This is a genomic window from Rhodococcus sp. P3_B8 (assembly GCF_056402775.1).
The window spans coordinates 1-52,055 of the sequence record NZ_JBFUGT010000033.1 but is presented as its reverse complement, the minus strand read 5'-3'; the positions used below and the strand labels follow the sequence as shown (position 1 = coordinate 52,055).

Annotated in this window: 51 protein-coding genes and 1 pseudogene; 19 read left to right on the top strand and 33 right to left on the bottom strand. The window is 66.9% G+C overall.

Features of this window, described 5'->3' with window-relative positions; translation table 11 throughout:
* Nucleotides 1–45: 45 nt before the first annotated feature.
* From AC1D1G_RS14825 to AC1D1G_RS14785, 9 genes are all read right to left on the bottom strand, one after another.
* Nucleotides 46–1,275, bottom strand: coding sequence for an MCE family protein (locus AC1D1G_RS14825; protein WP_477952651.1), 1,230 nt, complete (start codon nt 1,273–1,275; stop codon nt 46–48).
* Nucleotides 1,272–2,564: an MCE family protein gene (locus AC1D1G_RS14820; protein ID WP_280778855.1), complete on the bottom strand. Its 1,293-nt coding sequence runs from the start codon at nt 2,562–2,564 to the stop codon at nt 1,272–1,274. Before AC1D1G_RS14820 ends, AC1D1G_RS14825 begins: the two co-directional genes overlap by 4 nt.
* Nucleotides 2,561–3,616, bottom strand: coding sequence for an MCE family protein (locus AC1D1G_RS14815; RefSeq protein ID WP_477952650.1), 1,056 nt, complete (start codon nt 3,614–3,616; stop codon nt 2,561–2,563). Before AC1D1G_RS14815 ends, AC1D1G_RS14820 begins: the two co-directional genes overlap by 4 nt.
* A gap of 2 nt (nt 3,617–3,618) precedes the next feature.
* Nucleotides 3,619–4,641, bottom strand: coding sequence for an MCE family protein (locus AC1D1G_RS14810; RefSeq protein ID WP_477952649.1), 1,023 nt, complete (start codon nt 4,639–4,641; stop codon nt 3,619–3,621).
* Entirely contained in the window at nt 4,638–5,813 is a 1,176-nt protein-coding gene (locus tag AC1D1G_RS14805) for an MCE family protein (RefSeq protein WP_477952648.1), read from the bottom strand. The genes AC1D1G_RS14810 and AC1D1G_RS14805 overlap by 4 nt, the downstream gene beginning before the upstream one ends.
* A gap of 12 nt (nt 5,814–5,825) precedes the next feature.
* Complete coding sequence (locus AC1D1G_RS14800) at nt 5,826–6,677, bottom strand: MlaE family ABC transporter permease (RefSeq protein WP_005244538.1); 852 nt, start codon at nt 6,675–6,677, stop codon at nt 5,826–5,828.
* Nucleotides 6,678–6,697: 20 nt separating this feature from the next.
* Nucleotides 6,698–7,462, bottom strand: a complete 765-nt coding sequence (locus AC1D1G_RS14795; RefSeq protein ID WP_016884001.1) for an MlaE family ABC transporter permease — start codon at nt 7,460–7,462, stop codon at nt 6,698–6,700.
* A gap of 569 nt (nt 7,463–8,031) precedes the next feature.
* Nucleotides 8,032–8,949, bottom strand: a complete 918-nt coding sequence (locus AC1D1G_RS14790; RefSeq protein WP_477952647.1) for a 3-oxoacyl-ACP reductase — start codon at nt 8,947–8,949, stop codon at nt 8,032–8,034.
* 104 nt (nt 8,950–9,053) lie between these two features.
* Complete coding sequence (locus AC1D1G_RS14785) at nt 9,054–9,245, bottom strand: ferredoxin (RefSeq protein WP_005262894.1); 192 nt, start codon at nt 9,243–9,245, stop codon at nt 9,054–9,056.
* A gap of 247 nt (nt 9,246–9,492) precedes the next feature.
* On the opposite strand from AC1D1G_RS14785, the gene AC1D1G_RS14780 reads away from it, so the two are divergent.
* Genes AC1D1G_RS14780 through AC1D1G_RS14770 form a run of 3 tightly spaced genes read left to right on the top strand, consistent with a single transcriptional unit; the run spans nt 9,493 to nt 13,374 of the window.
* The gene (locus AC1D1G_RS14780; protein ID WP_005244551.1) at nt 9,493–10,674 is read left to right on the top strand and encodes an acyl-CoA dehydrogenase family protein; all 1,182 of its coding nucleotides are present in this window, start codon (nt 9,493–9,495) and stop codon (nt 10,672–10,674) included.
* A gap of 10 nt (nt 10,675–10,684) precedes the next feature.
* The gene (locus AC1D1G_RS14775) at nt 10,685–11,806 is read left to right on the top strand and encodes an acyl-CoA dehydrogenase family protein (RefSeq protein WP_477952645.1); all 1,122 of its coding nucleotides are present in this window, start codon (nt 10,685–10,687) and stop codon (nt 11,804–11,806) included.
* Nucleotides 11,803–13,374 carry a long-chain-fatty-acid--CoA ligase gene (locus AC1D1G_RS14770; RefSeq protein ID WP_477952644.1) on the top strand — a complete coding sequence of 524 codons (1,572 nt, stop codon included), beginning with the start codon at nt 11,803–11,805 and terminating at the stop codon, nt 13,372–13,374. The genes AC1D1G_RS14775 and AC1D1G_RS14770 overlap by 4 nt, the downstream gene beginning before the upstream one ends.
* Before the next feature lie 41 nt (nt 13,375–13,415).
* On the opposite strand, the gene AC1D1G_RS14765 is transcribed toward AC1D1G_RS14770, so the two are convergent.
* Together AC1D1G_RS14765 and AC1D1G_RS14760 are read right to left on the bottom strand one after the other, a co-directional pair.
* Complete coding sequence (locus AC1D1G_RS14765) at nt 13,416–14,531, bottom strand: NAD(P)H-dependent flavin oxidoreductase (protein ID WP_005262901.1); 1,116 nt, start codon at nt 14,529–14,531, stop codon at nt 13,416–13,418.
* The gene (locus AC1D1G_RS14760; protein WP_280778865.1) at nt 14,532–16,184 is read right to left on the bottom strand and encodes an acyl-CoA synthetase; all 1,653 of its coding nucleotides are present in this window, start codon (nt 16,182–16,184) and stop codon (nt 14,532–14,534) included.
* A 79-nt stretch (nt 16,185–16,263) separates the two neighbouring features.
* On the opposite strand from AC1D1G_RS14760, the gene AC1D1G_RS14755 reads away from it, so the two are divergent.
* Nucleotides 16,264–17,088 (top strand): crotonase/enoyl-CoA hydratase family protein, encoded by an 825-nt coding sequence (locus AC1D1G_RS14755; RefSeq protein WP_477952643.1) that lies wholly within the window; start codon nt 16,264–16,266, stop codon nt 17,086–17,088.
* Nucleotides 17,089–17,192: 104 nt separating this feature from the next.
* Here the strand turns inward: AC1D1G_RS14755 and AC1D1G_RS14750 are convergent, their stop codons facing one another.
* A complete protein-coding gene (locus tag AC1D1G_RS14750) occupies nt 17,193–18,140 on the bottom strand; it encodes a hypothetical protein (RefSeq protein ID WP_280778866.1) in 948 nt (315 codons plus the stop codon).
* Between the two features lie 181 nt (nt 18,141–18,321).
* On the bottom strand, nt 18,322–19,359 hold the full coding sequence (locus AC1D1G_RS14745; RefSeq protein ID WP_477952642.1) for an LLM class F420-dependent oxidoreductase: 1,038 nt from the start codon (nt 19,357–19,359) through the stop codon (nt 18,322–18,324).
* Between the two features lie 79 nt (nt 19,360–19,438).
* Here AC1D1G_RS14745 and AC1D1G_RS14740 point away from each other — a divergent pair, with 79 nt between their 5' ends.
* The 5 genes from AC1D1G_RS14740 to AC1D1G_RS14720 are packed head-to-tail and all read left to right on the top strand — an operon-like array spanning nt 19,439 to nt 23,973.
* Nucleotides 19,439–20,419, top strand: a complete 981-nt coding sequence (locus AC1D1G_RS14740; RefSeq protein WP_283353003.1) for a Zn-ribbon domain-containing OB-fold protein — start codon at nt 19,439–19,441, stop codon at nt 20,417–20,419.
* A gap of 12 nt (nt 20,420–20,431) precedes the next feature.
* The gene (locus tag AC1D1G_RS14735; RefSeq protein ID WP_005563778.1) at nt 20,432–21,496 is read left to right on the top strand and encodes a thiolase domain-containing protein; all 1,065 of its coding nucleotides are present in this window, start codon (nt 20,432–20,434) and stop codon (nt 21,494–21,496) included.
* On the top strand, nt 21,496–22,671 hold the full coding sequence (locus AC1D1G_RS14730) for a thiolase domain-containing protein (protein ID WP_283330545.1): 1,176 nt from the start codon (nt 21,496–21,498) through the stop codon (nt 22,669–22,671). The genes AC1D1G_RS14735 and AC1D1G_RS14730 overlap by 1 nt, the downstream gene beginning before the upstream one ends.
* A 14-nt stretch (nt 22,672–22,685) precedes the next feature.
* Nucleotides 22,686–23,549 (top strand): TIGR03619 family F420-dependent LLM class oxidoreductase, encoded by an 864-nt coding sequence (locus AC1D1G_RS14725; protein WP_283330544.1) that lies wholly within the window; start codon nt 22,686–22,688, stop codon nt 23,547–23,549.
* A 10-nt stretch (nt 23,550–23,559) separates the two neighbouring features.
* Nucleotides 23,560–23,973, top strand: a complete 414-nt coding sequence (locus AC1D1G_RS14720) for a nuclear transport factor 2 family protein (RefSeq protein WP_477952639.1) — start codon at nt 23,560–23,562, stop codon at nt 23,971–23,973.
* 9 nt (nt 23,974–23,982) lie between these two features.
* On the opposite strand, the gene AC1D1G_RS14715 is transcribed toward AC1D1G_RS14720, so the two are convergent.
* On the bottom strand, nt 23,983–25,239 hold the full coding sequence (locus AC1D1G_RS14715) for an erythromycin esterase family protein (protein ID WP_477952638.1): 1,257 nt from the start codon (nt 25,237–25,239) through the stop codon (nt 23,983–23,985).
* A gap of 96 nt (nt 25,240–25,335) precedes the next feature.
* Complete coding sequence (locus AC1D1G_RS14710; protein ID WP_105412819.1) at nt 25,336–26,592, bottom strand: cytochrome P450; 1,257 nt, start codon at nt 26,590–26,592, stop codon at nt 25,336–25,338.
* Between the two features lie 160 nt (nt 26,593–26,752).
* Here AC1D1G_RS14710 and AC1D1G_RS14705 point away from each other — a divergent pair, with 160 nt between their 5' ends.
* The 3 genes from AC1D1G_RS14705 to AC1D1G_RS14695 all read left to right on the top strand — a co-directional run bounded on the left by AC1D1G_RS14705 (nt 26,753) and on the right by AC1D1G_RS14695 (nt 29,179).
* Nucleotides 26,753–27,916 carry a steroid 3-ketoacyl-CoA thiolase gene (locus tag AC1D1G_RS14705; protein WP_317569829.1) on the top strand — a complete coding sequence of 388 codons (1,164 nt, stop codon included), beginning with the start codon at nt 26,753–26,755 and terminating at the stop codon, nt 27,914–27,916.
* A gap of 9 nt (nt 27,917–27,925) precedes the next feature.
* Nucleotides 27,926–28,411, top strand: coding sequence for a nitroreductase family deazaflavin-dependent oxidoreductase (locus AC1D1G_RS14700; RefSeq protein WP_283330540.1), 486 nt, complete (start codon nt 27,926–27,928; stop codon nt 28,409–28,411).
* 102 nt (nt 28,412–28,513) lie between these two features.
* Complete coding sequence (locus AC1D1G_RS14695) at nt 28,514–29,179, top strand: GNAT family N-acetyltransferase (RefSeq protein WP_317569827.1); 666 nt, start codon at nt 28,514–28,516, stop codon at nt 29,177–29,179.
* 43 nt (nt 29,180–29,222) lie between these two features.
* On the opposite strand, the gene AC1D1G_RS14690 is transcribed toward AC1D1G_RS14695, so the two are convergent.
* The 9 genes from AC1D1G_RS14690 to AC1D1G_RS14650 form a co-directional block, all read right to left on the bottom strand.
* The gene (locus AC1D1G_RS14690; protein ID WP_477952637.1) at nt 29,223–30,833 is read right to left on the bottom strand and encodes an acyl-CoA synthetase; all 1,611 of its coding nucleotides are present in this window, start codon (nt 30,831–30,833) and stop codon (nt 29,223–29,225) included.
* A 14-nt stretch (nt 30,834–30,847) separates the two neighbouring features.
* Nucleotides 30,848–32,104, bottom strand: coding sequence for a hypothetical protein (locus AC1D1G_RS14685; RefSeq protein WP_477952636.1), 1,257 nt, complete (start codon nt 32,102–32,104; stop codon nt 30,848–30,850).
* Complete coding sequence (locus tag AC1D1G_RS14680; RefSeq protein WP_280778880.1) at nt 32,098–32,676, bottom strand: nuclear transport factor 2 family protein; 579 nt, start codon at nt 32,674–32,676, stop codon at nt 32,098–32,100. The genes AC1D1G_RS14685 and AC1D1G_RS14680 overlap by 7 nt, the downstream gene beginning before the upstream one ends.
* Entirely contained in the window at nt 32,676–32,891 is a 216-nt protein-coding gene (locus tag AC1D1G_RS14675) for a ferredoxin (RefSeq protein ID WP_005244574.1), read from the bottom strand. Before AC1D1G_RS14675 ends, AC1D1G_RS14680 begins: the two co-directional genes overlap by 1 nt.
* Nucleotides 32,891–34,243: a cytochrome P450 gene (locus AC1D1G_RS14670; RefSeq protein WP_477952634.1), complete on the bottom strand. Its 1,353-nt coding sequence runs from the start codon at nt 34,241–34,243 to the stop codon at nt 32,891–32,893. Before AC1D1G_RS14670 ends, AC1D1G_RS14675 begins: the two co-directional genes overlap by 1 nt.
* Entirely contained in the window at nt 34,240–35,025 is a 786-nt protein-coding gene (locus tag AC1D1G_RS14665; RefSeq protein WP_477952633.1) for an SDR family oxidoreductase, read from the bottom strand. The genes AC1D1G_RS14670 and AC1D1G_RS14665 overlap by 4 nt, the downstream gene beginning before the upstream one ends.
* Complete coding sequence (locus AC1D1G_RS14660; RefSeq protein ID WP_280778883.1) at nt 35,018–36,244, bottom strand: cytochrome P450; 1,227 nt, start codon at nt 36,242–36,244, stop codon at nt 35,018–35,020. Before AC1D1G_RS14660 ends, AC1D1G_RS14665 begins: the two co-directional genes overlap by 8 nt.
* Before the next feature lie 5 nt (nt 36,245–36,249).
* Complete coding sequence (locus AC1D1G_RS14655) at nt 36,250–36,810, bottom strand: TetR/AcrR family transcriptional regulator (RefSeq protein WP_317569929.1); 561 nt, start codon at nt 36,808–36,810, stop codon at nt 36,250–36,252.
* Nucleotides 36,811–36,873: 63 nt separating this feature from the next.
* Nucleotides 36,874–38,091 (bottom strand): cytochrome P450, encoded by a 1,218-nt coding sequence (locus AC1D1G_RS14650; RefSeq protein WP_477952632.1) that lies wholly within the window; start codon nt 38,089–38,091, stop codon nt 36,874–36,876.
* Nucleotides 38,092–38,175: 84 nt separating this feature from the next.
* On the opposite strand from AC1D1G_RS14650, the gene AC1D1G_RS14645 reads away from it, so the two are divergent.
* Nucleotides 38,176–38,778, top strand: coding sequence for a TetR/AcrR family transcriptional regulator (locus AC1D1G_RS14645; RefSeq protein WP_477952630.1), 603 nt, complete (start codon nt 38,176–38,178; stop codon nt 38,776–38,778).
* A gap of 28 nt (nt 38,779–38,806) precedes the next feature.
* Here AC1D1G_RS14645 and AC1D1G_RS14640 read toward each other — a convergent pair whose 3' ends face one another.
* From AC1D1G_RS14640 to AC1D1G_RS14630, 3 genes are all read right to left on the bottom strand, one after another.
* Nucleotides 38,807–39,217: a DUF7144 family membrane protein gene (locus AC1D1G_RS14640; RefSeq protein WP_283330533.1), complete on the bottom strand. Its 411-nt coding sequence runs from the start codon at nt 39,215–39,217 to the stop codon at nt 38,807–38,809.
* A 341-nt stretch (nt 39,218–39,558) separates the two neighbouring features.
* The gene (locus AC1D1G_RS14635; RefSeq protein ID WP_283353002.1) at nt 39,559–40,023 is read right to left on the bottom strand and encodes a PAS domain-containing protein; all 465 of its coding nucleotides are present in this window, start codon (nt 40,021–40,023) and stop codon (nt 39,559–39,561) included.
* Between the two features lie 539 nt (nt 40,024–40,562).
* The gene (locus AC1D1G_RS14630; protein ID WP_283352986.1) at nt 40,563–41,459 is read right to left on the bottom strand and encodes an SDR family NAD(P)-dependent oxidoreductase; all 897 of its coding nucleotides are present in this window, start codon (nt 41,457–41,459) and stop codon (nt 40,563–40,565) included.
* A 114-nt stretch (nt 41,460–41,573) separates the two neighbouring features.
* On the opposite strand from AC1D1G_RS14630, the gene AC1D1G_RS14625 reads away from it, so the two are divergent.
* From AC1D1G_RS14625 to AC1D1G_RS14605, 5 genes are read left to right on the top strand one after another with little or no spacing between them, the layout of a single operon-like run.
* Nucleotides 41,574–43,043, top strand: a complete 1,470-nt coding sequence (locus AC1D1G_RS14625; protein WP_477952629.1) for an aldehyde dehydrogenase — start codon at nt 41,574–41,576, stop codon at nt 43,041–43,043.
* 41 nt (nt 43,044–43,084) lie between these two features.
* Nucleotides 43,085–43,837, top strand: a complete 753-nt coding sequence (locus AC1D1G_RS14620) for an SDR family oxidoreductase (protein ID WP_283330530.1) — start codon at nt 43,085–43,087, stop codon at nt 43,835–43,837.
* Nucleotides 43,834–44,709: an NAD(P)-dependent oxidoreductase gene (locus tag AC1D1G_RS14615; RefSeq protein ID WP_005563754.1), complete on the top strand. Its 876-nt coding sequence runs from the start codon at nt 43,834–43,836 to the stop codon at nt 44,707–44,709. Before AC1D1G_RS14620 ends, AC1D1G_RS14615 begins: the two co-directional genes overlap by 4 nt.
* Nucleotides 44,706–45,098 (top strand): carboxymuconolactone decarboxylase family protein, encoded by a 393-nt coding sequence (locus tag AC1D1G_RS14610; RefSeq protein ID WP_005244588.1) that lies wholly within the window; start codon nt 44,706–44,708, stop codon nt 45,096–45,098. Before AC1D1G_RS14615 ends, AC1D1G_RS14610 begins: the two co-directional genes overlap by 4 nt.
* The gene (locus AC1D1G_RS14605) at nt 45,095–45,757 is read left to right on the top strand and encodes a class I SAM-dependent methyltransferase (RefSeq protein ID WP_477952628.1); all 663 of its coding nucleotides are present in this window, start codon (nt 45,095–45,097) and stop codon (nt 45,755–45,757) included. Before AC1D1G_RS14610 ends, AC1D1G_RS14605 begins: the two co-directional genes overlap by 4 nt.
* Here the strand turns inward: AC1D1G_RS14605 and AC1D1G_RS14600 are convergent.
* The 6 genes from AC1D1G_RS14600 to AC1D1G_RS14575 form a co-directional block, all read right to left on the bottom strand.
* Nucleotides 45,733–46,821, bottom strand: a complete 1,089-nt coding sequence (locus AC1D1G_RS14600) for a prenyltransferase (protein WP_283330527.1) — start codon at nt 46,819–46,821, stop codon at nt 45,733–45,735. The genes AC1D1G_RS14605 and AC1D1G_RS14600 overlap by 25 nt on opposite strands.
* A complete protein-coding gene (locus tag AC1D1G_RS14595; RefSeq protein WP_477952627.1) occupies nt 46,818–47,558 on the bottom strand; it encodes a class I SAM-dependent methyltransferase in 741 nt (246 codons plus the stop codon). Before AC1D1G_RS14595 ends, AC1D1G_RS14600 begins: the two co-directional genes overlap by 4 nt.
* Nucleotides 47,552–48,799 carry a glycosyltransferase family 4 protein gene (locus AC1D1G_RS14590; protein WP_477952626.1) on the bottom strand — a complete coding sequence of 416 codons (1,248 nt, stop codon included), beginning with the start codon at nt 48,797–48,799 and terminating at the stop codon, nt 47,552–47,554. Before AC1D1G_RS14590 ends, AC1D1G_RS14595 begins: the two co-directional genes overlap by 7 nt.
* Before the next feature lie 89 nt (nt 48,800–48,888).
* Nucleotides 48,889–49,752: an LLM class F420-dependent oxidoreductase gene (locus AC1D1G_RS14585; RefSeq protein WP_477952625.1), complete on the bottom strand. Its 864-nt coding sequence runs from the start codon at nt 49,750–49,752 to the stop codon at nt 48,889–48,891.
* Nucleotides 49,753–49,953: 201 nt separating this feature from the next.
* Nucleotides 49,954–50,868, bottom strand: a complete 915-nt coding sequence (locus tag AC1D1G_RS14580; protein WP_477952624.1) for an SDR family oxidoreductase — start codon at nt 50,866–50,868, stop codon at nt 49,954–49,956.
* Complete coding sequence (locus tag AC1D1G_RS14575) at nt 50,865–51,662, bottom strand: SDR family oxidoreductase (RefSeq protein ID WP_477952623.1); 798 nt, start codon at nt 51,660–51,662, stop codon at nt 50,865–50,867. Before AC1D1G_RS14575 ends, AC1D1G_RS14580 begins: the two co-directional genes overlap by 4 nt.
* 114 nt (nt 51,663–51,776) lie before the next feature.
* Here AC1D1G_RS14575 and echA20 point away from each other — a divergent pair.
* A pseudogene (gene echA20, locus AC1D1G_RS14570) lies at nt 51,777–52,055 on the top strand ((7aS)-7a-methyl-1,5-dioxo-2,3,5,6,7,7a-hexahydro-1H-indene-carboxyl-CoA hydrolase); the annotation flags it as partial.

The following is a 52,055-nucleotide window of genomic DNA, read 5'->3' as shown; positions in this document are numbered from 1 at the left end:
GAATCGAGAAGATGATCAGCTGAATGCGAACGAATCTCGTCATTCTCATGGCGTAGGCGCCCCTCCCAATTGCGGCGGAAGGCCCGGGATCTGCGGCAGTCCGGGTATCTGTGGAAGACCCGGAATCATCGGCGGTGCGGGTGCCGGCTTCGGAGCCGGCTGCAGGGGTGCCTGCAGGGGATTGCCCGACTGCCCCGCCACCCCGGCGAGCGATCCCACGGCGCCCTCGACGCCGCCGAGCGATCCGCCGAGGCCGGTTCCGGTCAGGAAGTTGCTGTCGACGCGTTCGTTGGTCATGTCGATCGTCATCATGAGGTTCGCGTAATCACCCTGAATCGCCTTGTCCATCGTCTTCATCGGGAACGGGTACGTGAGCATCAGGGTCAGCACCTCGGTCAGCGCGCTACCCGAGTTGGCGAGTTCACGCAGCACCGGTGTCAGGTTTGCCAGGTTCGCTTTCAGTTCCTCGCCGCTGTTCTCCACGAGACGGGAAGCGGTGTCGCTGAGCTTGCCCACCTCGACCAGCGCGGTGGTGAGGTTCTGCCGTTGGGTGACGAGCACTTCCAGCGCGGGCGGGATGCCGTCCAGCGCCGCGTCCAGGGTGGCCTTCTGCTCGTTGACGGTGCCCGCCAACCGGTCGAGTCCCTCCATCGCGCCGATGATGTCGCCGCGCTGCTGATCCAGGCTCGTGACGAGCTGGTCGAGCTGCGGGAGAAGATCCCGGATCGAGTCCTCCCGGCCACCCAGTGCGGCGTTGAGTTCCTGGGTGATGTCGTGGATCTGGGCGATGCCGCCACCGTTGAGCACCACCGACAGTGACGACAACGTCTGCTCGGTGGTCGGGTAGGCGCCCGCCCGCTCGATGGGGATCACGTCGCCGTTCTCGAGCCGGCCTTCGGGCTCGGCGTCGGTCGGCGGAGCCAGTTCGAGGTGCTGTGAGCCGAGGAGGCTGGTCTGGCCGATCTTGGCCGTCGCATTGGCAGGCAGTTGGACGTCGCCGTTGATCGAGACGGTGACCAGTGCATGCCAGTCCTGCACGTCGATGCCCGTCACCGAACCCACCGTCACGTCGTTCACGCGGACCGGCGAGTTCTGCGACAGCGTCGTGACATTGGGCATCTGGATCTCGACCGTGTACGCGTCGTCGCCCTGTCCCTCGGTGCCCGGCAGGGGAAGCGAGTTCAGCCCTTCCCACTCGCACCCGGTCAGGGTGAGGGACAACGTGATCGCCACAGCCGCGATGGCGCCGCGACGCACCCGTGTGCGCTTCGTCATCGCCCACCTCCCGGCTGCAGCAGATCGTTGAGGTCCTTGGGCACGGCGACGGTCGGCATCCCGGCGAGGGCCCCGGTCATCGGCGGCGCGGACCGCGGGGGTACGGAGGCCCCGAGGCTCGGCGGCGTGAATTCGATCTGGTCGGGGAATGCGTTCACCCCCGTCGTCGGGTTGGTGAGGATGGGCAGGTAGTTCGCCGTCAGCGAGTTCAGGACCGGCGACAGGTACTGCGTGCACAGGTCCGCGCTTCGGTTCGCCTCATTGGCCTGCAGGCTCTGGATGGCACCGCACATGAAGTTCACCGGGTTCCCGAAGTTCGCCATCGCGACCGCACCGACCAGTGATCCCTGCGCCGGCTTGTAGATGTTGCTGAAGTTGGCCAGCGCCGTGGGCGCGACGTGGAGCACCTGCTCGATCTGCGGCCTCTTGTCGGCGAGCACCTGGGTGGCGTCGGCCAGGCGGCCGACCTGCTCGCTGAGGCTTGCCCGGTTCTCCACGACGAACCGGTTGACGTCGCCGAGCGCGAGGTCGAGATCGTTCAGCGCGGTTCCGAGTTCGTCGGAGTTGGTGGCGAGCATGTTCGACACCGACGCAAGCCTGCCCTCGAACTGGACGATCTGCTCGTTGCTCGACGACAGTGCGGCCACGAACGTCTGCAGGTTGCGGATGGTGGAGAACAGGTCGGTCCGGCCGTCGGACAGGGTCCGCATGGTCTCCGACAGTTCCCGCAGCGTGTTCCGCAACGACTCTCCGTTGCCGTCGAGATTGTCGGCGGCGGTGTCGATGAACGTGCCGAGCGAGCCCTGCGGGTCGGCGCCCTGCGGTCCGAGCGCCTCCGACAGCTTGTTCAGCTCGGTCTTGATCTCGTCCCACTCCACCGGGACGGCGGTGCGCTCCACGGGGATGCTCGCGCCGTCGCCCATCGTCGGCCCACCCGCGTAGACGGGTGTCAGCTGCACGAACCGTCCCGACACCAGGCTGGGTGCGACGATGACGGCCTTCGCGTCCGCCGGGATGTCGACGCTCTTCTGCACGTTCATCGTGACCCGTGCGAAATCGGCACCGGGCTCGATCGAGTCGATCGTCCCCACCTTCACACCGAGGACGCGGACGTCGTCGCCCGAATACAGCCCGGTGGTCGTCGGGAAGTACGCGGTGATCGTGTTCTGGAAGAGCTTGGGCACGAACATCACTGCGGCGCCCACGATCAGCACCACGACGACCGCGGCGACGCCGCCGCGGATCAGCCACTTCTTCCGCGTGTTGGTGATTTCCGGGTTCGTCGTCATCGCGGCGGTTCCCTCAGCTCGATGGACGGACCTGTCTGCAGGTAGGCCTGGAGGTCGTTGGGGAGGTGCTCCGGCCACGTCACCGCGTCGCTGAGCCCCTGGAACAGGTTGCCGATGCCGATGTTGTAGACGTACGCCATGAAGAACGGACCGCTACCGACCGATTCCCCGAGCTGAGTGGCGTACGGCGCGAGGCCGTCGAGAGCCTGCGAGATGTTGTCCTTGTTCCGCTGCAGGACGTCGACCACCGAGTTCAGCTTGTCGAGCGTCGGTTTCATCTGCTCCTCGTTGTCCTGGACCAATYCCGTGAGCTGCCGGGACACCGCGGAAATGTTCACGATCAGCTGGCTGATCGCCGTGCGGCGACGGTCGAGCTCGCCGAACAGCTGGTTCCCGTCGACGATCAGCGAGTTGATCTGCCCGCTGCGCTCGGCGAGGATTCCGGTCACGTTCTCGGCACGCGAGAGCAGCTGTCGCAGCGTCTCGTCCCGCGAATTGATGCTCTCCGACAACCGGGTCAGGCCGTCCAGTGCGGTGCGCAGCTCGGGCGGTGTGTTCTCGAGAGCGCCGGACATCGCGTTCAACGCGTTGTTGACCTCGTCGGTGTCGAGCTCGGACACGGTGTTCGACAGGTCGCCGAGCGCGTCGTTGAGGGAGTACGGAGAGTTGGTGCGTTCCAACGGAATCGTCGACCCCACCGGCATCGTCTCGTACCCGAGCGGGGTGACGGCCAGCGACTTGCGCCCGAGAACGGTGTTGGTCTTGATGTTCGCCTCGGTGGCGTCGCCCAGGACGATGCCGTCCTCGATCGTGAACCTGACGAGCACGTGCTGCTCATCGAGTTCGACGTCGGCGACCTTCCCGACGTCGACGCCGGCGAGCGTCACCGCGTCGCCGGTCATCAGCCCACCCGCGTCCTCGAAGTAGGCGGAGTACTGCGTTCCGCCCGAAAGGAATTGCAGCTGATCGTATTGCAGGGTCGCGATCACGATCATGCTCGCGATGGCGACACCGATGATTCCCACCTGTACGGGATTACGTTCGCGTTTCATGGCTACGGTGCACACCTCCCTGCCGTCTGACCGCCCGGCATGTTGAGGAGCAGATCCGATCCGTCCGGGCCGGAGAACTTGAACTTGACCGTGCAGACGTACATCTGGAAGAAGCTGCCGTACGTGCCGATGCGGATGAGCCGCCGGTAGGCGTCGGGCAGATTCTGGAGCACCCAGTCGAGGTCGTCCTCCCCCGCCTGGAGCTGAGTTGCGGTGCGATTGGCCTCGGCGATCGTGCTCTGCAACGGTGGCCGCACACCTTCGAGCAGATTCGCGAGATCCCCCGTCGCCCCGGCGATGCGGGGAATGGCGTCACCGATCTGATCGCGGTCCTGGGACAGCCCGCTGACCAGCTGCTGCAACTGGTCGAGCGTCGACCGGAACTGATCGCCGCGGTTGTTGATGGTGCCGAGCACCTGGTTGAGGTTCGTGATCACCTCACCGATCAACTGGTCCCGGTCGGCGAGGGTGTTCGTGAACGAACTCGTGCTGCCGAGGAGCGAGACGAGCGTTCCGCCCTGCCCCTGGAACACCTGGACCAGCGCCTGGGACAGATCGTTGACCTGCTGAGGGTCCAGTGCCCGCAGCAACGGTTTGAACCCACCCAGCAGAAGGTCGAGATCGAGTGCGGGAGAGGTGTTCTCAACGGGGATGGATCCACCGTCCGGCAGGGGTTCCACCGATCCGGCGCCTTCGAGAAGTTCCATGTACCGGTCGCCGACGAGATTCTCGTACCGCACCGTGGCCTTGGTCCCGTCGAACAGCGAGTACTTGGTGTCGACGGTGAAATCGACGTCGGCGAGATTGTCGTCGTCGATGCTCACCTTCTCGACGGCTCCGACCGGAACGCCGGCGATGCGCACCTTGTCGCCGGGCTTGAGGCCGGACACGTCCGTGAACGTGGCGTGGTAGCCGTCGGAGCTGCTGAACCGATACTGGCTGAACACCAGGGCGAGTCCGGCGAAGATCACCGACATCACCGTCGCGAAGATCAACAGCTTGACCGTGGTCGCTCGCACTGTCACTGCCCACCCTGCCCGGGGTACACACCCGCGAACAGCAGCTGGAACACCTTGGGCAGGTGCACCTGGACTTCCGTCGACGGCACGAACGGCACCGTTCCGGTGTCGGCCACGACGAAGTTCGCATGCTTGCTGAGATCAGGATTGGGAAGGCCGTGGCAGTTCGGCCCACCTGTCGCATTCACTTTCGGCAGGTCCTTCGGATAGGTGTACGGCTCCTGCCCGTACATGAAGCTGGCGCTCAGCGCGATGCCCGGCTGATTGCCACCGATGAGCTGTTCGGCGAGGGGGATCACATTGTTCAGGCCGACGATGAAGCAGGAGATCTCGGGCGAGTACTCGGCCAGCAGATCCGTCGTCGGGAGCAACAGGTCGAGGGAGGAGTTCAGGTTCTGCTCGTTCTCGGTCAGTACGGTGTTGGCCGTGTCGGCCAGCCCGGTGACGTTGAGCAGCACGGCATCCAGGTTGTCCTGTTCGTCGACGACCGTGCCGCTGGTGGCCGTCGCGTTGTCGAGCACTCGCAGCAGATCCGGTGCGGTGTCGGCGTACACGTCGGTGACCTGCGCGGCCTTCGTGAAATCTTCCTGCAGCTGAGGCAGACTCGGATTCATCTTCGCCAGGTAGCTGTCGCTCTGCTCGAGCAGGGCGCCGAGTTCCTCGCCGCGTCCGCGCAGCGCCGACGAGATGGCCCCGAGGGTGGCGTTGAGCTTCTCCGGCTGTACCTGGGCCAGCACGTCGGACAGGTGTTGGAAGACCGTGTTGAACTCGACGGTGACGTTGTCGGACGCGATGACGTCCCCTGCCTGCAGAGGGGTGGACGACGGGTTGTCCGGCATCACGAAGTTGACGTACTTGGCGCCGAACACGGTGGTGGACTTGATCTCCACGGTGGCGTTGGAGGGAATCAGCGACATCATGTCGGGATACATCGCCAGTTTCAGCTCGGCGCCGTCCGTCACGTGTTCGATGGAGCCGACGCGGCCGACCTCGACACCGAGGAGCTTGACCTTGGCGTCGGGTTCCATCACCAGCCCGGAGCGATCCGACGTGACGGTGACGGGCGTGGTCTCGCTGAAGGTTCCGTTGAACATGGCCAGTGACACACCGATGATCGCGAGAAGACTCACCACGAGGACGAGTGCCGCGAGCTTCTTCTTCCCACCCGAATCAGTCATCTACCGGCACTCCTATCCCGAAAGGTTGAAGTTGCCGGACCCGCCGTAGATGGCGAGCGAGATGAGCAGGGTGACGGTGACGACGGCGATCAGCGAGGAGCGCACCGCGTTGCCGACGGCCACACCGACGCCGACCGGACCGCCCGAGGCGTTGAAACCGTAGTAGGTGTGGATGAGCATGATCGCGATCGCCATGACGATGGCCTGCGCGAACGACCACAGGATGTCCGTGGGTATCAGGAACGTCGAGAAGTAGTGGTCGTACACGCCGGACGACTGGTCGTACAGCACCACCGTCGCGAACCGGCTGGCCATGAACGACGCGATCACCGCCAGGGCGTACAGCGGGATGATGGCGATCATCCCCGCCATCACACGTGTGCTGACCAGGTACGGGATCGACGGGATCGCCATCGTCTCCAGCGCGTCGATCTCCTCCGAGACGCGCATGGCGCCGAGCTGGGCGGTGGAGCCGGCGCCGATGGTGGCCGCCAGCCCGATGCCCGCGATGACCGGCGCCGCGATACGCACGTTGATGAAGGCCGCGAAGAAGCCGGTGAGGGCCTCGACGCCGATGTTGCCGAGCGAGCTGTACCCCTGTACCGCGATGGTGCCGCCGGTGAACAGGGTCAGGAAGCCGACGATGACGACCGTTCCGCCGATTACCGCGAGCGCACCCGTGCCCATGCTGATCTCGGCGATGAGCCGCAGCGTCTCCTTCGGGTAGTGCATCAGGGCGCGGGGAGCCCATCCGATGGCACGCGCGAAGAACAGCGCCTGCTCACCGAGCCGGTCGATCGAGCGGGACGCCGACGCGAACCGTTTGCGAGTTCGGGGAAAGCGCCCGGCCGCCGCTAGTGCCATCTACTCCACCACCATGTCGATCACCCTGCCGTCAGCTTGATGCCGACGGCGGTGACGAGAACGTTGACCACGAACAGGGCCATGAACGAGAACACGACGGTCTGGTTGACGGCGTCACCGACGCTCTTCGCGCCACCCCGGACGTTCAGGCCGAGGTAGGCGGCGACGAGACCGGCGATCATGCCGAACAGACCGGCTTTGACTTCCGAGATCACGAGCTCCCCGAATCCGGTGAGCAGGGTGATGCCGTTGACGAACGCACCCGGGTTGACGTCCTGGATGTAGACCGAGAAGACGAAGCCGCCGAGGATGCCGATGGTGCAGACCAGCCCGTTGAGCAGGAGCGCCACGGCGGTCGACGCCAGCACTCGTGGCACGACCAGGCGGTGGATCGGATTGATGCCCAGCACCCGCATCGCGTCGATCTCTTCGCGGATGGTGCGGGCGGAGAGGTCTGCGCAGATGGCGGTGGCGCCTGCACCCGCCACGATGAGCACGGTGACGATGGGGCCGACCTGGGTGACGGTGCCGAGAGCGGCGCCAGCGCCACTGAGGTCGGCGGCGCCGATCTCGCGGAGGAGKATGTTGATCGTGAAGCTCACCAGGACGGTGAACGGGATGGCCACCAGCACGGTGGGCACCATCGAGACCCGGGCGACGAACCACGCCTGGTCCACGAACTCGCGACGCTGGAAGGGCCTCGAAAAGACTGCCCTCAACGTTTCGCCCGACATCGTGAAGAACCCGCCGACCGCACGCAACGGCACCTCGAGGAGGTCTACCATCCGTCCTCCTCGTCCATGATCTCGCCCAGCACCGACTGTCAGTTCGAGCCCAGCCCCCCCAGCGGTCTGTGACTCAGGTCATATTAACTAGAACGTGTTCACCTGTCAAAGGTGGTCGCTCATCAGCATGAATCGTCCCACATTCAGCACGTCCCGAGGGCCGAATTCGACCGAAACGCCGGGCGTGTCTCCGCCCGATCGGATCCGACGATTCGCGCCGAGCGAGAAGGCCGAGGCGTGGACTTAAGAGGTTATAGCACAAGAACTTTGAGCGAATTTCGTCACGTACCGACGACCGTCGAAATCGTCGCCGACCTCGGTTCCGGGCGACCGCGTGAGGAGGCCGGCCCCGGACCAGCTGGGCACGCTCGATCGAACTGCTCGACGACAGCAGAACTAGAACACGATCTAGTCATATCCGGCACACCACTCGAACACCCTCCACGGTCACCCGGCCCCCCGTTCCGCCGCTCTTCAGTTGCCTTCAGTATCGCCCATCGCGGGGGCATTACCTGCGGAAACGATACGGAAACAACCTTCGTGTCGGTTCTTCGGCCCCAGGACGCAGATCAGCCCAGTTCGCGTAGCGCCGCGGAGGCCGAGAACATCGCGGCAGGATCCCGATCCCCGAAGTAGTTCCCGAGCTCCGCCGCGAGCGCGCCGGGTGTCCACCGACCGTCCGCGGCGTCGAAACGCCGCTCCACGACCGGTGCCGCCATCAACGCCACCATCGGGCCGTAGACGACGAAGACCTGGCCGTTCACGGAGTCGGCGGCGGGCGATGCGAGATACGCGACGAGCGCGGCCACATGCTCGGGCGACAACGGGTCGACCCCCTCGGCCGGCGCCTCTCCGAAGACGTTCTCCGTCATCGACGTGCGGGCGCGGGGGCAGATCGCGTTGGCTCGGACGCCGTACCGGGACAGCCCACGGGCCACCGACAGCGTGAGCGCCGTGATGCCTGCTTTGGCGGCGCCGTAGTTCGCCTGCCCCTCGGGGCCGAGCAGTCCCGCCTCGGACGAGGTGTTGACGATGCGCCCGTATACAGRCGCACCGGCCTCCTTGGACTTGCCCCGCCAGTACGACGCGGCTGCGCGGCACAGCAGGAAGTGGCCGCGCAGATGAACCTTCAGCACCAGGTCCCAGTCCTCGTCGGACATGTTGAACAGCATGCGATCCCGCGTGATGCCCGCATTGTTCACCAGGATGTCGAGGCTGCCGAGCCGGCTCTGCGCCGCCTCCATGATCGCGTCGGCGGTGGACCGTTCCCCGATGTCGCCGGCCACGAACTCGACCTTCGCGCCCAGGCCCCGGATCTCCTCGAGCGTGGCCTCCACGGCGTCGTTCGCAACCAGGTCGTTGACGACGACGGACGCACCCGCGCGGGCCAGTGCGATCGCCTCGTACTTCCCGAGGCCGGATCCGGCGCCGGTCACGACGGCGACCTTGCCGTCCACGTTCACATCGCGGTCAGCCACAGCATTCATGAACACGCTCTCCTGGTTCTGTGCACTCGCCGCAGGTCGCGAACCACGACACGGCGGTAGGTCGACGTCACTGTAGAACGTGTTCTCATTCCGGGCAACAATCCTCAGGGGTGCTCAGTGAGCGCGGCCCTCGGACACTGGGCGATCGCCGTACGCACGTCTTCCTCCCGGTCAGCGGGAGGAACGGCACTCGAAATGTGCAGCTGATCGTCGTCGTCGAGCTCGAAGATGTCGGGTGCGATCCCCACGCACACACCATTGGCCTCGCAACGGTCGAAATCGACTCTGACCTCCATGGCAACCCTCACTTCTCCTCGTCTCGTCACTCGCGGATCCGGGTGCCGCCGGGCTGCGGCGCACTCCGTTCCTGCGATAACACTAGAACCTGTTCCAGTCGTGTGCAATGATTCGTTCCACGACTGCGAGCACGCCTACCGGGCACGCTCCGGGGCCGGCCGGGGCCGACTCCGCGAATGCACCGCAGAGACTGGAACCTGTGCCAGATTTCAGCTGCTTCCGCTCTCGGACTGGAGAGGTATTTCGATGCACATCACCTACACACCGCAGCAGCAGCAGCTGCGGGAAGAGCTGCGCGCGTACTTCGCGAAGCTGATGACGCCGGAGCGTCGAGAGGCACTGGCCGCCACCACCGGCGAATACGGCGAGGGCAACGTCTACCGCGACGTCGTCGCTCAGATGGGCAAGGACGGCTGGCTGACGCTCGGGTGGCCCAAGGAGTACGGCGGCCAGGAACGGTCGGCCATGGAGCAGCTGATCTTCACGGACGAGGCCGCCATCGCCGGCGCCCCGGTCCCCTTCCTCACCATCAACTCGGTGGCGCCGACGATCATGCACTTCGGCACCCCCGAGCAGAAGGCGTTCTTCCTGCCCAAGATCTCGGCCGGCGAACTGCACTTCTCCATCGGCTACTCCGAGCCCGAAGCGGGCACCGACCTCGCCAGCCTCCGGACCACCGCCGTCAAGGACGGCGACGACTACGTCATCAACGGCCAGAAGATGTGGACGAGCCTGATCGCCTACGCCGATTACGTGTGGCTGGCGTGCCGCACCGATCCCGAAGCCAAGAAGCACAAGGGCATCAGCATGCTGATCGTCCCGACCACCGCCGAAGGCTTCTCGTACACCCCGGTCCACACGATGGCGGGTCCGGACACGAGCGCCACCTACTACCAGGACGTTCGGGTTCCGTCGTCCGCGCTGGTCGGCCCCGAACACGGCGGCTGGGCACTGATCACCAATCAGCTCAACCACGAGCGCGTCGCCCTGACCTCCGCCGGGCCGGTCCTCACCGCCCAGCGTGAAGTGCGCGAATGGGCGCAGAACACCAAGTTGCCGGACGGGCGCCGCGTCATCGACCAGGAATGGGTGCAGATCAATCTGGCCCGGGTCCACGCCAAGGCCGAGTACCTCAAGTTGATGAACTGGGAGATCGCCTCGTCCACCGACCACGCGCCGGGCCCGGAGGCGGCGTCGGCCAACAAGGTCTACGGCACGGAGTTCGCCACGGAGGCGTACCGGCTGCTGATGGAGATCCTCGGGCCTTCGGCCACGCTGCGGCAGAACTCCCCCGGTGTCCTGCTCCGCGGGCGACTCGAACGGATGCACCGGTCGTCACTGATCCTCACCTTCGGCGGCGGAACCAACGAGGTGCAGCGCGACATCATCGCCATGACCGCCCTCGGCCTGCCCCCCGCGAAGCGTTAGGACTACGACAATGGACTTCACCCCCACCGAGGCCCAGCAGGACCTGGCCGGCCTCACCCGAGGAATCGTCTCGGACCTCGTCACCAACGACCGGCTGCGCGAACTCGACAACGCGGAGGACCGCCTCGATCGCCGCCTGTGGTCCGCGCTCGCGTCGTCCGGTGTCCTGAGCGCCGCGCTGCCGGAGTCGGTGGGCGGCGACGGTTTCGGCGTCCTCGAGCAGTGCAGCATCCTCGTCGAACTGGGCCGCGCCGTCGCGCCGGTGCCCTATCTGTCGTCGATCGTGATGGCGGCAGGCGCGATCGCGAAATACGGGACCGAGCAGCAGCGGTCCGACTGGGGTACTCCGGCCGCGTGTGGAGAGAAGATCCTCACCGTCGCCCTCGACGAGGAACTCAACGACACTCCGGGTGCGCCCGTCACGCGTGCCGAACGCGGCGCGGACGGCTGGACCCTCGACGGCACCAAGATCGTCGTCGACGCGGCGCCGTCCGCCGACCTCTTCCTGGTCCCGGCAACTACCCCGGACGGTGTAGCCGTCTTCCTCGTCCGCCCCGACGACGCCGGAGTGACCGTCACCCGCCAGCAGACCGTCGACCTGGCCAGCACCGGTGAGGTGACCCTCCACGGAGTGTCGCTGGCCGAGGACCGCGTGCTCGGCGCCGCCGACCAGGGCGGCGAGATCGTGGACTGGCTCGTCGAGCGCGGCTCGCTCGGCGCCTGCGCGTACCAGTACGGCGTCCTCGACGAAGCCCTCAAACTCACTGCGGCCTACGCCCGCGAGCGGGTGCAGTTCGGTCGGCCCATCGGCAGTTTCCAGGCCGTGGCCCAGCGACTCGCCGACGGCTACATCGACGTGAAGGGCGTCCGGCTCACGCTGTGGCAGGCGGCGTGGCGGCTCAGCGAGGGCCTGCCCAGCGAAGGCGACATCCAGACCGCCAACTTCTGGGCGTCCGACGCCGGACACCGGGTGGCCCATACCCTCGTCCACGTCCACGGTGGCGTCGGACTCGACGAGGACCACCCCGTGCATCGGTACTTCCTCGCGGCCAAGGCACTCGAATTCCGGCTCGGTTCGGCCACGCAGCAGTTGCGGATCCTCGGCGCCGAACTGGCCACCGTCCCGGCATGACCGCCACACTTGCGCGCACGGTATCGGACCTGCTCCTGGGCGTCGCAGAATCCGACGCGCAGGGCCTGTACTTCGAGGACCGGTTCCTGTCGTGGTCCGAACACGTACGCGCGAGCCTGCGGCGCGCGGCTGTCCTCGACGACCTGCTCGATGCACAGCGGCCCCGGCACTTCGGTGTGCTGATGGACAACGTCCCCGAGTTCTCGCTCCTCGCCGGAGCGGCGGCGCTGTCCGGCGCCGTCCTCGTGGGGCTCAACACCACTCGACGCGGGGCGGCACTGGCCCGCGACATCGCGCTGGCCGACTGCCAGGTGGTCTTCACCGAATCCGGGCGGTCCGCGCTGCTGGACGGTCTCGACCCCTGCGTTCCCGTCGTCGACGTGGATTCACCGGACTGGTATGCCCTGCTCGCCGGCGAGCGCCCCGAATTCACGCCGAGGGCCGCCGCGGCCGAAGACCTGTTCATGCTCATCTTCACGTCGGGCACGAGCGGCGATCCGAAGGCGGTGCGCTGCACCCACGCGAAGATCACCGGCCCCGGCATCATGCTCGCCGAACGCTTCGGCCTGACCCCGGACGACGTCGTCTACATGTCGATGCCCATGTTCCATTCCAACGCCATGATGGCGGCGTGGTCCGTGGCGCTCGCGGGACACAGCTCGATTGCGCTGCGCCGCAAGTTCTCCGCGTCGAACTTCCTGTCCGACGTGCGGAAATTCGGCGTCACGTACGCCAACTACGTCGGAAAGCCGCTGTCGTATGTGCTGGCTACCCCGGAAATGTCCGACGACGCCGACAACACGTTGCGGGTGATGTACGGCAACGAGGGGTCCGCGCCCGCGGTCGCGGCGTTCTCGCGCCGCTTCGGCACCGCGGTGGTCGACGGATTCGGCTCCACCGAGGGCGGTGTCGCCATCTCCGGCGGCCCCGAGGCGCCGGCAGGCTCCCTCGGCAAGCTCCCCGAGGGCATCGCGATCCTCGACCCCGAGACCGGCAGGCCCTGTCCCCCGGCCGAATTCGATTCCGCCGGCCGGGTGCTCAATGCCGAGGCCGCGACCGGCGAACTCGTCAACGTCGCGGGATCGGGGGCGTTCGCGGGCTACTACAACAATCCCGAGGCCGACGCCGAGCGGATCCGCGACGGCAAGTACTGGAGCGGCGACCTCGCGTACCGGGACGCCGACGGGTTCGTGTACTTCGCGGGACGTAGTTCCGGATGGTTGCGCGTCGACGGCGAGAACATCGGTTCGGCGCCCATCGAACGCATCCTGATGCGGTACGACGGCTTCGCCCAGGTGTCGGTGTACGCGGTGCCCGATCCCGACGTCGGGGACCGGGTGATGGCGGCCGTCGTCCCGACGCGTGACTTCGATCCCGTGGCCTTCACGAGCTTCCTCGACGCGCAGTCCGACCTTGGTCCGAAGCAACGCCCGAGTCTGATCCGGGTGTGTGCCGAGTTCCCGCGGACCGCCACGTTCAAGGTCCTCACCCGCGTGTTGAGCGCCGAGGCCGCCGAGTGCACCGATCCAGTGTGGGTCCGCGAGGGAACCGGCTACTCCCCCAGGTGAGTGGCAAAGTGTGCTGACGCATACTTTGCCACTCACATCGGCTATCGGAAGCTGTCGAGGCGGGACACCGCCGAGTCGAAGCCCTTGACGAGTTCGTCCATCACCTCGGCCACCGGACGGATCTCGTTCATCCGGCCGACGATCTGTCCCACCGGCATCGCGACGACATCCGGGTTCTCCGACGCGGCGATCCGCTGATGTGCCTCGCTGACCAGCAGATTCTGCAGCGGCATCGGCAGCGGCGCCGGTGCATCCGGCTTCGACCAGGCGTCGGTCCACTTGGTCTTGAGCAGGCGCGCGGGCTTACCCGAGTAGATCCGGGACCGCACCGTGTCGGCGGACGTCGCACCGAGCAGGGCGCGCTGGATCGCCGACGGCCCCTCGGATGACGCGCTGCCGAGTTTGTACTCGGAGGTGGTGAGCCAGTACGACCCCATCCACACCCCCGCCGCCCCCAGCGACAGCGCAGCGGCGACCTGACGTCCGCTGCCGATACCGCCGGCCGCGAGGACCGCGGCGGAATCACCGATGGCATCGACGATCTCGGGAACCAGCACCATCGACGCGATCTCACCGGTGTGCCCACCGGCCTCGTACCCCTGCGCGATGACGATGTCGACACCGTTCGCGACGTGCCTGCGCGCGTGCTCCACGGCGCCGGCCAGCGCGGCCACCGGAACGCCCTTCTCGTGGGCCTGGTCGATGACATCCTTCGGCGGCGAACCGAGGGCGTTGGCGATCAACGCAATTCGATGATTCAGGGCGACGTCCACATGCGAGCGCGCCACCGAGTGCAGCCAGCCGAGCACACCGGTCGCGTGTTCGGCGCCCGAATCCAATGGCGGCACCCCCAGCTCGGCCAGGGTCCGGTCGACGAACGCGCGGTGTTCCGCGGGGATCAGCGACTCGAGGTCCACCGACGTGCCCTCGGTGGGAACCTTCGCAGGCATCACGATGTCGACACCGTACGGCTTGCCGTCGGTGTTCTCGTCCATCCACGACAGGACGGCCTCGAGTTCCTCGGGGTCGTTGAACCGGACGCAACCGAGCACACCCAGACCGCCGGCCCGGGAGATCGCCGCAGCCACGTGCTCGGAGGGAGTGAACCCGAAGACCGGGTACTCGATGCCGAACTTCTCGCTCAAACTGGTGTGCATTTACGCGCCTTTGCTTTCGGGCGAGCCGTTGCCGTTGTGGTCGTCGGCCGGTCGGGTCTCGGTCTGTTCCTTGGCCCAGCGGTAGTCGGGCTTACCCGCCGGCGAGCGCTTGATCTCGTCGACGAACCAGAGGCTGCGCGGAACCTTGTATCCGGCAATCTCCTTGCGTGCCGCGTCGGCGATCTCGTGCAGGCTCGGGCGCGCCCCGCCTCGGGCCTGGATGACGGCGGCGACGCGCTGGCCGAACCGTTCGTCGGGGATGCCGACCACGATGGCGTCGAACACGTCGGGATGCGACTTGAGCGCGCCCTCGACCTCCTCGGGGAAGATCTTCTCGCCGCCGCTGTTGATGGACACCGACCCGCGGCCGAGCATCGTCACCGTGCCGTCCGCCTCCACCTGCGCGAAGTCGCCGGGGATGGAGTAGCGGATGCCGTTGATCTCCTTGAACGTGGCTTTGGTCTTCTCTTCGTCCTTGTAGTAGCCGATGGGGATGTGCCCCTTGCGCGCCAGGATGCCGATCACGCCGGAGCCGGGTTCGACCGGGTTGCCGTCCTCGCCGAGGACGGAGGTGGACGCGTCGATCTTCACCGTCGGGCCGCCGCCGTGCGAGTCACCCTTCGCGACCACGCTGAGGCCGCCGAAACCGGTCTCGGACGAACCGATGGAGTCGGTGATCATCCGGTTGGGCAGCAGTTCGAGGTACTTCTCCTTGATGCTGGGCGAGAACAGCGCCGCCGAACTCGCCATCAAGAACAGCGAGGACAGGTCGTAGGGTTCGCCGCTCGCCTTGTCGCCCTCCACCAGCGCGTCGAGCATCGGTCGTGCCATCGCGTCGCCGGTGATGAAGATGAGGTTGACCTTGTGCTGATCGACGATCCGCCACACGTCGTGGCCGTCGAATTCGGGGTGCATCACGCACTTTCCGCCGCCGAACAGACTCTGGAACACCGCCCACTGGCTGCCGCCGTGGATCATCGGCGGGATCGGGAAGCGGGTCATGCCGGGGCTCTCGGCGCCCAGCTTCGCGAGGTCCCACTCGTCCTCGACGTATTCACCGGTCATGAAGTTGATGCCGCCGCCGAGCACCCGCCAGACGTCCTCGTGACGCCACATGACGCCCTTGGGTTTGCCGGTGGTGCCACCGGTGTAGAGCATGTACAGGTCGTCGCCAGTGCGCTCGCCGAAGTCGCGGTCGGGGGAACCCTGCGCCAGTGCGGCCTCGTATTCGATGCCCTCGTAGTCGAGATCGGTGCCGTCCTCGACCACGACGGTGGTCTTCAGGAGCGGCGTCTCGGGGAGCACGTTCGCCACCTTGTCGGAGTAGCGGCGCTCGTGAACGAGCGCGACCATGTCCGAATTGTCGAAGATGTATTGCAACTCGTTCTCGATGTACCGGTAGTTGACGTTCACCATCACGGCACGGATCTTGAAGACCGCCACCATGGCCTCGATCGCCTCGATCGTGTTCCGGCAGTAGATGCCCACTTTGTCGCCGGGCTGGACACCCTGTTCGCGCAGGTAGTGGCCGAGGCGATTGGCCCTCTCCTCCATCTGCGCGTACGTCACTTCCCGGTCGTCGGACACCAACGCGACGCGGTCCGGAACGAGGTCGATTGCATGCTCTACGAGGTCTGCGATATTAAGGGCCACGTCAACAAAGTAGAACGTGTTACCGTTTCTGGCAAGACCCAATTTGAGAGCCAGCTCACACACCCTTCGGGAGACTTCAGTGTCCTCTACAACGACCGAGAAATCCGACATTTCGGCACAGTCGCCGCACTGCCTCGTGGAGAAGCGCGGGCACGTCCTCATCGTCACGATGAACCGCCCCGAGGCGAAGAACGCGCTGTCCGGCGAAATGATGGCGATCATGCGGGACGCGTGGGATCAGGTCGACTCCGACCCGGACATCCGGGTCGCCATCCTCACCGGCGCAGGCGGCGCATTCTGCGCGGGCGCCGACCTCAAGGCCATGACGTCACAGCACCCCGGCGACTCGTTCTCGGGCGGCGACTGGGACCTGTCAAAGATCGAGGCGCTCCTCAAGGGACGGCGCCTCACCAAGCCCCTCATCGCCGCAGTCGAGGGTCCCGCCATCGCCGGCGGCACCGAAATCCTGCAGGGCACCGACATCCGGGTCGCCGGGGAGAGCGCCAAATTCGGTGTCTCCGAAGCCAAATGGGGGCTCTTCCCCCTCGGCGGCTCCGCCGTGCGCCTCGTCCGGCAGATCCCGTACACCGTCGCCGCGGAGATCCTGCTGACCGGACGTCACATCAAGGCCCCCGAGGCCAAGGAGATCGGCCTCATTGGACACGTCGTCCCCGACGGTCAGGCCCTCGACAAGGCCCTCGAACTCGCCGACCTCATCTCCGCCAACGGACCCCTCGCCGTCCAGGCGATCCTGAAGACCATCCGGGACACCGAAGGCATGCACGAGGAGGAGGCATTTCAAGTCGACGCCGCCCTCGGCACCGAGGTCTTCAAGAGCGCCGACGCGAAGGAAGGCCCCCGCGCCTTCTCCGAAAAGCGCGCGCCGAAATTCGAGGGCCGCTGACCCCGGGCGGTCCCCTCCCCTTTCCGGACGAACGGGACGCTCGTTGCGTCAGATCGAACGAGCGTCCCGTTCGTCCAGGCCCGGCTAGGCGCGGCTAGGCGCGGCTAGGGCAGCATCCGAACATTCGGCCTCGGACGCGACGCGGCGAGCTCGAAGTGGGCCCGGAGGTCGGCGATCACCCGCTCCGGCTGATCACGAACAGCGCTCGGCAGTGTCGGCAGCACGATGATGCCGGCGTTCTGCATCCGCGTCCGACGCTCCACCGTGTGCTTGTACTGCTGAGGCGCAAGGTGCCAATCGAGCGAGTCGATGTCCCAGGCGAACGCGACCTCGTCGATCCAACCGTCCGGCATCGCGATGAACCGTCCGCCGACATCGGCGATCTTCCTGTTGAACATCATCTCGGGAAGCCCACTGCGCAGCCACAACCGACGCGCATGCGCCTCGGAGACGGAGTGGACGTTGGCCGTCATTTCCCGCAGCACGATCCGGGGGATCGCGGATCCGCGACCACTGCCCGCCTCGAGTTCGACGACGAGTTCTTCCGCGGTGACCGCTCCGCGCTGGACGACTTCCGCGATCGTTGCCCGCGCCGCGTCGACGGTCGTGCACCTGCGCGCCGCGTCGAGCAGTGCCCTCGGCAACGGTGCGCACGCGACATCTCCGCGCACGTCGGCGTCGGGCATGCGCGACGTGCGCTCGACCTTGACGAAGCCCGTCGACTGCACGCGGCGATCGACTGCGACGAGCACGTCCACGTCACCGGAGTAGCTCCCGAAGCCGTGGCACCGCAGTGCCGAGCGTCCTGTGACGAGCGAGTCGCGACCGCAGAACAGACGTGCTGCGAGCACTCGGTGCTGGAACGACGGCTGCCCGTTCTGGAGTAGAACGATTCCCGGCAGAAGCCGCTGCCACGGCCCACCGGACCGGCATCGCGCAGAGATCGTCGATCGAGCCAGACCGAGACGTTCCAGGTCCGACGCCCGGACGACGCCGGCCACTCCCACCTGATCGAGCAACTCCGGCCGCTGTCCCCAAATCCCCCGTCGCATCAGCTCATGCTGCCAGCGGTCCGCCCGTCACGACAGGCCGAATCTGCGCGCCTGTGGATAACTCACCTTCCCCCCTCGAACGAACGGGACGCTCGTTCGATCTGACGCAACGAGCGTCCCGTTCGTCCGGAAGGGAGCGGCGGGAGGAGGAAAGGGAGCGGCGGGAGGAGGAAGGGGGAGGTCAGCCGAGGACCGCCGCGGACAGTTCGCGGACGTGGTCGGCGTCGCGGCAGGAGACGAGGAGCATGGTGACGCCGGCGTCGGCCCAGCGTTTGACGTCGGCGCGGACTTCGTCGACGTTGCCGATGATCATGGTCTCGGTGACCATCTCGTCGGGGACGACGGCGGCCGCTTCGTCTTTGCGGCCGGCGCGGAAGAGGCGCCCGATTTCCTCGACCTGCTCGCCGTAGCCCATGCGGGTGTAGACCTGGGCGTGGAAGTTGAGTTCGGGGGCACCCATGCCGCCGACGTACAGGGCGGTGATCGGTTTGAGTCCGGCGATGGCGGCGGCGCGGTCGTCGGTGACGATCACCTGACAGGTGGCCGCGACTTCGAAGTCTTCGCGGCTGCGACGGGCGCCGGGGCGGGCGAAACCCTCGTCGAGCCATTCGTTGTACATGGGTGCGAGGCGCGGCGAGTAGTAGATGGCGAGCCAGCCGTCGGCGATCTCGGCGGTGAGCGCGACGTTCTTCGGACCTTCGGCGCCGAGCCAGATGGGGATGTCGGCACGGAGCGGGTGGGTGATCGGCTTGAGCGGTTTCCCGAGTCCGGTGCTGCCGAGCCCGGTGTAGGGCAGCGGGAAGTGCGGGCCATCGCTGGTGACGGGTTCCTCCCGCGACAGGACTTTCCGGATGATGGAGACGTATTCGCGGGTGCGGGCGAGCGGCTTCGTGAACGGCTGCCCGTACCACCCTTCGACGACCTGCGGCCCGGACACGCCGAGCCCGAGGATCGCCCGGCCGCCGCTGAGGTGGTCGAGGGTGAGTGCGTGCATGGCGGTGCTGGTGGGTGTGCGCGCGGAGATCTGCACGACGGACGTGCCCAGACGGACGCGTTCGGTGCTCGAACCCCACCAGGCGAGGGGGGTGAAGGCGTCGGATCCCCACGATTCGGCAGCGAAGACGGCGTCGAATCCCTCGGCTTCGGCCGCGGCGATCAACTCCGGGACATTCGCCGGCGGCTGTGCGCCCCAGTATCCCAGTTGCAACCCGAGCTTCATCGTGTGCCTCCACATCGACCGTCGTCAGAAGTGACCCTTGCCACAAACACTAGAACCTGTTCTACTCGAAGTTGTGAGCATGGGAAAGAGCGCGGTGGCCGAAAAATTCTCGAACGAACCGTTGAGCGCCCCGCTGAAACTTCAATTCGACTACACCCGATCGGTGGGTCCGACCATCGGAGCCTTCGTGACCGCGCTGCGCGACCGCAAGGTCATCGGCGCCCGCGGCTCGGACGGACGCGTCTACGTGCCACCGCCCGAATTCGACCCGAACACCGCCGAACCTCTCACCGACTTCGTCGGGGTCTCCGACGCCGGGACCGTGGTGAGCTGGACGTGGATGCCGGAACCGATTGCCGGACAGCCACTCACCACGCCGTTCGCGTGGGCGCTGATCACGCTGGACGGCGCCGACACGTCCCTGGTGCACGCCGTGGACGTCGGCTCCCCCGCCGCAATGAGCACGGGTATGCGGGTCCGGGCACGGTGGGCGCAGGAGCGGGTCGGGCGCATCCAGGACATCGTGTGCTTCGAGCCCGGGGAGTCGACGGGCGAGCCCGGCCCGTCCGCGGAGTCGGAACCGGTCACGATGGTCACGACGCCGATCGATCTCGACTACATGCACTCCGCCTCCGCCGAGGAGAGCTACTACCTCCGAGGGTTGAAGGCGGGCAAGCTGATCGGTGGTCGCACCGGACCGGACGGCAAGGTGTACATCCCGCCGCGCAGCGCCAACCCCACCGACGGCATCCCGACGAAGGAGCAGGTGGAACTGCCGGACAGGGGCATCGTCACCACGTTCTGCATCGTGAACGTCCCGTTCCTCGGACAGCGGATCAAGCCGCCGTACGTCGCCGCCTACGTGCTGCTCGACGGCGCGGACATCGCGTTCCTGCATCTGATCCTCGACTGCGACGCCGCCGACGTGCGGATGGGCATGCGCGTGGAGGCCAAGTGGAAGCCGCGCGAGGAGTGGGGTTACACCCTCGAGAACATCGAGTACTTCAGGCCGACGGGTGAGCCCGACGCCGAGTACGACACCTACAAACACCACCTGTAAGGGCGCGGCACAATGACAGATATCGCAGTCGTCGGGTTCGCGCACGCACCTCACGTGCGCGAGACCACCGGCACCACCAACGGCGTCGAGATGCTGGTTCCCTGCTTCCAGCAGCTGTACGAGGAGCTCGGAATCACCAAGTCCGACATCGGCTTCTGGTGTTCCGGGTCGTCGGACTACCTGGCCGGCCGTTCGTTCTCCTTCATCTCCGCCGTCGACTCGATCGGTGCGGTGCCGCCGATCAACGAGTCGCACGTCGAGATGGATGCGGCGTGGGCGTTCTACGAGGCCTGGATCAAGATCATGACCGGCGAGGTCGACACCGCCCTCGTCTACGGCTTCGGGAAGTCGTCGGCGGGCAACCTCCGCAAGATCCTGTCGATGCAACTCGACCCCTACCTGGTCACCCCGCTCGCCCTCGACTCCGTGTCGCTGGCCGGACTGCAGGCCCGCCTCGGACTCGATGCCGGAAAGTGGACGGCCGAGGAGATGGCGGCCGTGGCCGCACGTAGCCGGGCCGCCGCCGAGAGCAATCCGAACACCCAGCTGTCGGGGCACGTCGACATCAACGCGCTGCTCGCCAGCCCGTTCGTCGCGGACCCGTTGCGTGCCCACGACTGCGCACCGATCACGGACGGCGCCGCCGCTGTCGTGCTCGCCGCGGGCGATCGTGCCCGTGAGCTGTGCGAGCGGCCTGCGTGGATCACCGGGATCGAGCATCGGATCGATTCCCCGAACTTCGGCGCCCGCGACCTGACGGTCTCGCCGTCGACGACGGCGTCCGCCCGCGCCGCCACCGGAGGGGACGTCGGCGGAATCGACGTGGCCGAACTGCACGGACCGTTCACCCATCAGGAACTGATCCTCCGCGAGGCCATCGGACTGTCCGATGCGACGGCGATCAACCCGTCGGGCGGCCCGCTGAGCGGGAACCCGATGTTCTCGGCGGGTCTGGAACGCATAGGTTACGCAGCCAAGGCCATCATGGACGGCAACGCCGGGCGCACGCTGGCGCATGCTACGAGTGGTGCTGTGCTGCAACAGAATCTGGTCGCAGTCTTGGAGGGACGCAACTGATGGCGAATCAATTGGCCGCGGTGCTCGGCACCGGTCAGACGCATTACGTGGCGAAGCGGCACGACGTGTCCATGGCGGGGCTGGTTCGCGAGGCGATCGACCGCGCGATGGACGACGCCCGGGTGGGCTGGGACGACATCGACGCGGTCGTGATCGGGAAGGCCCCCGACCTCTTCGAGGGGTCGATGATGCCGGAGCTCGCGATGTCGGATGCGCTGGGCGCCAACGGCAAACCACTCCTGCGTGTGCACACCGCAGGCTCGGTCGGCGGTTCGACCGCGGTGGTGGCGTCGAGCCTCGTGAAGTCGGGGGTGCACAAGCGGGTGCTGACGGTGGCGTGGGAGAAGCAGTCCGAGTCGAACGCCATGTGGGCGCTGTCCACCCCCATTCCGTTCCACATGCCGGTCGGCGCTGGCGCGGGCGGCTACTTCGCCCCGCACGTCCGCTCGTACATCCGGCGGTCGGGCGCACCCGATCACATCGGCGCGATGGTGGCGGTGAAGGACCGGCTGAACGGCAGCCTCAACCCGTACGCCCACCTCAAGCAACCCGACATCACGCTCGAATCCGTACAGGCCTCTCAGATGCTGTGGGATCCCATCCGCTACGACGAGACGTGTCCGTCCTCGGACGGCGCCTGCGCGATGGTGATCGGCAACGAGGAGGCGGCCGAGCAGGTCATTGCGGACGGTCGTGAGGTGGCCTGGATCCACGCCACCGCGATGCGCACCGAGCCCACCACGTTCGCGGGACGCGACCAGGTGAATCCGCAGGCCGGCCGGGACGCCGCGGCCGCACTGTGGAAGGCCGCGGGTATCAAGGACCCGCTCGACGAGATCGACGTGGCCGAAATCTACGTCCCCTTCTCCTGGTTCGAGCCGATGTGGCTCGAGAATCTGGGCTTCGTCTCCGAGGGTGAGGGCTGGAAACTCACCGAGGCCGGCGAGACAGCGATCGGCGGCCGGCTTCCGCTCAACGCGTCCGGCGGCGTCCTGTCGTCCAACCCCATCGGCGCCTCGGGCATGATCCGGTTCGCCGAGTCGGCGATGCAGGTCATGCACCGCGCCGGCGACCATCAGGTGAAGGACGCACGCAAGGCACTCGGCCACGCCTACGGCGGCGGTTCGCAGTACTTCTCGATGTGGGTGGTCGGTTCCGACCGGCCGAACAATTAGGAGCGGGCATCACCATGAAGTTCACCGTCGGCATCGCCATGAATCCCCTCGACCAGCTGCCTGCTCTGGCGAAAACAGCCGAGGAGTGCGGGTTCTCGTCCATCGCCCTCCCTGACTCACTGTTCTTCATGGAGAAGCAGAGCGCCGACTACCCGTACACACCGGACGGCTCGCGGATGTGGAACGAGGAAACCCCGTGGGTGGATCCGCTGATCGCGGCGGCCGCCATGGGCGCGGTGACGTCGAAGATCGAGTTCTACACCCAGGTCCTCAAACTGGGCTCCCGCAACCCGGTACTCCTCGCCCGCCAGGTGGGCTCGGTCGCCAACCTCATCGGCAACCGTTTCGGGTTCGGCGTCGGGATCGGCTGGGCACCGGAGGAATTCGAATGGTGCGGAGTGCCGTACAAGAAGCGCGGCGCGCGCGTCGACGAGATGATCGACGTCATCAAGCTGATCCTCGGCGGCGGCATGGTCGAGTACCACGGCGAGTTCTTCGACTTCGACCGCCTGCAGATGAGCCCGGCGCCGACGAAGCCGGTGCCGTTCTACGTCGGCGGACACACCGACGTAGCGCTGCGACGCGCCGCCCGGGTGGGCGACGGCTGGACGTCCGCGATGATCAAGTTCGACGATCTCGTCCAGGTCATCGCGCGATTGCGGGAACTCCGGGAGGAGTACGGGCGAGCCGATCTGCCCTACGAGATCCAGACCGTGTGCATCGACCGATTCGGCAAGGACGGCTACGCCGAATTGGCGGATGCCGGAGTGACCGACACGATCGTCGTCCCGTGGGTTTTCGACGGCATCGGCTTCGACGGACCGCTCGAGGCCAAGCAGGACTCGTTGCGCAAGTTCGCCGACCAGTACATCGGATAGGGGTGTGGACATGACGACGACGGACCATCCCGCCCGCCTCGCCGGGCAGGCTTCCCGCGAGGCGGCCAGCGGCAGGCGCAAGGACGAGTGGCTGGCCCTGTTCGCCGAGGACGCATGCGTCGAAGACCCGGTCGGCCCTTCGGGTTTCGATCCCGAAGGCAAGGGTCACCGCGGCCTCGACGCGATATCCCGGTTCTACGACATGACGATCGCGACCACCGAATCGATCGAGTTCCTCATCTCCGATTCACTCGTGTGCGGGAACGAGAACGCGACCATAGGAACCATCCGGTCCACGGTGGCGGGATCGCAGATCGACGCCGAGTGCGTAATCATCTATCGCGTGAACGAGGACGGCAAGATCACGTCCCTGCGGGCCTTCTGGGAGGTCGAGCGGGCGATGAAGACACTGCGCAAGGTCTGAGCGCCCGGCTCACGTGCCGGCGGCGTCGATGTGCCGGACGAAGAGGATCGCGTCGAGTTCGCCGAGGCCGGCGGGGTCCAGCGGGAAGTACGTGGAGTTGCCCGACGGATCGGCACGCTTCTCCACATCTCCGGTCCTGCGGGCCACCGGCGCGGCAGGCACGAGACAGCTCTCCCCGACGGCGAAGAGCCGGCCCTCGACGGTGTCGGGTGGCGGCTGTCCGATGCCGTGGCCGGGCGCCTGCCCCACGGCCCCACCGATGACCGCGTAGGCGGCGCCGAGCCGCACACCCAGGTGCGCGCCGGCGCACCACCAGTGCAGATGCAGTCCGGCGAGATCCCAGTGGGTTTCACCTTTCAGCAGGTGGCCGTTGTGAGCGAAGACGAATGTCGGGCCTCGATCGGCCTCCCGCTGCACCAGCGCGGACAGGTTGTCCGCCATGAGAGTGTCGCGGATTCCCAGGAGCCTCGTGATGCGGCGTGGAGAGTTCTCCGCCATTCCTGCGTGATAGCTGAGCAGGCGGGTGGCGACGCGACCGTGAAGCTCGGCCTCCCACAATTCGTCCCGCGTGCCTTCGGCGACGAGGTGAGGCGCCTGCGACGCGAGTAGCGTCATCAGGTCGTCGGCGATGAGACGTAACTCGACGGCCTCGGGGGTGGCACCGACGGCCTGGGTCGGGTCCATGGCGACGGCCGGGTTGCTCCAGCGGTCGTCGTCGCCGATCAGTGCGGAAATCCTGTCCGGAGTGCAGGGCAGGTCCTCCTCGCCGAGGTGGGTCCGCAGGTAGGTGTCGAGGAAGGTCAGGGCCTGCCTCGGGCTGTCCGCGGACGTCATCTCCATGGGGCCGTCGAATCCGAAGAACCTTAGTTGCTCGCCCGGCTCGTGCCGACGGTTGTATTCGGCCATCCATCCGACCAGGTCGCGGTTCGCCCTGGACTCACCGAAGCCGTGGCTGAAACCGTGCTCCATGACGTCGTCGAGCGGCAGGCGGCCCGCACCCCGCACGAAGGAGTCGACCAGTATCCCCTTCAGGCAACTGCTTTCGATCGCGATGGAGCGATAGCCCGCGTGTTCGACCAGGAACCGGAACATCTGATTGCGGAGCAGCAGAAAACTCTCCTCCCCGTGCATGGGCTCGCCGAACCCGAGGAGGCGGGGCGCGGAGTCCAGGCGACGGAGGAATGCGCCGAGGGCAGCGGTGACGGTCGGGTCTCCTGGCTCCGAGAAGACGGCGCCCGCCTCTTCGACGTCGGACTGCACAGTCATGGTGGCTCCCGCTTTCCCTCGGACACCACGCCGGCGAAAGAGAACAGCGGCGTCGGAGAGGATGAGGGTGCCCTCCGACGCCGCTGAATCAGGAGGTCAGTGTCTGACCGGGCAACCGCCTGACGCAGTCTTGTAATCGACCTGAAACTCCTTGATACCGTTGAGCCAGCCCGAGCGCAACCGCCGCGGATCTCCCAGCTTACTGATATCGGGCAGGTGATCCGCAATCGCGTTGAAGATCAGATCGATCTCGAGGCGCGCCAGGTTGGCGCCGAGGCAGAAGTGGGCGCCCGTTCCACCGAATCCGACGTGCGGGTTGTTCTCCCGCATGATGTCGAACTTCTCCGGGTTCTCGAACGCGTCCTCGTCGAAGTTCGCGGAGCCGTACAGCATTACGACTCGCTGGCCCTTCTTGATCTGCACTCCGCCGAGTTCGGTGTCTTCCAGTGCGGTGCGCTGGAACGAGTTGACCGGGGTCGCCCACCGGACGATCTCGTCCGCCGTCGTCTTGGGGCGCTCCTTCTTGTAGAGCTCCCACTGATCGGGATGGTCCAGGAACGCCATCATGCCGTGTGTGATGGCATTGCGGGTGGTCTCGTTGCCGGCGACCGCCAGCAGGATCACGAAGAAACCGAATTCCTCGGGAGACAGCTCATTTCCATCGATGTCCGCTTCGATCAGCGTCGTGACGATGTCGTCGGCGGGGCACTTCTTGCGCTCGTCCGCCATCTGGTACGCGTAGCCGAGTATCTCCATCGACGCGGCCTGCGGGTCGATGTCCAGTTCGGGGTCGTCGTAGCCCGTCATCTGGTTCGACCAGTCGAAGACCTTCAGGCGATCCTCCTGCGGCACACCGAGCAGTTCGGCGATCGCCTGCAGCGGAAGTTCACACGCCACCTGGGTGACGAAGTCGCCGGCCCCCGATTCGGCGGCCTCCTTCACGATCTTCTCGGCGCGTTCGGTGAGTTCTTCGCGCAGGCTGTTGATCGCACGGGGCGTGAAGCCGCGGGAGACGAGTTTGCGGAGCTTGGTGTGCTCGGGAGCGTCCTTGTTGATGAGGATGAAGCGCTGCATCTCGATGTTCTCGCGCGGAATGTCGTCGGCGAAGCGCACGATCGCGGTGTTCTCGTGTGTGGAGAAGACGTCGCTGCGCCGCGACACCTCCTTGACGTCCTCGAGCTTGCTGACGACCCAGTAGCCGTCGTCGTGGAAGCCACCGATCTCCGGCGGCTGCGGGTTCCACCAGATCGGGGCAGTCTTCCGCAGTTCGGCGAATTCCTGGTAGGGGATGCGCTCTGCGTAGATGTCCGGGTCGGTGAAGTCGAAACCCTCTGGAAGATTGGGCTGCGCCACTGCTGTCTCCTGCCCTAAGCCATACACCACTCCGTGATGTGGAACACGTTCTACTAGCATTGAAGCACAAGCCGGGCGACTAGCAAAGGAAAGCTCATTCAGACCTTGCCCGGATAGCAGAACCTGTTCTATTTTCTGAGGACAAGGAAAGGAGCCCACCGTGGGCACACCAGTAATCGTCGAGGCAGTACGCACCCCGATCGGAAAGCGCGGTGGCTGGCTGTCCGGATTGCACGCCGCCGAGATCCTCGGCGCCGCTCAGCGGGGCATCCTCGACCGCTCCGGCATCGACCCCGAACTGGTGGAGCAGGTCATCGGTGGTTGCGTCACCCAGGCCGGTGCGCAGTCGAACAACATCACCCGGACCGCGTGGCTGCATGCCGGACTGCCCTGGCAGGTCGGCGCCACCACGATCGACTGCCAATGCGGCTCCGCGCAGCAGGCCAACCACCTCATCGCCGGTCTGATCGCCACCGACGCGATCGACATCGGAATCGCCTGCGGCATCGAAGCGATGAGCCAGGTGCCGCTCGGCGCGAACGTCGGCGAGAACGCCGGACCGCGCAGGCCCGCCGACTGGGACATCGACATGCCCAACCAGTTCGAGGCCGCCGAGCGCATCGCCCGTCGCCGCGGAATCACCCGCGCCGACGTCGAGGCGCTCGGAGTCCGCTCGCAGGCACGCGCCAAGCAGGCCTGGGACGAAGGGCGTTTCGACCGGGAAGTGCTGCAGGTGACCGCACCCGTCGTCGACAAGGACGGCAACCTCACCGGTGAGACCCGGGTCGTGACGCGCGATCAGGGTCTGCGCGATACCACCGCGGAGTCGCTCGCCAAGCTGAAGCCCGTACTCGAGGGCGGCATCCACACGGCGGGCACGTCCTCGCAGATCTCCGACGGCGCCGCCGCCGTCATGCTGATGGACGAATCCAGGGCGCGCGCCCTCGGTCTGAAGCCCCGGGCCCGCATCATCTCCCAGGCGCTCGTCGGCTCCGAACCCGAATTCCACCTCGACGGACCCGTCCAGGCCACGGCGCGCGTCCTCGAACGCAGCGGCATGAAGATCGGCGACCTCGACCTGTTCGAGGTGAACGAGGCGTTCGCCTCGGTGCTGCTGTCGTGGGCGTCGGTGCACGAGCCCGACATGGACAGGGTCAACGTCAACGGCGGCGCGCTCGCACTCGGACATCCCGTGGGCAGCACCGGCTCTCGACTCATCACCACCGCGCTGCACGAACTCGAGCGCACCGACGGGTCGACGGCACTGATCACGATGTGTGCCGGCGGCGCGCTCGCCACCGGCACCATCATCGAGCGGATCTAGGATCTGCCGATGAATGCACCCGCCCCCGCCCGACCGCCCGGCCTCGACTCGAAGTGGACGGTCTCCTTCATCAAGTGGATGTCGAAGATCAACGTCGTGCTGTACCGGCGGACGGGCGGGCGACTGGGCAGCAAGTGGCGGGTGGGCAGCGCCTTCCCCCGAGGGTTGCCCGTCTGCCTGCTCACCACCACCGGACGGAAGAGCGGCGAGCCGCGGATCAGCCCGCTGCTGTTCCTCGAGGACGGCGACCGCATCATCCTCGTCGCCTCCCAGGGTGGCCTCCCGAAGCACCCGATGTGGTATCTCAACCTGCGCGCGAACCCCGAGGTGACCGTCCAGGTGAAGTCGCGGGTGCGGCCGATGTCCGCCCACGTGGCGGACCCCGAGGAACGCGCGCGCCTGTGGCCGCGGCTCGTCGCCATGTATCCGGATTTCGACAACTACCAGGCCTGGACCGACCGCACGATCCCCGTCGTGGTCTGCACTCCTCGATAGCGTTTGTATGTACCGCCGAGTAAYGGGTGCCATGTCGGGGGACTTCTTGCAGTATTGACGCGTACGGACTTGTACGACGGCCGAGGGCGAGGAATTGCAGACATGAGTACACAGGTTCAAGATCGGATACACGACCGTCGAGAGCTCACCGCGGTCCTGCTGCGTGCGCTCGAGCAGCGTCACGAGGTGCTCGACGCCATCGTCGACAGCGAGGATCACGCCGAGGCCCTCACCACCGTCGCCGGGCTCCTCGACACCTCGGAGGCGTACGCGGAAGCCGTCCTCAACCTGACGTTCCGCCGCCTCACCAAGGTCGAACGGCTCCGCATCCAGACCGAACTGAAGGACCTCGACGCCACCCTCGAATGGACGTCGACGGACCGGCCGGCGAGCACCGGGCGAAACTTCCGCCTCCGTCCGTTCACCGAAACCGAGGAAGACGCCGAACTGTTCCGGCGCCGCTGCGGCGAGCAGGTCGACGACGCGGGCACACAGTGGTCCGCGGAGCGGGTCGAGAAGGAACGCACGGAAGGCCTGAGCCGTGTCGACGACGAGTCCGCCGCATGGTTCGTGTGTGAGGACACCGCGGAGAACACGGCCGTCGGCATGGTGTTCGGTGAACTGTCGGGACGCGAGGTCGACGTGGCCATCTGGATCGCCCCCGACGCCCGGAAGAAGGGCTACGGCACCGCGGCCGTGAAGCACAGCCGTCAGGAGCTTGCCGCGGAGTTCCCGGGAACGGTCCTGGTCGTCCGCGCTCCCGCCTGACCCGTACGTGAGTGGCGAAGCGTGCGGGAGCACACTTCGCCACTCACGTGCGGTGGTCGGGGTCGCGCTGTTTGGTGACGCCCTGAGCCCAGCGGTAGTCGGGCTTGCCGCTCGGTGTGCGCTGGACGGTGTCTTCCACCCACACCAGACGCGGGATCTTGTAGCCGGCCAGGCTCTGCCGCACGTGTTCCTCGAGTCCGGCGAAGTCGACGCCCCGACCGTCGCGCGCCTGCACGACCGCGGAGACCCGGTGCCCCCACCGTTCGTCGGGGACGCCGACCACGATGGCGTCGTAGACGTCTCGGTACGCCTTCACCGTGCTCTCGACCTCTTCGGCGAACACCTTCTCGCCGCCGGTGTTGATCACCATGTTGCCGCGGCCGAGCAGGGTGATCGATCCGTCGGCCTCGATCCGCGCGCGGTCGCCGGTGACGACGACGGGTCGCCCGTCGACCTCCCGGAAGATCTCCCGGGTCTTCTCCGGGTCGTTGTAGTAACCCAGCGGGACGTATCCGCCCTTCGCGAACCAGCCGTCCTTCCCGGACCCCGGCTCGACGGGAACGTCGTCCTCGTCGATCACCAGGGCGTACCGGCCAGGGGGCACCCGGGGTCCACCCACCTGCTTCTCCCCCTTGGTCGCGAAACCGATTCCGCCGAAGCCTGTTTCCGACGCGCCGATCGAATCGGACACCAGCAGTCCCGGGAATGCGTCGAGGAAGGCGTCCTTGATCACCGGTGAGAACAGCGCGGCCCCGGATGCCACGACACCCAGGCTCGACGTGTCGGTGCGCGACGGCTGATGCGCCTCGATCAGCGGCCGTCCCATCGCGTCGCCGGTGATGATGAGGATCTGCACCTTGTGCCGCTCGACGAGTTCCCACGTCCGGTGGGCGTCGAACTTCGATTCCAGCAGAACGGTGTTTCCGCTGAACAGCGCGGTGAACGTCGGCATCATCGCGGCCGCGTGGATCAGCGGCGGCAACGCGAACCACAGGGTCGGCTCACCCTGCGATCCCACCCGCGACTGCTGGTACTCGTCCTCGATCGCGTCACCGGTGTAGAAGTCGAGACCGCCCGCGAGGACGCGCCAGATCGCCTCGTGCGTCCACACGACCCCCTTGGGACGTCCGGTGGTGCCGCCGGTGTACATGATGAACAGGTCTTCGGAGCTGCGTTCACCGAAGTCCCGGTCGCCGCTGCCGGACAGCGCCTCCTCGTACGGCACCGAGTCGCTGGGCACGCCGGCGCCGCCGAGATCGTCCTCGACGACAACGGTGTGCCGGATCCTCGGCAGCGAGGGCAGGACCTCCGCGATGCGCGGCGAGTAGATCCGATGATGGACCACGGCGTCGAGTTCCGCGTTGCCGTAGACGTAGGCGAGTTCGTCGCTGGTGTAGCGGTAGTTGATGTTGACCGGGACCGCACAAATCTTGTACGCCGCCAGCAACGTCTCCATGGTCTCGATGGAGTTGTGCAGGTGCACGCCGATGTGCGAGCCGGCGGTCAGCCCGACCTCCAGGAAGTGGTGGGCCAGCCTGTTGGCGCGGTCCTCCAGTTCGCGGTAGGTGACGCGACGGGCGCCGCAGATCAGCGCCACCCGTTCCGGCATCGCGTCGACGGAATGCTCGAAGAGGTCTGCAAGGTTGTAGGCCACGGGGGCGTCCTCTCTCAGACGACTGTGAGTGGTAGGGGTATTCCTCGATCGGTGAACGCGAAGTCGGCTCCCGTGCTGAACCGGGTGAGCGCCACCTCGGGTGCCTCCTTGGCGGGCGGCTCTCCGATCACGATCTCCACGGTCAGCGCCGCATCCGTCTCCTCGACCACCTGCACCGCGAACCGCGGCGACACCCCGCGCACGAGCGCAGTCAACGGCCCGAGGTGCTCACCGTCGATCATGGACGGCCACGCCCCGTCCTCCCCGGCTCCGCAGTCCCGGCCGAGGGTCAGCAGCATGCGGTCGCCGAGGGTGATCGTGACGTCCACGTACTGACGGGGATTGAACGCCGGATGCACGGCGAGGACGACGGCGAGACCCTCGAGATCGGCGGGCAGCCCGAGCGCGTTCCGGATCCGTTCCGACGTGWGGCCGGCGATGCCGGTGAGTTGCTTGCGCGCGATGTCGAGTGCGGCTTCGGCATCGGTGCGGGCCCGCACCGCGAGCAGGAAACCGAGGGTCAGCAGGTGCTGCTGCAGGCACACCTCCTCCGAGATCCGGGTCAGAGCCGAATGGGAGAAGTCCGGGAACCGCAGATCGTCGAGGAGCGCGCCCGCGTAGTCGTGCTGTCCCGGCCCGCCGGTGTCGATCGGCGACAACTCGATCGTCGCCGCACGCGACTCCCCCACGGTCACCAGCCCTTCCGGAATCGGAGGTGGCACGTTTGTGTCGTCGATGGTGACCGTCCAGAGGCAGTGCGGTGTCCGGTCCGCCGGCCTGCGGGGCGGACGGTGCACCGGACGCACCTGCGCGTGCGGGTTGGTGGCCAATGCGGTGGCGTCAAACGTCGGGTCCTCGATGTCGTGGCACATCGCCGTGACGTACTCGTCGCCCATCGGTTCGACGTCCATCAACGCCCCGCAGTGATCCAGCCAGAATTCGCCGTGATCGTGATCGGTGACGCGGTACCGGAAGTCCATGAACTGGGGCGGCGCACCGATGTCGAGTTGCAGACCCTTGAAGATCGTCACGACGCCGTCGCCCTCGAATCCCAGCGCGCGTTGCATCCGCCGCGTGTAGAGGGGGCTCGACGCCATCCACTCCTCGATCGCGACCTGCGTCATGCCCTCGCGACCGAACGCCCCGATCAGGTGCGGCATACCGGAGCGGTCGATGAGATGACCGCACAGGAGCAGTTCCGGAACGAGAATCGCGAGATCCTCGCGGGACAGATCGGCGAACGACGACGGAACCTTCACCGTACTCACCACAGCGGGACCGGGGCCTTGCCGACCGGATACCACCCCGGCAGCCGACCGGACGTCGCGCGCTGGATCCGCGCGTTCATGCCGTCGGACATCGCGTTGTTCGTGATCATCTCGAGAAACAGGCTCGAGACGTTGCCGAAGTCGAAGAAGTCACGCTGCCAGGACCATTGGAAGTTACCGCCGTACCGGAACCAGCTGCCGCCGATTCCGGTGACCTGATAGTGCGTGCCGTCGTCGCGGGTGCGTTCGGACACCTGCTTCCAGAATCCGATGACGTCGCCGCTGCGATCGTCGATGACGAACTGCTGGTACGGGTACTCCCAGCCCTCGAGCCCGTCCATTTCCTGGCCGAGCGCCAGGTCGCGGATCTCGTCCCGGCCGACGGCCATGAAGTCGTCCTTCGGCCCGTAGTTCCATCCGTACGTGGCGTCCTCGGTGTACATCTCGGCCAGCGGCTTCCAGTCGCCGAGCGACTCGCACCGCTTGTTCTCGTCCACCCAGCGCTGCACCATCTCGTCGAGCTCCGCACGATCGAACTGCACCGCCGGGCCGATCCTTCGATCGAACTGCACCATCAGCTATCTCCTTCAGAGTCGTCGTCCGCGAGGATCCGCAGGGCCTGGGTCGGGCAGAAACGCACGGCGCTCTCGACTTCGGCGCGCAGGTTCTCGGGTGGGTCGGTGTCGAGGATCTCGACCTTGCCGTGCTTCGGGACGACGAAGACATCGGGTGCCTCCATCTCGCACACGGCATGACCCTGACACAGGTCGAGATCGGCTTCGACTTTCATCACATGCTTCGCTTCCGGTACCTCACGGTGCACGGCTGCTGCAGCTGCACCACCATCTTGCTGTGATCGTTGCGGTACGTCTCGGAGGGTTGCGCCATCTCGAACTCCCAGTCCTGCAGGAGAATCGAGAATATCGCCTTCAACTGCATCAGGGCGAACGCGGCCCCGACGCAGCGGTGCCTGCCGGCGCCGAACGGAATCCACGTCCAGCGGTTGACGATGTCTTCCTGGTTGGGGTCGATGTAGCGTTCGGGATCGAACGTGTCCGGGTTCGGGAAGTCCTCCGCGATGCGGTTGGAGATCGCCGGTGTGGCCGCCACCAGGTCGTTCTCGGCGATCCGGTAGCCCCCGACTTCGAACTCGGCCCGCGCGACGCGCAACAGGATGATCAGCGGCGGGTGCATCCGGAGCGTCTCCTTCAGCACCGCCTCGAGTTTCGGGATCTGCCTGAGTGCCCCGAAGCTGATGTCGGAGCCGTCCGAATAGAGGTCGTCGAGTTCGGCGACCACCTGCTTGGCGTAGTCCGGGTGCCGCAGCAGCTCGATCAGGGTCCAGGCCGCGGTGCCGGACGTGGTGTGGTGCCCGGCGAACATCATCGAGATGAACATGCCGGTGATCTCGTCCGCCGTGAAGCGCTCGTTGCCGTCCTCGTCCTTGATCGAGACGAGCACGTCGAGCATGTCCCGATCCTCCTTGCCCTGAGGAGGGTTCTCGATGCGCCCGTTCATGATCTCCTGGACGAGGGCCACCAACTGCACCCTCGCCTCGTCCCGCCGGCGGAAGCTCTCGATCGGGGCGTAGGCGTCGACGTACGCGATGGGGTCGGTGCCCTGCTCGAGCTCGTGGTACAGGTGCGCGAACCGGCCGTCGAGCTGCTCCCGGAACTTCGTGCCGATCAGGCAGGCCGAGGACGTGTAGATGGTCAGCTCCGCGAAGAATTCGAGGAGGTCGATCTCCCCCTCGTCGCCCCACTGTGCCACCATGCGGTCGACCTCGTGGGCGATCGTCGCGGCGTGCCCCTTCATCTGCTCGCCGCGCAGCGCCTGGTTGTGCAGCATCTCCTTGCGGCGCTCGGGGCTCGCGTCGAAGACGACTCCCTCGCCGAAGATCGGCTTCATGAACGGGTAGGCGGCCTGCTGGTCGAGATCCTCGTCGGTGGAGCGGAAGAAGAATTCGTTGGCCTCGGCGCCGGACAGCAGCACCACCTTCTTGTCGGCGAGCTGGAAGACACCGACGTTGCCGCACTCCTCCCGGACACGGCGCATCAGCGCGATCGGGTCGGTGCGCAGTTCTTCGAGATGTCCGTGCTCGTGTTCACCGCCGGACACACGTTGCGGGGTAGCCGGGTTCATTCTGCATCCTTTCGCAGGGGCGCCTCGGGCTGCACCTCGATCAGCACCATGTGTGCGCCGCGGGGCGCACTGACGGCGGCGACGACGGCGTCCGCGATGACGGAGGCGCGCAGGAAGTACGAGTGCCGGGCGAATCCCCATTTCGCCCAGTCTTCGAGGACGGGTCCGATGACCTCCTCGGTGGTGTTCATCCCCATGGACGTCTGCGTGGGTCCCGGACGCACGACCGACGCCCGGACGCCGGTGCCTTCCAGTTCCATTCGCATCTGCCGGCCCATCATCTCGACGCCGGCCTTCGCGGCGTTGTAGGCGCCCATCCGGGGCCGGGGGGTGTCGGCGCAATCGGATCCGATCAGGACGAAGTCTCCGCGCCTGCGTTCGATCATGCCGGGAAGGAGGCGGTGCGCGAGACGCTGCGCACCGACCAGGTGGACGTTGAGCTGGCCCAGGAACTGGTCGGGGTCCATCTCGTGTGCGACGGAGAACTCCAGGTCGCCGGCCCCCGACAACGCGATCTCGGTGGGGCCGAGCGCTTTCTCCGCCGCGGTGACGAATTCGTCGACGGATGCGGTGTCGGTGACGTCGAGGTAGTGCGCGAACGCTTCTCCGCCGTTGCTGCGGATCTTCTCCGCGATCTCCTCGCATTCGGCCACCCGGCGGGCACCGAGCGCGACGGGGTGACCGGCCTCGGCCAGCGCATAAGCGGTCGCCGTGCCGATTCCCGACGACGCCCCGGCGACGATCGACGGGCGACGCTGCGGGTTGGGCTCGAACCTAGGCATCGCGGACCTGCACTTTCATGGGAAGGGTGGCGAAACCGCGCACGTTGGTCGAGTGGACGCGCACACTGTTCGCCTCGTCGATGTCGTAGTCGTCGATGCGGGAGACGAGTTCGGTGAGTGCGATCCGCGCTTCGAGCCGCGCCATGTGGGCGCCCAGGCAGAAGTGGGTGCCGCCGCCGAAGCTCGCGAGCTTGTTGGACGTGTCCCTGCCGATCCGGTATTCGTCGGCGTTCTCGAACACCGCCGAGTCGCGGTTCGCGGAGCCGATGAGGATCAGCACCTTGTCGCCTGCGGGAATCGTCCGGTCGTGGAAGTCCAGGTCGACGGACGCCGTTCGCGCGACCATCTGACTGGACGTGTCGAAGCGCAGGGTCTCCTCCACCCACTCCGGCACCCGGCTCGCATCCTCGAACACGTGCCTGGCCTCGCCCGGATAGCGAAAACCCCAGTACAGTGCGTTGCCGAGGAGTTTGGTGGTGGTCTCGTTGCCCGCCACCACCATCAGGAACATGAACGCGATGATCTCGTCGTCGGTGAGCCGGTCGCCGTCGATCTCCGCTTCGAGCAGGGCAGACGTGAGGTCCTCGGTCGGCTTCCTGCGGCGCTCGGCCAGCATGTCGGCGTAGTAGCCGACGAGGTAGAGCGACGCCTCCATCGCGGCGTGGGGCACGTCGAGGACGCCCTCCTCGCGGTGCACCACCAGGTCGGCGAGCCGCCGGAGTTCGACGCGGTCGGCCTCCGGAACCCCCATCAGCTCCGAGATCACGTCCATCGGAAGCTTGCCGGCGAACTCGCCGATCCAGTCGAACTCACCCGCCGCGAGCGCCGGGTCGAGGTATTGCCGGGTCAGATCCAGGATCCGCCCCTCGAGTTCGTTCACCCGCCTCGGGGTGAAGCCGCGGGACACCAGCTGCCGCATCCGCATGTGCCGCGGATCGTCCAGCGCGAGAAAGGACATCGTCTTGTGGGCGTGCGGGCCGTAGGCCGCAGGGTCGAGCGACACCCCGTTCGCGCTCGACAGGCGCTGGTTGTCGCGGAACGCCGCGACGACGTCCTCGTGCCGGGACAACGCCCAGAAGTCGAGTTCCTCGTTGTAGTAGAGGGGTGCTTCTTCCCGCAGTCTTCGATACGTGACGTACGGATCTTCGTGGAAGCCATAGTCGTACGGGTTGAACGTCACCGGATTGTGTGACACCCCGGGCATCGAGGCTGCGGTCATGGCATCTACTCCAGAATCAGCTTGGCGGAAGTTTCGAGTCGATCGGCGAATTGGGCGTAGGACCCGTATCCCATTCCGGCGCGGACCAGGCCGCCGGCGTACAGCAGCTCCAGCGCCTCGAGGACGTCGGGATCGTGGCCCTCGCCCAGTGCGGTGGCGAGGCGGTCGCGGATCTCCAGCCCGATGCGGGCGCGGAGGTGTTCCACGTCGGGGTCGCGGCCGAGCAGCGCGTTGGTGACGGCTCCGGCGAGTTCGGGTTCGTCCGCCACCAGGAGAGCGATGTGGCGGAGCACGGCGACCACACGTCCGGTGCGATCGAGTCCCTTGTCCACCGGCTGCGGTGAGGCGGCGAGGCGCCGCCAGAAGACCTCGGCGACGAGGTGCTCCTTGGACGAGAAGTACGTGTAGGCCGTCGCGGGCGCGACCCCGGCGATGCCGGCCACCGAGCGGACCGTGAGTCCCGCGAATCCCTCTTCGCGCAGTACTTCGACTGCCGCTTTGGTGAGGCGGTCGACGGTGTCGGCCTGCTTCTCGGTCAGACGGCGGCGGGTGGACTCGAAATTCATACTACTGGACACGTGTCTGGACGCTACTACAGTTACCGTCGGCTGGCAACGAAAATCGGACTCTCACACGGGACTGCGCGGGTGAATTCGCACGGGCATCGTCTTGATGCCGCTGATGAAATTCGACCGCAGCCGGACGACCGGCCCGGTGGGTTCCACGCGGTCGATCCGCGCGGTGAGGGTCTCGAACAGGATCTTCAATTCGAGCCGCGCCAGGTGGGCGCCGAGGCAGAAGTGCACCCCGCTACCGCCGAACGCGATCTGCGGGTTGGGGCTCCGGCCGATGTCGAACCGATACGGCTCGTCGAAGACGTCCTCGTCCCGGTTGGCGCTCGGGTAGTAGATCACCACCTTGTCGCCGGCCCTGACCAACCGATCGCCGATGTAGGCGTCCCGGGTGGCGGTGCGGCGGAAGTCCATCACCGGGGTCACCCACCGCAGGATCTCCTCCACCGCGCTCGCAGCCAGTTCCGGTTCGGACTGCAGTCGTCGCCACTGGTCGGGATGGTCGATGAAGGCCTGCATCCCACCGGCGGTCGCGTTGCGCGTCGTTTCGTTCCCCGCCACCACGAGCAGGACGAAGAACATGTTGAATTCCATCTCGGTGAGCGTGTCGCCGTTCTCGTCCGGCTGCACGAGCTTGGTGACGATGTCGTCGCGAGGCTCGATGCGGCGTTGCGCCGCAAGCTCGTTGGCGTACAGGAAGATCTCGGCCGCGGCCATCTCRCCGTCCGCCTGGGTGGTGCCGTACTCGGGATCGTCGAAGYCGATCATCCGGTTGGACCAGTCGTAGAGCTTGTCCACGTCCCCGGCGGGCGCACCCAGCAGCGCCGCGATGACCTCGAGCGGCAACGGCGCCGCTGCCTGGGGAACGAAGTCGACGTCGCGTGCGACGAGCAGCCGATCGACGATCCGGGCACAGATGTCACGGATGTGACCCTCGAGCACTTTGACTGTGCGCGGGGTGAATCCGCGGCTGACGAGCTGCCGCAGCCGGGTGTGATCGGGCGGGTCGAGGTTGACGAGCATGGCGGCCTGCTTCGCGCGGGTCTGCTCGTCGAAATCGTCGATCTGAGTGGTGCCCACCGCCGACGAGAACGTCGCGCTGTCGCGGGACACGGCGACGACGTCGGCATGCTTCGTCACCGCCCAGAACCCGGTGCCGTTCTCCTCGGGCTGCCAATAGACGGGTTCGCTCGCCCGCAGGTGGTCGAAGAACGCGTAGGGGACCCCTTCCGCGTAGACGTCGGGGGATTTGAGATCAATCCGAGACGCGGTCATACACTGCTCCTCGATCGATAAACGAATGGGATGCGTCTTAAACTACACACTTTCATTTGTAATGGAAGCCCTTATGCTGGGCCCATGGTGAAAGGGCAGAACGGACCGATCCGACGTCGCACACTCACGCGAGACAAGGTCGTGGATGCCGCGATCGAGATCATCGACGAACTCGGCTGGGAGTCACTGTCGATGACGAGTCTGTCCGCCCGGCTGAACGTCGTCACCGCGTCGCTCTACAACCACGTCCGCAACCTCGACGACATCCGCGGTGCGGTTCAGGTGCGCACCATGGCGGAGCTGGGTGCTCACCTGCGCGAGATCGCGATGGGGCGAAGCGGTCCCGACGGCCTCCGCGCGCTCGTCGACGCGCACCGCGTCTGGGCGACCGAGCATCCGCATCGGTATCAGACGCTGACCACCAGCCCGGTGGACCGGGACGCTTTCATCTCCGCCGCACTGGACGCCAACACGGCGCTGCGCACGATGCTGGCATCGTGCGGACTGCCGCCCGAGGACACCCTCGACGCGGCCGTGAGCATCTTCGCCGCCATGCACGGTTTCGTCATGCTCGTGAACACCGACTTCCTCGGCGACGAGCTGGACCTGGACTCGATCTACGAATCCGTGCTGCGGGGAGCACTGTCCAGCGTCGGGTGGCCGGAGCGAACGCACACCCCGTCCTGAAAGGCCACCACCCCTATTGTTGCCGTTCTCAGGCCCAGGCGTCAGAAGGGTTCGGCCGCCACGCCGAGATCGCCCAGATCACCACCACGTCGAGCGCGATGATGAGCACCGACCACCACGGGTAGTGCGGCAGCCATAGGAAATTGGCCACGATCGAGATCGCGGCGATCACGATCGCCGACACCCGGGCCCACGCGGCGCCGGTGAACAACGCGAGGCCGGTCACCGCGACCAACGCACCCAGCACGAGATGGATCCAGCCCCAGACCGTGAAGTCGAACTTGTAGAGGTACTCCACCCCCACCACGAACTCCTCGTTCTCATAGACCGCGGCGAGCCCTTGGAAGAACTGCAGGAGTCCGACGGTGACCATGATGACCGCTGCACCCATCGCGGTCCCCGCCGCGACGCCCTGTTTGACCGACGAACCTTCGGACATGACGCCCCTTCCTCGCCGCAACCCACTGCCGGGTGCATTCATTGTCCGCCGATCCGATGTGCGTTCGCGTCGAAACCGCGGGGTTTCCGACCCACCTGGAATCGGATTGCTCCGGCCGAGGAGGCCACCCGACACAGCCGGCGAGACCGTTCGGTTGCCGCGAATCCCTCGCGCGCCCCGGCCGCTCCGCTCGGTCCACAACTGCGCACCGAAAGTAAACGAACCGAATCGAGGCGATGTTCGCCAATTCCGGCTCGGACGGCACCGACTCGGAGTCGCCGCCCACCTGAACTGGCCACGCATGCTCACCCTCGGTACTGCGAGGAAACCGGGCGACGACATCACTCGAATTCGGGGGCCCGCCCACCGCCCCACAACTGCTCTGTGAGGTCCTGGAAGCACACGAACGTGACGGGGTCATCCTTCCTGCGCAACACCGACCTGCTCACCGCTGCACGCACAACGAAGCCTTCACGATGGGCGAGTTCGATTACCTTTCCCGCACAGTCCCGCAGCAACGCCACCGATGCGGGGCCGCCCGGCGACGACGCCGGAACGACCACGTCCGCGACCGAGCACCCGGCGAACCAGTGCTCGGGATACCCCAGCATCCGCTCGAGTGCCGGGTTGGCATGCACAATCACCCCCTCTTCATCGACAGCGAGGGCGGGAACCGGAAGCCGCTCGAGCAACCTCAGCGCCGGAAGCTGCTCCAAATAGCCCAGCGCGGTGTTCGGGTCCGACCGCCGCCTGTCCCTACCCGGCCCTGCCGACGCCCACCTCCGTCTCACCCAGCGGACCAACACATCGAACCGTGCCAGACCGAACAGTGGAGGCAACGTCGATCGTCGGCCAGATCGTCGAATTATTGTTGCCCGCGATCGTCCGTCACCAGCACATTCACCGGGAGGACTCTGTCGAACAATTTTGGTGCAAAACAACATACATTCTCTCCGTGCGTAATTCCGACACAAAGTGCTCGGTTATCCGCGGGCCTCTGCGTCAGCTTCATTGGGCCGCTTTCGCCCAGGCACAAGTCGATTCCACGAGCCGCTATCCGCCGCCAGGGCGAAGTGATTACCGAAAATCATTGCGCTCGTGTTATTTTCGACCTTGATTCGTACGCGGTGTCGCCCGCCGCGTACGGCGGGACGATTTCACTCGCCCGTGCGGGACGCGGGTTCTGCCGATGTAGGCGTCGAGTTCCCGCGGCGTGATGCATTCCATAGTAGCGGCACGGGGTCCGAAAGACTTATCGCTACGGGACGTAGGGCTGATCTTTCCGGGACACGTCGCCGGCCGCCTACGACGAAGTCGTCGCCCATGTGATGCCGGACAATTCAGATCACCGCTCACCGTGAGCGGAACCCACCAACTCCGCCAGCTCGTCGAGCGACCACGGCGGCTCGGTCTCGTGGTCGCGGTAGGCCAGGACCGTCGGAGCCGGCCGGTCGAATCTGCCGACGAAGCCCCCTGATCCGGCGAAGATCCCGCCGGTGATGCCGGCGGCGAGATCGCTGGCCAGGAACGCGTACAGCTGAGCGACGTAGTCGGCGGGTGCCGGATGCAGCGAGCCGTAGCGCGTTGCGTCGTCGAGCATCCCCCGCCCGTGCAGTTCCTCGATGTGCTGCTCGTACTCCGCCCCCACGGACAGGCGGGTCCTGGCACCCGGGCACACGACGTTGGCGCGGACGCCGGACTCGGCCAGTTCGGCCGCGATCGCGAGGGTCAGGCTGTTGACCGCCCCCTTGCCGGCGGGATATCCGGTTCCGCCGTAGTCGCCGAGGAACGCAAACGAACTCGTGTTCACGATCGCTCCGCGCCCCCGTTCGGCCATCAGAGGCGCCACGGCCCGGCACGTGCGGAACGTCGCCGTCAGGTGCGCATCGACGAGTTCGCCCCACTGCTCGTCGGTGACGGTGAGGATGGACGACCCGGCAGGCTCCGCGACGCCGGCGCAGTTGATCAGGACGTCCACCTGGCCGAACGCGCATTCCGCTGCGTCGACCAGCGCCTCCGCGACGCCGTCGGCGGCGGCCGAACCAGCCACCGCTATCGCCCGGCCACCGCCGAGCACGATCTCGCCGGCCACCTTCTCCGCCGCATCGGGATCACGGCCGTTGACCACCACGCCGGCCCCCTCGGCCGCGAGCGCGTGCGCGACGGCCCGGCCGATCCCCCGGCTCGAGCCGGTGACGACGGCGCCTCGCCCGTCCAGCCGTCTCTCCTCGCGTGAATTCATCGCACCTCCGTCGAACTCGTCATTGCGGCATCCAGTTGTTCAAACTATAGTCCAGACACATGTCCAGTTTTCGGAGATCGCTGTGACACTCACCCGATTCGGAAGCGAAAATCCATGACTCTGCGCCCCACCGACAGCTCTGCTCTCCTGATCGACGGCGAACTGATTCCCGGTTCCGGCGGCACGTTCGAGGTGATCAACCCGGCCACCGAGGAGGTACTCGGGAGGGCCGCCGACGCCACCGCGTCCGACATGGACGCCGCGATCGTCGCGGCCCGGCGAGCCTTCGACGACACCACGTGGTCCCGCGACCACGCCTTCCGCGCCCGCTGCCTGCGACAGCTGCGCGACGTACTGCAGTCCCACGTCGAGGAACTACGCGACATCACCATCGCCGAGGTCGGCGCCCCCGCCTTCCTCACCAGCGGACCGCAACTCGAAGGCCCGGTCGCCGACCTCGGATATTTTGCAGACCTCGCCGAAAGCTATTCCTGGGAACAGGATCTGGGCATCGCCGAGCCGATGGGCATCAAGACCCGCCGACGCGTCCTCAAGGAGGCCGTCGGCGTGGTCGGGGCCATCACGCCGTGGAACTTCCCGCACCAGATCAACTTCGCCAAGATCGGCCCCGCACTCGCGGCCGGCAACACGGTGGTCCTCAAACCCGCGCCCGACACTCCCTGGTGCGCCGCCCTCGTCGGGCACCTGATCGCCGAGGAGACCGACCTCCCGGCCGGCGTGGTCAACATCGTCACGTCGAGCGACCATTCCCTCGGCGCTCAGCTCTCCACCGACCCCCGCGTCGACCTCGTGTCGTTCACCGGTTCGACCGCCACGGGCAAGGCCGTCATGGCGGCGGCGTCCGAGTCGCTGAAGAAGGTCTTCCTCGAACTCGGCGGCAAATCGGCGTTCATCGTGCTCGACGACGCCGACCTCGCGGGTGCGTGCGGGGTCGCCGCGTTCACAGTGTCCACCCACGCGGGGCAGGGCTGCGCCATCACCACCCGGCTGCTCGTTCCCCGCGACAAGTACGACGAGGCGGTCGAGGCCACGGCCCGGACCCTGGGCGGATTGCAGGCGGGCGATCCCAGGAAGCCCGGCACCATCTGCGGTCCCCTCATCTCCGCGCGGCAACGCGCCCGCGTCGAGGACTACCTGCGGCTCGCGCGGGAGGAAGGCGGCACGATCGTGGTCGGTGGCGGCCGACCGGCCGATCAGGACCGTGGATTCTTCGTCGAACCCACCCTGATCACCGGCCTCGACAACACCGCCCGGGTGGCTCGGGAAGAGATCTTCGGACCCGTGCTGGTGATCATTCCCCACGACGGCGACGAGGACGCGATCAGCATCGCCAACGACTCGCCGTACGGGCTGTCCGGGTCGGTGTGGGGCACGGACCCCGCACGCGTGAAGCGAGTGGTCGACGGCGTGCGCACCGGAACACTCAGCGTCAACGGCGGCGTCTGGTATTCCGCCGACGCCCCGTTCGGCGGTTACAAGCAGTCCGGAATCGGCCGCGAGATGGGTGTGGCCGGATTCGAGGAATACCTGGAAACCAAGCTGGTCGCGGAACCGGCCCAATAGTACGCCGGCGAGCCGGCCCGACAACACAGGAGTCAATCGATATGGGACGTTTCGACGGGAAGACCGCCATCGTCACCGGCGCCGCGCAGGGCATCGGCGAGGGCTACGCGCGCGCCCTCGCCCGCGAGGGCGCGAACGTGGTGGTGGCCGATCTCAATGCGGAGCTCGGCCAGACGGTGGCCAAGCAGATCAGCGCGGACGGCGGGACTGCGGTGTTCAAGGACGTCGACGTCGCCGAAGAGGACTCGGCGAAGCAACTCGCCGAGTTCACGGTCGAGAAGTTCGGCGGCATCGACCATCTCGTGAACAACGCCGCGATCTACGGCGGCATGAAGCTCGATCTCCTCATCACCGTGCCGTGGGACTACTACAAGAAGTTCATGGCCGTGAACTTCGACGGCGCCCTCAACGTGACCCGCGCGGTGTGGCCGCACATGAACAGCGGCGGTGGCGGGTCGATCGTCAACCAGTCGTCCACGGCTGCTTGGCTGTACTCGGGTTTCTACGGACTCGCGAAGGTCGGGATCAACGGCCTCACCCAGCAACTCGCCCACGAGGTGGGTGGCATGAACATCCGGGTCAACGCCATCGCGCCCGGACCGATCGACACCGAAGCCACCCGCACCGTCACGCCGGGAAATATGGTGGCAGACATGGTCAAGACGTTGCCGCTGAAGCGGATGGGCACCCCCGACGACCTCGTCGGCGCCTGCCTGTTCCTGCTCTCCGACGAGGCGAGCTGGATCACCGGGCAGATCTTCAACGTCGACGGCGGACAGATTTTTCGATCATGACCACGACCGAGCAGGTATCCGTCGGCTACATCGGCCTCGGCAACATGGGTGCGCCCATGGCCAAGCGGCTGCTGGACCGCCCCGGCGGGCTCATCGTGTGCGACACCCGGCCGGAGGCACTGGAACCGTTCGGCAAGGCGGGCGCGAAGGTGACGTCGAGTCCGCGGGAGGTGGCGGAGAACGCGGACGTCATCTCCGTGACCGTGCTGAACGACGAGCAGGTGCGCGCGGTCGTCACACAGCTCCTCGACACCGCGCGGCCGGGCACCGTCGTGGCAGTGCATTCCACCATCAGCGACGTCACCGCCGTCGAACTCGCCGACCGTTGCCGTGCGCACGGCGTCGACCTGATCGACGCGCCCGTGAGTGGCGGCGCACCCGGCGCCCACAAGGGGAAGCTCGCAGTGATGGTCGGGGCGAGCGACGACGCGTTCGAGAAAGTGCGGGAGCCGTTCGGGCACTGGGCCGAACTCGTCGTGCACGCCGGAGACGTGGGCGCGGGAACGCGGATGAAGCTGGCCCGCAACCTGCTGCACTTCGTCTCGTTCACGGCCGCCGCCGAGGCGCAGCGGCTCGCCGAGGCCGCCGGTCTCGACATCACCGAACTCGGGAAGGTCGTCCGGCACACCGACGCGATCACCGGTGGCGCCGGAGCGATCATGCTCCGCGACACCACCGACGCGCTCGACGAGACCGACAACTGGTACCCGATCATGACCCACGTCCGCGATCTCGGGGAGAAGGACCTGTCGCTGGCGATCGGGCTCGGCGAACGACTCGACGTCGCGCTGCCGCTCGCCCGGCTCGCGCTCACGGGCCTGGGTCCTGGACTCGGCGTCGACAGCACCGTGGACAAGAAGGAGCAACCATGACCGACGACACCCGCACCCGTGGCCTGGCCATGATGGAGAAGGTCTACGGATTCGAGATGCAGGACGGGCCCGGCGCGCATTTCGCCGTCACCGCCGACCACCTGTTCGCCGACATCTGGTCGCGGCCCGGGCTGAGCATCCGCGACCGCCGGCTTCTCCTCCTCGGTGCGCTCACCGCGCAGGGGCTCGTCGACGTCGCCGAGATCCAGGTGGGGGCGGCCCTGCACAACGAGGAACTGGACGAGGACCAACTCCGGGAGATCGCACTGTTCCTGTGCCACTACGTGGGCTGGCCGTTGGGGACGAAACTCGACTCGATGATCGGCGGGGTGCTACACAAGCGGAAGAAAGCGGCCAGAGCGGCCGCCCCGGACGCAGAGGCCACATGAGCACCGAATACCTGACACCAGAGCTTCTCCGACTCGCCGACTCCACGCCCGGATTCATGCCGGAGGACGAGGGGACGGCCCTGCACGAGGCCGCGATGCAGTACCTGTCTCCCGGCGGGGTGGGCGTCGAGATCGGCACGTACTGCGGCCGTTCGACGATCTATCTCGGGGCGGCGGCAAAGGCGCGGGCCGCCCGCATCGTCACGATCGATCACCATCACGGTTCCGAGGAGCATCAGCCCGGCTGGGAATATCACGAACCGGCGTTCGTCGACCCGCATACCGGCCTGCTCGACACGGTCGGCCGGTTCCGGCACACGATGGCCGATTCCGGGCTCGAGGACTACGTCGTGGGTGTGCTGGGCCGGTCGTCGACGGTGGCGACGTTCTGGCGCACTCCCGTGAACTTCGTGTTCATCGACGGCGGCCACACGTCGGAGGCGGCGTCGGCGGATCTCGAGGGGTGGGTGCCGTGGGTGAACGTCGGCGGCGCCCTGGTGATCCACGACGTGTTCCCGGACCCGGCGGACGGCGGGCGACCGCCGTTCGAGATCTACGAACGGGCGCTGGGGACAGGGCAATTCAAGGAGACATCGGTCACCGGGTCGCTGCGCGTTCTCGAGCGGGTGGGCGGTCAGACAGGCGAACCGCTGGCGTGACAGTAGTCGCCGCAGCGGTCGAGGCCGATCGGTAGTCCCACGGGCAGCGCCGCGTCCCGGAAGATCCCGTGTCCGGGCGTGGTGCGGGACAACGCGTCCGCGGCGAGGATCATCGCCCCGCCCGTCCACGTGGTCTGCTCGACCGGCCACCGCTTGCCGTCGCTGTAGACGAGCCCCGTCCAGTACGAGCCGTCCGGATCCCGCAGGTGCTGCATGGCGGTGAACTGCGCGAGCGCGCGGCTGTGTTCCCCCATCGCGTCGAGCGCCAGCACCAGTTCACACGTTTCGGCGCCGGTCACCCACGGCCGGTGGTCCACGCAGCGGATGCCGAGCCCCTCGACCACGAAGTCGTCCCACCGCGACGCGATGCGGTCCGACGCGACCTCACCGCGGACTGCACCCCCGAGGATCGGGTAGTACCAGTCCATCGAGTATTCGTCCTTGATCGCGAACGACTCCGGGTGCTGCCTGATCGCGTGACCCAGGGTGTATTTCGCGAACTCCCATTCCGGCTGCGGGTCGTCGACCAGCCGCGCGAGGAGCAGCCCGCAGTGCAGGCTGTGGTGAATGCTGGAGTTCCCGGTCAGCAGCGCCTCGGGGCAGTCCTGTCCGTTCTCGCCGCGGGCCCACCAGATTTCGCCGCTCGACGACTGCATGTCGACGACGAAATCGAGACCGCCCTGCACGGACGGCCACAGGGCGTCGACGAAATTCCGGTCACCGGTGACGAGGTAGTGGTGCCACACCCCCACCGCGAGGTAGGCGCAGAAGTTGCTGTCGGAATCGTGATTCTCCACGGCCCCGTCGCGGAACTTCATCGGCCACGAACCGTCCGGTCGTTGCGTGCGCCGCGACCACTCGTACGCGCCCTCCGCCTCGTCGGTCAGGCCGGCGACGGTGAGTGCCATGGCGGATTCGACGTGATCCCACGGGTCGGTGTGCCCACCGGGAAACCACGGCAGCGCCCCCGACGACTCCTGCGCTGCCGCGATCGACCGTGCCGTCTGCCTGACCTGGCTCTCCGACAACACGTTCGGTACCGACGGGACGCCGGCGGCTCTCACCGCGGCGCCTTCACCACGCTCGGTACCCTCGGCTTCTCGAGGTAGAACACGACGCTCTTGCCGACCACGGGGTTGAGGACCTTCTCCGCGGTGCGCGTGAGCCAGGGGGCTTTCATCATGTCCCACACCAGAACCTGGTGATACGCCTTCGCGAGGGGGTTGTCGTTGTTCTCCACCCCCACCGCGCACTTGAGCCACCAGTACGGTGAATGCAGGGCGTGGGCGTGATCCCGTCCCCGGACCTGCAGGCCGGCGGCCGTCAGCTTCTCCGCCAGCTCGTCGGCGCGATAGATGCGGACGTGGCCACCCTCCACCTCGTGGTACGCGTCGGACAGCGCCCAGCAGATCTTCTCCGGCAGCCACCGCGGAACCGTCACCGCCGCAACACCACCCGGCTTGAGAATGCGGGCCAGCTCGGCGATGGCCCGGCCGTCGCGGGGCACGTGTTCGAGGACCTCGGAGATTAGGACCACGTCGAACGTCGCATCCTCGTACGGCAGGTTCAGCGCGTCGCCGACCTCCACCCGAGCCGCGGCTCCCGCCGGGACCTCACCGACCTCGGCCATCGCCACGAACATCTTCTCGACGTCCGCGAGTTCGTCGGCGTTCTGGTCGAAGGCGATGACGTCGGCGCCGCGTCGATACAGCTCGAACGAGTGCCGCCCGGCGCCCGCCCCGATGTCGATCACCTTGTCGCCGGGCTTCACACCCAGCCGGTCGAAGTCCACGGTCAGCACGGTCGGCCTCCTTGACGGGTCTGCGCTATCGCATCGGCATAGGTCTGCGCGGTTTTCGCGGCCACGGCGGCCCAGCTGTAGCGCTCGAGCACGCGTCGACGGCCACCGTCACCGAGCCGGGCCCGGCGCTGCGGATCATCGAGTAACGCGCCCAGCACGTCCGCGAGTTCCTGGGGGTCGCCGGGCGTCACGAGCACACACGCCTCCTCGTCCGTTCCCACCACCTCGGGAATGGCGCCGGCGCGGCTCGCCACCAACGGGGTGCCGCACGCCATCGCCTCGACGGCGGGCAGCGAGAAGCCCTCGTACAGCGACGGGACGCACGCGACGTCGGCCGACGCCAGCAGCGACGCCAGTTCGGCGTCGTCGATACCCGACACCGTCCGGACGACGTCGCCGATGGCCAGCTCCTCGATGAGCTTCTCCGTCACTCCCCCGGGCGCGAGCTTGGTGACCAGCACCAGTTCGACGGCGCGCTCGGTGTGCACCTTCGCGACCGCCTCGAGGAGCGTCGACACCCCCTTGAGGGGCATGTCGGCGCTGGCGACGCACACGACGCGGCCCGGAACCCGTGCGGCGGCCGGGGGTCGGAAGACCTCGGTGTCCACACCCAGCGGGATGGTCTGCAGGTTGCCGGCGGGTACGTCGAAGGCCGCGCTGATGTCGTCGGCGGAGGACTGCGACACCGTCAGCAGCGTGGGGATGGCACCCGCCACCCGCTTCTGCATCCGCAGAAATCCGTACCAGCGCCGGACCGTCACCTGGCGCCACCACTTCGCCGACGCCAGGTCCAGCTCGCGGTCGCGGGTGATCGGATGATGGATGGTGGCGACGACGGGGAGTCCGGCCTTCTGGAGTTGCAGCAGCCCGTAGCCGAGGCACTGGTTGTCGTGCACCACGTCGAACTCGTCGGCGCGCTCCTTCAGCAGTCGCGCAGCGCGGAGGCTGAACGTGAGCGGCTCCGGGAACCCGGCCGTCCACATGGTCGCGACCTCGAGCACGTCGACGGCGTCGCGGAACTCGCGCGGGTGCGGCGTTCTGAACGGATCCGGCTCGCGATACAGGTCGAGGCTGGGGACCTTCGTCAGCGTCACCCGCGGGTCGACGTCCGGGTACGGCTGCCCCGAGAACACCTCGACCTGATGGCCGAGTTCGACCAGCTCACGGCTGAGATGGCGTACGTACACACCCTGCCCACCACAGTGGGGCTTGCTTCGATACGACAAGAGTGCGATGCGCACGGACTTCGGCCTCTCCTCGAGCAGTTGGCAAGCAATACTAGAACACGTTCCTACTCGGGTGTGCCCTCATCCCATCCAACCGCACTCACTCACCCCACCGCGGTCGACTCGCGCAATCCCTCGAGTTTTCCGGCCAGGCGCCCCAAGTACGCCAGGACGTCTTCCTCGCTCCGGTCGGGCAGTCCGTACACGACCTCGGTGACGCCGAGGTCCTTCCACCGCCGCAGTTTGTCCATGTCCGGCTTGCCGTCGAGCACGACGATCCGCGGTTCGCCGTCCCGGCCGGCCTCCCGCCACATCCGCTGTAGCGTGGCGACGCGGTCGTCGATGTCCTGCTCGATCGGAGTGGTCATCCACCCGTCGGCCGATTTCACGATCCATCGGAAGTTCTTGTCGTTGCCGGCGGCGCCGACGATCACCGGAGGCACCCGGGACGGCTTGGGCCACGCCCAGCTCGGACCGAAGCTCACGAACTCGCCGTCGTAGGACGCCTCGTCCTGCGTCCACAGCGCACGCATCGCCTCGAGGTACTCGCGCAGCATCGTCCGGCGTCGTCCGGGCGGAACGTTGTGATCGGTGAGCTCGTCGAGATTCCACCCGTACCCCACGCCGAGGATGACCCGTCCGCCGCTGAGGTGGTCGAGGGAGGCGATCGACTTGGCCAGCGTGATCGGGTCGTGCTCGACCGGCAGCGCCACCGACGTCCCCAGTTCGATCCGCTCCGTGACCGCCGACGCCGACGCCAGCGCCACCCACGGGTCGAGGGTGCGCATGTAGCGGTCGTCGGGCAGCGACGCGTCGCCTGTCTGAGGATGCGCCGCATCGCGTTTCACCGGAATGTGCGTGTGCTCGGGCACGTAGAACGAGTCGAATCCGTTTGCCTCTGCACCCCTCGCAGCCGAGGCCGGCCCGATCCCGCGGTCACTCGTAAACAACGTAATGCCGAATTTCACGAATTCTCCTTGGCCGTGAGCCTTTTCCTTCTTGCACACTAACTTCTGGACACCTGTTTATCAATGTGTCCAAACAACTCTCCAGTTCTCCACGCAGCCGGACGAACGGGACGCTCGTTCGACCTGAGGCGACGGGCGTCCCGTTCGTCCGGTGCAGGTGAGTGGCAATGCGTGCCCCAGCACACTTCGCCACTCACCTGCTCAGGCGCCGTAGACCGGGAGCGGGGTTTCGGCCTTGGCGAGGAGGTCGGCGACGACGGGYCCGATCTCCTTCGGTTCCCAGCGCGCACCCTTGTCCTGGGTGGGGCCGTGCCGCCAGCCCTCGGCGACGGTGATCTTGCCTCCCTCCACCTCGAACACGCGTCCGGTGACGTCCTTCGACTCCGTGCTGCCCAGCCACACGACGAGCGGGGAGATGTTCTCCGGCGCCATCGCGTCGAACCCCTCCTCGGGCGCGGCCATCGCCTCCGCCATCGCGCCRCCCGCGCCGACSGTCATCCGGGTGCGTGCGGCCGGGGCGATCGCGTTGACGGTGACACCGTAGTTGTTCAGTTCCGCGGCCGCCTGAATGGTCATCTCCGCGATCCCCGCCTTCGCGGCGGCGTAATTGCCCTGCCCGATCGAACCCTGCAGTCCGGCACCGGAACTGGTGTTGACGATCCGGGCGTCGACCGGGTTGCCCGCCTTCGCCTCGGCCCGCCAGTACGCGGCGGCGTGGCGCAGCGTCGCGAAATGCCCCTTCAGATGCACACGCACGACGGCGTCCCACTCCTGCTCRCTCATCCCGACGAGCATGCGGTCGCGCAGGAACCCGGCATTGTTCACCAGCACGTCCAGGCGCCCGTACGTGCCGATGGCGGTGTTGATCAGGTTCTCGGCGCCGGCCCAGTCCGCGACGTCGTCACCGTTGACGACGGCCTCGCCGCCCGCGGCGACGATCTCCGCGACCACCCGTTCGGCCGGACTCTCCCCGGTGGCGGAACCGTCGAYRCCSGCKCCGATGTCGTTGACCACCACCTTGGCGCCCTCGGCGGCGAACGCCAGCGCRTGGGCGCGTCCGATTCCGCGYCCGGCGCCCGTCACGATGACGACSCGACCGTCGACCACTCCACTCATGCCTTCTCCTCTGTAGATGCTGTCGCTGTAGATGCTGTCGCTGCCGCCAGGAAGGCGGGACGTTCTCCGCCGCCGTGGACGGTCAGTGTCGAACCGCTGACGTACGCCGCCAGCGGTGAAGCCAGGAACACCGCGCAGTTGCCGATGTCCTCGGGGCAGGCCATCCGGCCCAGCGGGACCGTGTCCCCGACCGCCGCGATCCCCGCCTCGTCGCCGTAGTGCAGATGCGCGAGTTCGGTGCGGACCAGGCCGACGACCACCGAGTTGACCCGCACCTTGGGCGCCCACTCGACCGCGAGACTGCCGGTGAGACTGTCGACCCCCGCCTTCGCCGCACCGTAYGCCGCGGTCCCGGGCGACGGTCGCGAGCCGCTGACGCTGGAGATGTTCACGATCGCACCACCSGARTCCTGYTTCTGCATCACCGCATTCGCGACCTGCGACACCAGCAGCGGGGCGAGCAGATTCAGCTCGACGATCTTGGAGTGGAACTTCGGACTCGCCTCCGCSGCGAGCGCGAACGGTGCGCCGCCGGCATTGTTGACCAGGACATCGAGCCGGCCGTGCCGCTCGACGATCCGRTCGACGAGACCCTGCACCTGCCCCGGATCACGGATGTCGCACGGCAGGAATTCGACCRCCCGGCCGTCCACCTCCACCGGCGCCTCCCCCGGCCGGCGGGCGCAGGCCACCACCGTCGCACCCGCCCGCAGGAACGTGCGGCTGATGCCGGCGCCCACCCCGCGAACACCGCCGGTCACGAGCACGATCGCCCCGTTCAGACCTGAATCCACGAATACCTCCGCTGTTGCATGTTCTCGCAGGCCCAGCTCAGAGCTGTCCGGCCCGCACATGTGCTAACTTACCAAGCAATCGCTTGGTTCGGTATAAGACGTTAGGAACATGCCATGGGCATCACCTCCACCACCGACGGAGACGGCATCACCACGGTCACCGTCGACTACCCGCCCGTGAACGCCATCCCGTCCCGGGGCTGGTTCGAGTTGGCCGACGCCGTACTCGACGCGGGCCGGAATCCGGACACCCACGTGGTGATCCTGCGAGCGGAGGGACGCGGGTTCAACGCCGGCGTCGACATCAAGGAAATGCAGGCCACCGACGGTTACGGCGCGCTGGTCGACGCCAACCGGGGCTGCGCGGCCGCGTTCGCCGCCGTCTACGACTGC

Bases quoted from the DNA above. Each gene is read 5' to 3' on its own strand.
- AC1D1G_RS14615 (WP_005563754.1), top strand. From the start codon at position 43,834: ATGACCACGACCGAGCAGGTATCCGTCGGCTACATCGGCCTCGGCAAC.
- AC1D1G_RS14785 (WP_005262894.1), bottom strand. From the start codon at position 9,245: ATGGAGGTCAGAGTCGATTTCGACCGTTGCGAGGCCAATGGTGTGTGC.
- AC1D1G_RS14645 (WP_477952630.1), top strand. From the start codon at position 38,176: ATGGTGAAAGGGCAGAACGGACCGATCCGACGTCGCACACTCACGCGA.
- AC1D1G_RS14775 (WP_477952645.1), top strand. From the start codon at position 10,685: ATGGACTTCACCCCCACCGAGGCCCAGCAGGACCTGGCCGGCCTCACC.
- AC1D1G_RS14630 (WP_283352986.1), bottom strand. From the start codon at position 41,459: ATGAATTCACGCGAGGAGAGACGGCTGGACGGGCGAGGCGCCGTCGTC.
- AC1D1G_RS14620 (WP_283330530.1), top strand. From the start codon at position 43,085: ATGGGACGTTTCGACGGGAAGACCGCCATCGTCACCGGCGCCGCGCAG.
- AC1D1G_RS14725 (WP_283330544.1), top strand. From the start codon at position 22,686: ATGAAGTTCACCGTCGGCATCGCCATGAATCCCCTCGACCAGCTGCCT.
- AC1D1G_RS14680 (WP_280778880.1), bottom strand. From the start codon at position 32,676: ATGGTGCAGTTCGATCGAAGGATCGGCCCGGCGGTGCAGTTCGATCGT.
- AC1D1G_RS14805 (WP_477952648.1), bottom strand. From the start codon at position 5,813: ATGACTGATTCGGGTGGGAAGAAGAAGCTCGCGGCACTCGTCCTCGTG.
- AC1D1G_RS14675 (WP_005244574.1), bottom strand. From the start codon at position 32,891: ATGAAAGTCGAAGCCGATCTCGACCTGTGTCAGGGTCATGCCGTGTGC.
- AC1D1G_RS14735 (WP_005563778.1), top strand. From the start codon at position 20,432: ATGACAGATATCGCAGTCGTCGGGTTCGCGCACGCACCTCACGTGCGC.
- AC1D1G_RS14800 (WP_005244538.1), bottom strand. From the start codon at position 6,677: ATGGCACTAGCGGCGGCCGGGCGCTTTCCCCGAACTCGCAAACGGTTC.
- AC1D1G_RS14820 (WP_280778855.1), bottom strand. From the start codon at position 2,564: ATGACGACGAACCCGGAAATCACCAACACGCGGAAGAAGTGGCTGATC.
- AC1D1G_RS14700 (WP_283330540.1), top strand. From the start codon at position 27,926: ATGAATGCACCCGCCCCCGCCCGACCGCCCGGCCTCGACTCGAAGTGG.
- AC1D1G_RS14665 (WP_477952633.1), bottom strand. From the start codon at position 35,025: ATGCCTAGGTTCGAGCCCAACCCGCAGCGTCGCCCGTCGATCGTCGCC.
- AC1D1G_RS14655 (WP_317569929.1), bottom strand. From the start codon at position 36,810: ATGAATTTCGAGTCCACCCGCCGCCGTCTGACCGAGAAGCAGGCCGAC.
- AC1D1G_RS14745 (WP_477952642.1), bottom strand. From the start codon at position 19,359: ATGAAGCTCGGGTTGCAACTGGGATACTGGGGCGCACAGCCGCCGGCG.
- AC1D1G_RS14750 (WP_280778866.1), bottom strand. From the start codon at position 18,140: ATGCGACGGGGGATTTGGGGACAGCGGCCGGAGTTGCTCGATCAGGTG.
- AC1D1G_RS14640 (WP_283330533.1), bottom strand. From the start codon at position 39,217: ATGTCCGAAGGTTCGTCGGTCAAACAGGGCGTCGCGGCGGGGACCGCG.
- AC1D1G_RS14695 (WP_317569827.1), top strand. From the start codon at position 28,514: ATGAGTACACAGGTTCAAGATCGGATACACGACCGTCGAGAGCTCACC.
- AC1D1G_RS14730 (WP_283330545.1), top strand. From the start codon at position 21,496: ATGGCGAATCAATTGGCCGCGGTGCTCGGCACCGGTCAGACGCATTAC.
- AC1D1G_RS14610 (WP_005244588.1), top strand. From the start codon at position 44,706: ATGACCGACGACACCCGCACCCGTGGCCTGGCCATGATGGAGAAGGTC.
- AC1D1G_RS14605 (WP_477952628.1), top strand. From the start codon at position 45,095: ATGAGCACCGAATACCTGACACCAGAGCTTCTCCGACTCGCCGACTCC.
- AC1D1G_RS14825 (WP_477952651.1), bottom strand. From the start codon at position 1,275: ATGACGAAGCGCACACGGGTGCGTCGCGGCGCCATCGCGGCTGTGGCG.
- AC1D1G_RS14625 (WP_477952629.1), top strand. From the start codon at position 41,574: ATGACTCTGCGCCCCACCGACAGCTCTGCTCTCCTGATCGACGGCGAA.
- AC1D1G_RS14670 (WP_477952634.1), bottom strand. From the start codon at position 34,243: ATGAACCCGGCTACCCCGCAACGTGTGTCCGGCGGTGAACACGAGCAC.
- AC1D1G_RS14715 (WP_477952638.1), bottom strand. From the start codon at position 25,239: ATGACTGTGCAGTCCGACGTCGAAGAGGCGGGCGCCGTCTTCTCGGAG.
- AC1D1G_RS14720 (WP_477952639.1), top strand. From the start codon at position 23,560: ATGACGACGACGGACCATCCCGCCCGCCTCGCCGGGCAGGCTTCCCGC.
- AC1D1G_RS14740 (WP_283353003.1), top strand. From the start codon at position 19,439: ATGGGAAAGAGCGCGGTGGCCGAAAAATTCTCGAACGAACCGTTGAGC.
- AC1D1G_RS14780 (WP_005244551.1), top strand. From the start codon at position 9,493: ATGCACATCACCTACACACCGCAGCAGCAGCAGCTGCGGGAAGAGCTG.
- AC1D1G_RS14765 (WP_005262901.1), bottom strand. From the start codon at position 14,531: ATGCACACCAGTTTGAGCGAGAAGTTCGGCATCGAGTACCCGGTCTTC.
- AC1D1G_RS14660 (WP_280778883.1), bottom strand. From the start codon at position 36,244: ATGACCGCAGCCTCGATGCCCGGGGTGTCACACAATCCGGTGACGTTC.
- AC1D1G_RS14770 (WP_477952644.1), top strand. From the start codon at position 11,803: ATGACCGCCACACTTGCGCGCACGGTATCGGACCTGCTCCTGGGCGTC.